General features: G+C 42.4%; 65 protein-coding genes, 2 tRNA genes and 1 pseudogene (2 of these 68 running past the window's edge). 27 read left to right on the top strand and 41 right to left on the bottom strand.

Features of this window, described 5'->3' with window-relative positions; genetic code table 11:
• Positions 1-166, bottom strand: the beginning of a protein-coding gene (locus tag D8801_RS05850) for a TetR/AcrR family transcriptional regulator (protein WP_093586631.1). It extends 392 nt beyond the left edge of the window; the window shows 166 of its 558 coding nt (coding positions 1-166); its start codon is at positions 164-166; its stop codon lies off the left edge, out of view.
• 124 nt (positions 167-290) lie between these two features.
• On the opposite strand from D8801_RS05850, the gene D8801_RS05845 reads away from it, so the two are divergent.
• The 4 genes from D8801_RS05845 to D8801_RS05830 are packed head-to-tail and all read left to right on the top strand — an operon-like array spanning position 291 to position 3,376.
• Complete coding sequence (locus D8801_RS05845) at positions 291-1,136, top strand: DegV family protein (protein WP_125848515.1); 846 nt, start codon at positions 291-293, stop codon at positions 1,134-1,136.
• A gap of 57 nt (positions 1,137-1,193) precedes the next feature.
• On the top strand, positions 1,194-2,375 hold the full coding sequence (aao, locus tag D8801_RS05840; RefSeq protein WP_125848513.1) for an aminoacetone oxidase: 1,182 nt from the start codon (positions 1,194-1,196) through the stop codon (positions 2,373-2,375).
• Between the two features lie 13 nt (positions 2,376-2,388).
• Positions 2,389-2,910 (top strand): DUF1697 domain-containing protein, encoded by a 522-nt coding sequence (locus D8801_RS05835; protein WP_125848511.1) that lies wholly within the window; start codon positions 2,389-2,391, stop codon positions 2,908-2,910.
• A 10-nt stretch (positions 2,911-2,920) separates the two neighbouring features.
• The gene (locus tag D8801_RS05830) at positions 2,921-3,376 is read left to right on the top strand and encodes an 8-oxo-dGTP diphosphatase (RefSeq protein ID WP_125848510.1); all 456 of its coding nucleotides are present in this window, start codon (positions 2,921-2,923) and stop codon (positions 3,374-3,376) included.
• Positions 3,377-3,435: 59 nt separating this feature from the next.
• Here D8801_RS05830 and D8801_RS05825 read toward each other — a convergent pair whose 3' ends face one another.
• From D8801_RS05825 to D8801_RS05810, 4 genes are all read right to left on the bottom strand, one after another.
• Entirely contained in the window at positions 3,436-3,981 is a 546-nt protein-coding gene (locus tag D8801_RS05825) for a GNAT family N-acetyltransferase (protein WP_125848508.1), read from the bottom strand.
• Positions 3,982-4,137: 156 nt separating this feature from the next.
• Positions 4,138-4,962, bottom strand: coding sequence for an ammonia-dependent NAD(+) synthetase (nadE, locus tag D8801_RS05820; protein WP_125848506.1), 825 nt, complete (start codon positions 4,960-4,962; stop codon positions 4,138-4,140).
• Positions 4,959-6,419, bottom strand: a complete 1,461-nt coding sequence (locus D8801_RS05815; RefSeq protein WP_125848504.1) for a nicotinate phosphoribosyltransferase — start codon at positions 6,417-6,419, stop codon at positions 4,959-4,961. Before D8801_RS05815 ends, nadE begins: the two co-directional genes overlap by 4 nt.
• Positions 6,420-6,535: 116 nt before the next feature.
• The gene (locus tag D8801_RS05810; protein ID WP_260468144.1) at positions 6,536-6,922 is read right to left on the bottom strand and encodes a DUF6773 family protein; all 387 of its coding nucleotides are present in this window, start codon (positions 6,920-6,922) and stop codon (positions 6,536-6,538) included.
• 249 nt (positions 6,923-7,171) lie between these two features.
• Here D8801_RS05810 and D8801_RS05805 point away from each other — a divergent pair, with 249 nt between their 5' ends.
• From D8801_RS05805 to D8801_RS09940, 3 genes and pseudogenes are all read left to right on the top strand, one after another.
• Complete coding sequence (locus D8801_RS05805; protein ID WP_125848500.1) at positions 7,172-7,492, top strand: IS110 family transposase; 321 nt, start codon at positions 7,172-7,174, stop codon at positions 7,490-7,492.
• Between the two features lie 106 nt (positions 7,493-7,598).
• Positions 7,599-7,838 carry a transposase gene (locus D8801_RS10060; RefSeq protein ID WP_125848545.1) on the top strand — a complete coding sequence of 80 codons (240 nt, stop codon included), beginning with the start codon at positions 7,599-7,601 and terminating at the stop codon, positions 7,836-7,838.
• A pseudogene (locus D8801_RS09940) lies at positions 7,802-7,951 on the top strand (IS30 family transposase); the annotation flags it as partial. The gene D8801_RS10060 and the pseudogene D8801_RS09940, both read left to right, overlap by 37 nt.
• A 62-nt stretch (positions 7,952-8,013) precedes the next feature.
• On the opposite strand, the gene D8801_RS05785 reads toward D8801_RS09940, so the two are convergent.
• From D8801_RS05785 to nrdR, 14 genes are all read right to left on the bottom strand, one after another.
• Complete coding sequence (locus D8801_RS05785; RefSeq protein ID WP_125848498.1) at positions 8,014-8,994, bottom strand: acetylxylan esterase; 981 nt, start codon at positions 8,992-8,994, stop codon at positions 8,014-8,016.
• Positions 8,995-9,312: 318 nt separating this feature from the next.
• On the bottom strand, positions 9,313-11,328 hold the full coding sequence (recG, locus tag D8801_RS05775) for an ATP-dependent DNA helicase RecG (RefSeq protein WP_125848497.1): 2,016 nt from the start codon (positions 11,326-11,328) through the stop codon (positions 9,313-9,315).
• A gap of 20 nt (positions 11,329-11,348) precedes the next feature.
• Positions 11,349-12,452, bottom strand: a complete 1,104-nt coding sequence (gene alr / locus D8801_RS05770; protein WP_125848495.1) for an alanine racemase — start codon at positions 12,450-12,452, stop codon at positions 11,349-11,351.
• Positions 12,442-12,804: a holo-ACP synthase gene (gene acpS, locus D8801_RS05765; RefSeq protein ID WP_221761548.1), complete on the bottom strand. Its 363-nt coding sequence runs from the start codon at positions 12,802-12,804 to the stop codon at positions 12,442-12,444. Before acpS ends, alr begins: the two co-directional genes overlap by 11 nt.
• A 45-nt stretch (positions 12,805-12,849) precedes the next feature.
• Positions 12,850-13,881: a 3-deoxy-7-phosphoheptulonate synthase gene (locus D8801_RS05760; RefSeq protein WP_000864036.1), complete on the bottom strand. Its 1,032-nt coding sequence runs from the start codon at positions 13,879-13,881 to the stop codon at positions 12,850-12,852.
• A 1-nt stretch (position 13,882) separates the two neighbouring features.
• Entirely contained in the window at positions 13,883-14,914 is a 1,032-nt protein-coding gene (locus tag D8801_RS05755; protein WP_125848491.1) for a 3-deoxy-7-phosphoheptulonate synthase, read from the bottom strand.
• Between the two features lie 79 nt (positions 14,915-14,993).
• Positions 14,994-17,507: a preprotein translocase subunit SecA gene (gene secA, locus D8801_RS05750; RefSeq protein ID WP_125848489.1), complete on the bottom strand. Its 2,514-nt coding sequence runs from the start codon at positions 17,505-17,507 to the stop codon at positions 14,994-14,996.
• Between the two features lie 160 nt (positions 17,508-17,667).
• On the bottom strand, positions 17,668-17,958 hold the full coding sequence (locus D8801_RS05745) for a hypothetical protein (RefSeq protein ID WP_125844362.1): 291 nt from the start codon (positions 17,956-17,958) through the stop codon (positions 17,668-17,670).
• A gap of 18 nt (positions 17,959-17,976) precedes the next feature.
• On the bottom strand, positions 17,977-18,315 hold the full coding sequence (locus D8801_RS09935) for a hypothetical protein (RefSeq protein ID WP_125848487.1): 339 nt from the start codon (positions 18,313-18,315) through the stop codon (positions 17,977-17,979).
• 73 nt (positions 18,316-18,388) lie between these two features.
• The gene (gene der / locus D8801_RS05735) at positions 18,389-19,699 is read right to left on the bottom strand and encodes a ribosome biogenesis GTPase Der (RefSeq protein ID WP_125848485.1); all 1,311 of its coding nucleotides are present in this window, start codon (positions 19,697-19,699) and stop codon (positions 18,389-18,391) included.
• 13 nt (positions 19,700-19,712) lie between these two features.
• The gene (locus tag D8801_RS05730; RefSeq protein WP_125848483.1) at positions 19,713-20,426 is read right to left on the bottom strand and encodes an NADPH-dependent oxidoreductase; all 714 of its coding nucleotides are present in this window, start codon (positions 20,424-20,426) and stop codon (positions 19,713-19,715) included.
• Positions 20,423-21,319: a primosomal protein DnaI gene (dnaI, locus tag D8801_RS05725; protein WP_125848481.1), complete on the bottom strand. Its 897-nt coding sequence runs from the start codon at positions 21,317-21,319 to the stop codon at positions 20,423-20,425. Before dnaI ends, D8801_RS05730 begins: the two co-directional genes overlap by 4 nt.
• Positions 21,320-22,483, bottom strand: a complete 1,164-nt coding sequence (locus tag D8801_RS05720) for a DnaD domain protein (RefSeq protein ID WP_125848479.1) — start codon at positions 22,481-22,483, stop codon at positions 21,320-21,322.
• Positions 22,484-22,957, bottom strand: coding sequence for a transcriptional regulator NrdR (gene nrdR / locus D8801_RS05715; protein ID WP_001203678.1), 474 nt, complete (start codon positions 22,955-22,957; stop codon positions 22,484-22,486).
• Positions 22,958-23,097: 140 nt separating this feature from the next.
• On the opposite strand from nrdR, the gene D8801_RS05710 reads away from it, so the two are divergent.
• Genes D8801_RS05710 through D8801_RS05700 form a run of 3 tightly spaced genes read left to right on the top strand, consistent with a single transcriptional unit; the run spans position 23,098 to position 24,913 of the window.
• Positions 23,098-23,463: a GntR family transcriptional regulator gene (locus D8801_RS05710; RefSeq protein WP_125848477.1), complete on the top strand. Its 366-nt coding sequence runs from the start codon at positions 23,098-23,100 to the stop codon at positions 23,461-23,463.
• Between the two features lie 4 nt (positions 23,464-23,467).
• Positions 23,468-24,163: an ABC transporter ATP-binding protein gene (locus D8801_RS05705; RefSeq protein WP_084946298.1), complete on the top strand. Its 696-nt coding sequence runs from the start codon at positions 23,468-23,470 to the stop codon at positions 24,161-24,163.
• A 15-nt stretch (positions 24,164-24,178) separates the two neighbouring features.
• Positions 24,179-24,913 carry a hypothetical protein gene (locus D8801_RS05700; RefSeq protein ID WP_125848476.1) on the top strand — a complete coding sequence of 245 codons (735 nt, stop codon included), beginning with the start codon at positions 24,179-24,181 and terminating at the stop codon, positions 24,911-24,913.
• 30 nt (positions 24,914-24,943) lie between these two features.
• Here the strand turns inward: D8801_RS05700 and D8801_RS05695 are convergent, their stop codons facing one another.
• Positions 24,944-25,639 carry an LrgB family protein gene (locus tag D8801_RS05695; RefSeq protein WP_001288938.1) on the bottom strand — a complete coding sequence of 232 codons (696 nt, stop codon included), beginning with the start codon at positions 25,637-25,639 and terminating at the stop codon, positions 24,944-24,946.
• Positions 25,636-26,010 carry a CidA/LrgA family protein gene (locus D8801_RS05690; RefSeq protein ID WP_061452895.1) on the bottom strand — a complete coding sequence of 125 codons (375 nt, stop codon included), beginning with the start codon at positions 26,008-26,010 and terminating at the stop codon, positions 25,636-25,638. Before D8801_RS05690 ends, D8801_RS05695 begins: the two co-directional genes overlap by 4 nt.
• Before the next feature lie 196 nt (positions 26,011-26,206).
• On the opposite strand from D8801_RS05690, the gene D8801_RS05685 reads away from it, so the two are divergent.
• The 7 genes from D8801_RS05685 (at position 26,207) to queF (ending at position 29,754) form a co-directional block, all read left to right on the top strand.
• On the top strand, positions 26,207-26,587 hold the full coding sequence (locus D8801_RS05685) for a MarR family winged helix-turn-helix transcriptional regulator (RefSeq protein WP_000221653.1): 381 nt from the start codon (positions 26,207-26,209) through the stop codon (positions 26,585-26,587).
• 98 nt (positions 26,588-26,685) lie between these two features.
• On the top strand, positions 26,686-26,907 hold the full coding sequence (locus tag D8801_RS05680; RefSeq protein WP_000570264.1) for a DUF4649 family protein: 222 nt from the start codon (positions 26,686-26,688) through the stop codon (positions 26,905-26,907).
• A gap of 15 nt (positions 26,908-26,922) precedes the next feature.
• Positions 26,923-27,237: a thioredoxin gene (trxA, locus tag D8801_RS05675; protein WP_001029581.1), complete on the top strand. Its 315-nt coding sequence runs from the start codon at positions 26,923-26,925 to the stop codon at positions 27,235-27,237.
• Positions 27,238-27,439: 202 nt separating this feature from the next.
• A complete protein-coding gene (queC, locus tag D8801_RS05670; RefSeq protein ID WP_125848474.1) occupies positions 27,440-28,093 on the top strand; it encodes a 7-cyano-7-deazaguanine synthase QueC in 654 nt (217 codons plus the stop codon).
• Positions 28,093-28,536 carry a 6-carboxytetrahydropterin synthase QueD gene (queD, locus tag D8801_RS05665; protein ID WP_125848472.1) on the top strand — a complete coding sequence of 148 codons (444 nt, stop codon included), beginning with the start codon at positions 28,093-28,095 and terminating at the stop codon, positions 28,534-28,536. Before queC ends, queD begins: the two co-directional genes overlap by 1 nt.
• Positions 28,529-29,245, top strand: coding sequence for a 7-carboxy-7-deazaguanine synthase QueE (queE, locus tag D8801_RS05660; protein WP_125425940.1), 717 nt, complete (start codon positions 28,529-28,531; stop codon positions 29,243-29,245). The genes queD and queE overlap by 8 nt, the downstream gene beginning before the upstream one ends.
• A gap of 17 nt (positions 29,246-29,262) precedes the next feature.
• Complete coding sequence (queF, locus tag D8801_RS05655) at positions 29,263-29,754, top strand: preQ(1) synthase (protein WP_125848470.1); 492 nt, start codon at positions 29,263-29,265, stop codon at positions 29,752-29,754.
• A 254-nt stretch (positions 29,755-30,008) separates the two neighbouring features.
• On the opposite strand, the gene D8801_RS05650 is transcribed toward queF, so the two are convergent.
• Positions 30,009-30,677 carry an MIP/aquaporin family protein gene (locus tag D8801_RS05650; RefSeq protein WP_125848468.1) on the bottom strand — a complete coding sequence of 223 codons (669 nt, stop codon included), beginning with the start codon at positions 30,675-30,677 and terminating at the stop codon, positions 30,009-30,011.
• A 146-nt stretch (positions 30,678-30,823) separates the two neighbouring features.
• On the bottom strand, positions 30,824-31,171 hold the full coding sequence (locus D8801_RS05640; protein ID WP_125848464.1) for a winged helix-turn-helix transcriptional regulator: 348 nt from the start codon (positions 31,169-31,171) through the stop codon (positions 30,824-30,826).
• A 150-nt stretch (positions 31,172-31,321) separates the two neighbouring features.
• Here D8801_RS05640 and D8801_RS05635 point away from each other — a divergent pair, with 150 nt between their 5' ends.
• Positions 31,322-31,711, top strand: a complete 390-nt coding sequence (locus D8801_RS05635; RefSeq protein WP_125848462.1) for a nuclear transport factor 2 family protein — start codon at positions 31,322-31,324, stop codon at positions 31,709-31,711.
• A 168-nt stretch (positions 31,712-31,879) separates the two neighbouring features.
• On the opposite strand, the gene pepF is transcribed toward D8801_RS05635, so the two are convergent.
• The 7 genes from pepF to D8801_RS05600 all read right to left on the bottom strand — a co-directional run bounded on the left by pepF (position 31,880) and on the right by D8801_RS05600 (position 37,975).
• Positions 31,880-33,676, bottom strand: coding sequence for an oligoendopeptidase F (pepF, locus tag D8801_RS05630; RefSeq protein WP_125848460.1), 1,797 nt, complete (start codon positions 33,674-33,676; stop codon positions 31,880-31,882).
• Positions 33,677-33,686: 10 nt separating this feature from the next.
• Positions 33,687-34,430 carry a 16S rRNA (uracil(1498)-N(3))-methyltransferase gene (locus D8801_RS05625; RefSeq protein WP_125848458.1) on the bottom strand — a complete coding sequence of 248 codons (744 nt, stop codon included), beginning with the start codon at positions 34,428-34,430 and terminating at the stop codon, positions 33,687-33,689.
• Between the two features lies 1 nt (position 34,431).
• On the bottom strand, positions 34,432-35,382 hold the full coding sequence (gene prmA, locus D8801_RS05620; protein ID WP_093586565.1) for a 50S ribosomal protein L11 methyltransferase: 951 nt from the start codon (positions 35,380-35,382) through the stop codon (positions 34,432-34,434).
• Between the two features lie 137 nt (positions 35,383-35,519).
• Complete coding sequence (locus tag D8801_RS05615) at positions 35,520-35,993, bottom strand: GNAT family N-acetyltransferase (RefSeq protein WP_093586563.1); 474 nt, start codon at positions 35,991-35,993, stop codon at positions 35,520-35,522.
• The gene (locus tag D8801_RS05610; protein ID WP_093586561.1) at positions 35,980-36,417 is read right to left on the bottom strand and encodes an NUDIX hydrolase; all 438 of its coding nucleotides are present in this window, start codon (positions 36,415-36,417) and stop codon (positions 35,980-35,982) included. Before D8801_RS05610 ends, D8801_RS05615 begins: the two co-directional genes overlap by 14 nt.
• A gap of 1 nt (position 36,418) precedes the next feature.
• Complete coding sequence (locus D8801_RS05605) at positions 36,419-37,486, bottom strand: site-2 protease family protein (protein ID WP_180364068.1); 1,068 nt, start codon at positions 37,484-37,486, stop codon at positions 36,419-36,421.
• Positions 37,487-37,504: 18 nt separating this feature from the next.
• Positions 37,505-37,975, bottom strand: a complete 471-nt coding sequence (locus D8801_RS05600; RefSeq protein WP_125848456.1) for a DUF3013 family protein — start codon at positions 37,973-37,975, stop codon at positions 37,505-37,507.
• A gap of 115 nt (positions 37,976-38,090) precedes the next feature.
• Between D8801_RS05600 and D8801_RS05595 the strand changes: the two genes are divergently transcribed.
• From D8801_RS05595 to D8801_RS05580, 4 genes are all read left to right on the top strand, one after another.
• Positions 38,091-39,362, top strand: a complete 1,272-nt coding sequence (locus tag D8801_RS05595; RefSeq protein WP_125848454.1) for a replication-associated recombination protein A — start codon at positions 38,091-38,093, stop codon at positions 39,360-39,362.
• A 265-nt stretch (positions 39,363-39,627) separates the two neighbouring features.
• Positions 39,628-39,700 (top strand) — tRNA-Lys (locus D8801_RS05590).
• 351 nt (positions 39,701-40,051) lie between these two features.
• Positions 40,052-40,567: a DUF308 domain-containing protein gene (locus D8801_RS05585; RefSeq protein WP_000672739.1), complete on the top strand. Its 516-nt coding sequence runs from the start codon at positions 40,052-40,054 to the stop codon at positions 40,565-40,567.
• Between the two features lie 62 nt (positions 40,568-40,629).
• Positions 40,630-40,702, top strand: a tRNA-Lys gene (locus D8801_RS05580).
• A gap of 140 nt (positions 40,703-40,842) precedes the next feature.
• Here the strand turns inward: D8801_RS05580 and D8801_RS05575 are convergent.
• Both D8801_RS05575 and D8801_RS05570 read right to left on the bottom strand, forming a co-directional pair.
• On the bottom strand, positions 40,843-41,931 hold the full coding sequence (locus D8801_RS05575; RefSeq protein WP_004193676.1) for an AI-2E family transporter: 1,089 nt from the start codon (positions 41,929-41,931) through the stop codon (positions 40,843-40,845).
• A 9-nt stretch (positions 41,932-41,940) separates the two neighbouring features.
• Positions 41,941-43,230, bottom strand: a complete 1,290-nt coding sequence (locus D8801_RS05570) for a DUF308 domain-containing protein (protein ID WP_125848452.1) — start codon at positions 43,228-43,230, stop codon at positions 41,941-41,943.
• An 803-nt stretch (positions 43,231-44,033) separates the two neighbouring features.
• Here D8801_RS05570 and D8801_RS05565 point away from each other — a divergent pair.
• The 4 genes from D8801_RS05565 to D8801_RS05550 all read left to right on the top strand — a co-directional run bounded on the left by D8801_RS05565 (position 44,034) and on the right by D8801_RS05550 (position 47,287).
• A complete protein-coding gene (locus tag D8801_RS05565; RefSeq protein ID WP_000379854.1) occupies positions 44,034-44,465 on the top strand; it encodes an Rrf2 family transcriptional regulator in 432 nt (143 codons plus the stop codon).
• Positions 44,466-44,555: 90 nt separating this feature from the next.
• A complete protein-coding gene (locus D8801_RS05560) occupies positions 44,556-45,560 on the top strand; it encodes an NADP-dependent oxidoreductase (RefSeq protein WP_084856104.1) in 1,005 nt (334 codons plus the stop codon).
• Between the two features lie 13 nt (positions 45,561-45,573).
• The gene (locus D8801_RS05555) at positions 45,574-46,410 is read left to right on the top strand and encodes an alpha/beta fold hydrolase (RefSeq protein WP_125848450.1); all 837 of its coding nucleotides are present in this window, start codon (positions 45,574-45,576) and stop codon (positions 46,408-46,410) included.
• A gap of 1 nt (position 46,411) precedes the next feature.
• Entirely contained in the window at positions 46,412-47,287 is an 876-nt protein-coding gene (locus D8801_RS05550) for an SDR family NAD(P)-dependent oxidoreductase (protein WP_125848448.1), read from the top strand.
• A gap of 285 nt (positions 47,288-47,572) precedes the next feature.
• Here the strand turns inward: D8801_RS05550 and D8801_RS05545 are convergent, their stop codons facing one another.
• Together D8801_RS05545 and D8801_RS05540 are read right to left on the bottom strand one after the other, a co-directional pair.
• Complete coding sequence (locus tag D8801_RS05545; protein ID WP_125848446.1) at positions 47,573-48,832, bottom strand: S41 family peptidase; 1,260 nt, start codon at positions 48,830-48,832, stop codon at positions 47,573-47,575.
• Between the two features lie 79 nt (positions 48,833-48,911).
• Entirely contained in the window at positions 48,912-49,367 is a 456-nt protein-coding gene (locus D8801_RS05540) for a GNAT family N-acetyltransferase (protein ID WP_125848444.1), read from the bottom strand.
• A 69-nt stretch (positions 49,368-49,436) separates the two neighbouring features.
• Here D8801_RS05540 and D8801_RS05535 point away from each other — a divergent pair, with 69 nt between their 5' ends.
• Entirely contained in the window at positions 49,437-50,096 is a 660-nt protein-coding gene (locus D8801_RS05535) for a prepilin peptidase (protein WP_125848441.1), read from the top strand.
• On the opposite strand, the gene trpA is transcribed toward D8801_RS05535, so the two are convergent.
• The 7 genes in view from trpA to trpE are tightly spaced (at most 10 nt apart) and all read right to left on the bottom strand, a layout consistent with a single transcriptional unit that may run on beyond the window.
• Complete coding sequence (gene trpA, locus D8801_RS05530) at positions 50,068-50,844, bottom strand: tryptophan synthase subunit alpha (RefSeq protein WP_125848439.1); 777 nt, start codon at positions 50,842-50,844, stop codon at positions 50,068-50,070. The two genes, D8801_RS05535 and trpA, sit on opposite strands and share 29 nt — an antisense overlap.
• The gene (gene trpB, locus D8801_RS05525; RefSeq protein WP_125848437.1) at positions 50,837-52,060 is read right to left on the bottom strand and encodes a tryptophan synthase subunit beta; all 1,224 of its coding nucleotides are present in this window, start codon (positions 52,058-52,060) and stop codon (positions 50,837-50,839) included. The genes trpA and trpB overlap by 8 nt, the downstream gene beginning before the upstream one ends.
• Positions 52,038-52,637: a phosphoribosylanthranilate isomerase gene (locus tag D8801_RS05520; protein WP_185758503.1), complete on the bottom strand. Its 600-nt coding sequence runs from the start codon at positions 52,635-52,637 to the stop codon at positions 52,038-52,040. Before D8801_RS05520 ends, trpB begins: the two co-directional genes overlap by 23 nt.
• Positions 52,624-53,391 carry an indole-3-glycerol phosphate synthase TrpC gene (gene trpC, locus D8801_RS05515; protein ID WP_125848433.1) on the bottom strand — a complete coding sequence of 256 codons (768 nt, stop codon included), beginning with the start codon at positions 53,389-53,391 and terminating at the stop codon, positions 52,624-52,626. Before trpC ends, D8801_RS05520 begins: the two co-directional genes overlap by 14 nt.
• Entirely contained in the window at positions 53,388-54,392 is a 1,005-nt protein-coding gene (trpD, locus tag D8801_RS05510) for an anthranilate phosphoribosyltransferase (RefSeq protein ID WP_000658672.1), read from the bottom strand. The genes trpC and trpD overlap by 4 nt, the downstream gene beginning before the upstream one ends.
• A gap of 10 nt (positions 54,393-54,402) precedes the next feature.
• Positions 54,403-54,969 (bottom strand): aminodeoxychorismate/anthranilate synthase component II, encoded by a 567-nt coding sequence (locus D8801_RS05505; RefSeq protein WP_070526729.1) that lies wholly within the window; start codon positions 54,967-54,969, stop codon positions 54,403-54,405.
• On the bottom strand, positions 54,966-55,228 hold the end of the coding sequence (trpE, locus tag D8801_RS05500; RefSeq protein ID WP_125848431.1) for an anthranilate synthase component I. 1,099 nt of this gene lie beyond the right edge of the window; the window shows 263 of its 1,362 coding nt (coding positions 1,100-1,362); its start codon lies off the right edge, out of view; its stop codon occupies positions 54,966-54,968. Before trpE ends, D8801_RS05505 begins: the two co-directional genes overlap by 4 nt.

Genomic DNA, 55,228 nt, shown 5'->3' with positions numbered 1-55,228 from the left:
CACCCGCCCGCTTGACCAACTCTGAGATACTAATCTTAGCCAAGTCTTTTTTCTCTAGAAGTTGCAAAAGAGCCGTCTCGATTGCTTCTCTGGTTAAAAAATTGGATTCTTGATTGGATTTTCTGAGATTTTCAAGAGATTTTTCAGATATTTTACGTTCAGACATAACAATTTCTTTCTACTTGTGACAACAGAGAGGTGGTACTTTTGTTTCAAGGGCTTTCATGATATAATTGTAAAAAAAGACAGAACCTTTGTCAATGTATAAGTGACAAAGATGGAGAATTTCTATGACTTGGAAGATTGTAGCTGACTCTGGTTGTGATTATCGTCAACTGGCAACTCCTGCTATTGATACTGAATTTGTTAGTGTTCCTTTAACCATTCAAGTAGCTGATCAGGTCTTTATTGATGATGCCAATCTCGACATTGACCACATGATGAAAACCATGTATGCGACTTCTGAGGCTTCAAAATCAGCTTGCCCTAGCCCTGATGATTACTTGCGTGCATTTGAAGGTGCCAAACATATTTTTGTCGTTACTATCACTGGTACTCTTTCAGGTAGTCATAATAGTGCACAACTCGCTAAAAATATCTACCTTGAAGAACACCCTGACACTCAGATTCATGTGATTGATAGTTTATCTGCAGGTGGGGAAGTTGACTTGATTGTCGAAAAAATCAATGACTTGATTGACCAAGGACTTTCTCATGAGGAAATTGTTGAAGCTATCACAGCCTACCAAGAAAAAACAAAATTGCTCTTTGTCCTCGCTAAAGTTGATAACTTGGTAAAAAATGGCCGTTTAAGTAAGCTTATCGGTACAGTCGTTGGTCTTCTCAACATCCGTATGGTTGGGGAAGCAAGTGAAACTGGAACCCTAGAGCTTCTTCAAAAAGCTCGTGGTGCTAAAAAGTCCCTTCAAGCAGCCTATGAAGAACTCATCAAGGCTGGCTATGCTGGTGGTCGTATCGTCATGGCTCATCGTAGCAATGAAAAATTCTGTCAGCAATTGTCAGAACGCTTGCTGGAAACATTCCCACAAGCCAATATCAAAATCATCCCTACGTCTGGTCTCTGCAGTTTTTATGCAGAAGATGGCGGTTTGTTGATGGGGTATGAAATCAACTAAGATTATTAGCCACAAGAGATGCCAAGCATCTCTTGTTTTTTGTGGTACAATAGAGCTATGAAACATTTTGATACTATTGTTATCGGTGGAGGGCCTGCTGGCATGATGGCTACGATTTCTAGTAGCTTTTATGGTCAGAAAACCCTTCTTATCGAAAAAAATCGGAAACTTGGCAAAAAATTAGCTGGAACAGGCGGGGGACGTTGCAATGTCACCAACAATGGTAGCTTAGATGACCTACTGGCTGGCATCCCTGGAAATGGGCGCTTTCTTTACAGTGTCTTCTCTCAGTTTGATAACCATGATATTATCAACTTTTTTACGGAAAATGGTGTTAAACTCAAGGTTGAAGACCACGGGCGCGTCTTTCCAGCCAGTGACAAGTCTCGGACCATTATCGAGGCCTTAGAAAAGAAAATCACTGAACTCGGTGGTCAAGTTGCTACTCAAACAGAGATTGTTTCTGTTAAAAAGGTAGATGATCAGTTTGTCCTGAAGTCTGCGGACCAAAGCTTCACTTGTGATAAACTGATTGTCACAACTGGTGGTAAATCCTATCCTTCTACAGGCTCGACTGGTTTTGGTCACGAAATTGCTCGCCATTTTAAGCACACCATTACAGAGCTTGAAGCCGCTGAAAGTCCATTATTGACAGATTTTCCACATAAGGCCTTGCAGGGAATCTCACTGGATGACGTGACCTTAAGTTATGGTAAGCATGTTATCACCCACGACCTCCTCTTTACCCACTTTGGTTTATCTGGTCCTGCCGCTCTACGCATGTCTAGCTTTGTCAAGGGAGGTGAAGTCCTTTCTTTGGATGTCTTGTCACAACTTTCTGAGAGCGACTTGTTGGCATTTCTAGAAGAAAACCGTGAAAAATCCTTGAAAAATGCTTTAAAAACTTTGCTTCCAGAACGCTTGGCAGAATTTTTTGTGCAAGGCTATCCTGACAAAGTCAAACAGCTAACTGAAAAAGAACGGGAACAACTTTTCCAGTCTATCAAAGTACTCAAAATCCCTGTTACTGGCAAAATGTCCCTTGCCAAGTCCTTTGTCACCAAAGGTGGCGTCAGCCTCAAGGAAATCAATCCTAAAACTCTGGAAAGTAAGCTCGTTCCTGGGCTCCACTTTGCTGGCGAGGTACTGGATATCAATGCCCACACGGGTGGCTTTAACATCACTTCTGCCCTCTGTACCGGCTGGGTGGCAGGCTCAAATTCAATAAATACCAAATAAGAAAGGAAGTCCTTTGGAACATATTATTTTACTAAGAGGCGTTACTCCTAATGGAAAAAATGCTATCCCAAAAATGTCTTATTTGGTAGATATTCTGACAGAAGCTGGTTTTCAACACGTTCGAACCTATATTCAAAGTGGGAATATCATTCTTGAAAGTGACTTAGATTTAGAAGAAATACGAGAACGTGTTCATACTCTGATAAAGGAAAAAATTGGAGCTGACTTAAAAATGGTTATCAAGAATAAGAACGATTTTGAAAAGATTGTTCATGAGAACCCATTTAGAGAAGACTATCTTCATGATCGTGTACATGTGATTCTTTATCAGGAATTTATCCAAAGTCTGCCACTAGAAAAATTGAAAGCTGACTACGGTGAGGAAGAAATTTGTGTAGGCGATCACTGTCTCTACCTTTATCTCCCTAGAACTGCAAAACGAAAAAAGCTCAATACCAACTATCTTGAAAAACTGTTTGGTATAGATTTGACCATGCGAAAGTTAAACGTCGTGGAAAAGCTACTAACAAAATAGGAAAAACAATATGAACAGACGAGAATTAGTCGAATTTGTCAACATGTGCATGATTAAAAATGGTGACAAGGTTCTGGTCCAAGATCGAGTTAATCCCGACTGGCCCGGAATCACTTTTCCTGGTGGTCATGTAGAGCGTGGGGAATCTTTTACTGATGCAGTTATCAGAGAAGTCAAGGAAGAAACTGGACTAACCATATCCAAACCTCAACTTTGTGGTATCAAAGACTGGTATGATGACGAGGATTATCGGTATGTCGTCCTTTTTTACAAGACAGAACACTTTACTGGTGAACTCCAGTCTTCAGACGAAGGGAAAGTCTGGTGGGAGGATTTTGACAATCTATCTCATCTAAAACTTGCAACCGATGATATGTCTGATATGCTTCGTGTGTTTCTAGAAGAGGATCTCAGTGAATTCTTTTACTATAAAGACGGCGATGACTGGCTTTATGAGTTAAAATAAAAGAGCAGAAGAAAATGACCTGAGCTTCAAAATTTAACTTTTGAAGCTCAGGTCATTTCTTAGTTCTTTTTAATCTGGTAATAAATAAGGTCCGCAACGTAGTCTTTTCTCTCAACCCCATTGGCAATGGTTTTTAGATAGGTCATTCCAGCCTTTTCCATGACTCGGCCTGAAGCTGGGTTGAGACTGGCATAACGTGCTTTAACTTTTTGAAATCCTGCTTGAGTAAAACAGAAGTCTAATACAGTTTTCAAAGCCTCTGTCATCATACCACGACCCCAATAGGTTTTACCTAAAATATAGCCAATTTCACAACAAGAATCATCCTCATCCATTTCAACGATACTGATATCTCCTATCACTTGCTCTGGATTCTCTTTGAGACAAATCGCCCATTTGTAATAGTTGGGATTGGTATAAGAGACAACCCAATTTCGAATCGAGTTCCGAGTCACTTCAACATCAGGATGAGGATCCCAGGTGACATAGGTCAGATTCTCAGCAGATGAAGCCCAATTTTGAAACATGGCTTCCGCATCACTCTCCACAAATCTTCTTAAAATCAAACGTTCTGTCTGTAACATTTGCGTACCGATTGCTTTCATAATGTTACCTCGCTTTCTAAGCTTAAGGCTCAAGCAAAAAAGGTTCAACAGAACCTTCTTCGCTTTCTCATTTCTAGGCTCAGGGTAAAAACCTCCACTGGAGGTTCCTCGTTTTCCCGTTTCTAGACTCGGGCTGAAAACCTCCACTGGAGGTTTTCACTCCCAAAAGTCATCAAAGACAGTAATTGGTAGGTGGCGTTTGTGTTGGCCTTTGTGCCACCAGTTTTCAATAGTTGCTTGAGCTTCTGGGCTGATTGTTTTGCCTTCTAGGTAGTCATCAATCTCTTCATAAGTGACTCCAAGGGCGACTTCATCAGCCAGCCCTGGTTTGTCTTCTTCTAGGTCTGCTGTTGGAATTTTTTCATAGAGGGCGGAGTCTGCACCAAGTTCCTTCAAGAGTTGTTTCCCTTGGCGTTTATTGAGGCGGTAAAGAGGGAGAATATCCGCACCACCATCACCAAACTTGGTAAAGAAACCTGTGATATTTTCCGCAGCATGATCTGTTCCAATAACCGCACCACTATGTGCCCCTGCAAGCGCATATTGAGCAATCATGCGACTACGAGCCTTGATATTTCCCTTATTAAAGTCTGAAACAGAGCTTCCTGTCGCTTCAACTGCTACTGTCATAGCGTCAGCTGATTCCTTGATATTTACAACTAGACTGACATCTGGTTGGATGAAAGCGAGGGCTTTTTGAGCATCTGCTTCATCAGCCTGCACTCCGTATGGCAGGCGGACAGCGATAAATTGGTAGCTGTCATCTCCTGTCTCTGCTCGCATTTCTTCCATCGCTAATTGCGCCAAGCGCCCTGCCAAGGTTGAGTCCTGACCTCCAGAAATCCCTAGTACAAAAGTTTTAAGGAAGGGGTGTTTTTTTAAGTATCTCTTTAAGAAATCAATCGAACGACGAATTTCTTCCTGGGCGTCAATCACTGGCTTGACACCCAGTTGCTGGATAATGGTCTCTTGCAAACTCATTCTTCTTCTCCTTCACCAAGGGCTTCTTTGCGCATCTTATCAATCAAATCCATCTTATCTTGCCAAATATCACGCGCCAAGTCTACTGGGTAATGTTGCGGATTGAGCACGCGCTTGTATTCATCCCATAACTTGTCGAATTCCTTACGAGCATAGGCCTGGATGTCAGTCAAACTAGGCAAGCTGTAAACTAATGTTCCTGCTTTGAAAATATCCACCAAGAGAGGAACCGCATCAAAATTTCGAACGGTCTTTTTGATATAGGTATAAGTTGGATGGAACATCTTGATTTCTGTCATGCTAGCAACATCTACACCATCATAGGTGATGTAGTCGCCTTCTGACTTGCCTTTTTCACGACTGGTAATGCGCCATACCTGCTTCTTACCTGGCGTAGACACTTTTTCAGCATTATTGGACAATTTGATGGTATTGCGCATCTGGCCATTTTCATCTTCAATAGCCACAATCTTATAAACTGCCCCAAGAGCTGGCTGATCATAGGCTGTAATCAGCTTGGTTCCCACACCCCAGACATCAATCTTGGCCTTTTGCATCTTGAGATTGAGGATAGTATTTTCATCAAGGTCATTGGAAGCATAAATCTTAGCCTCTGTAAAGCCAGCCTCGTCCAGTTGCTGACGGACTTTCTTGGAAATGTAGGCAATATCCCCAGAGTCGATACGAACACCCTTAAAGTTAATCTTGTCTCCCAACTCACGCGCTACCTGAATGGCAGCTGGCACACCGATTCGCAACGTGTCATAAGTATCTACTAGAAAGACACAGTCACGATGGGTCGCCGCATAAGCCTTGAAAGCCTCATAGTCGTTTCCATAAACCTGTACCAAGGCATGGGCATGAGTCCCCAAGACAGGAATGCCAAAGAGCTTCCCTGCTCGCACATTGCTAGTTCCGTTGGCTCCACCAATCACGGCTGCGCGTGTTCCCCAGATAGCTGCATCCATTTCTTGCGCACGACGTGTTCCGAACTCCATCAAGGGTTCATCCTCAATGACCGAACGAATACGTGCTGCCTTGGTCGCTATCAAGGTTTGAAAGTTAACGATGTTTAACAGAGCCGTTTCAACCAATTGACATTGGGCTAGAGGCCCTTCCACCTGCACAATCGGTTCATTGGCAAAAACCAAGTCCCCTTCCTGAGCGGAACGAACCGTCAACTCCAACTTGAAATTGCGGAGGTAATCTAAGAACGCCCCATGATAGCCTAGCGACTCTAAGTAGTCGATATCACTATCTGAAAAGCGCAAGTCTTTAAGATAATGTACAATTCTTTCCAAACCAGCGAAAACTGCATAGCCGTTGTTAAAAGGTTGCTGGCGGAAATAAACTTCAAAGACCGCCTTTTTATTGTGAATCCCTTGGTCAAAGTAAACTTGCATCATATTGATCTGGTACAAGTCCGTGTGCAATGTCAAACTATCATCTGGATACATCTGTTTTCCTTCTTCCTTCTTTACAAAGGTATGAACGTATTCTAGCACTTTCACACCGTCCGATAAATTAGTACTATTATAACACATTTTACCAAGATTGATAAAAAGATAACAAGCTATTCTCCATTCTCCAGTTCATCCATATCTTGCTCAAACTTTTTTTGAGCCCATTCGCCATAACTTTTAAGCCCGAGATTGCCGATAAAAACCCAAGGAAGGTAAATCAGATAAGTAATGACCCAAGCAGACAAGTATTTAACGTTCAGAGGATTGTGCTGATAAATTTCTATGTTGAATTGATAATTCTGTACCATCAAGAGAGTCGTAATAGCGAGAGTTACCAGCAAACATCCTACAATCGTAAAATGAAAACGACTATAGTAGGTCACTCCAAGTTGTCGTGCACGATTGAAAAAGAAGAAAATGCCTAAAAGAAGGGTAACCAGAAGAATATTAGGATTAAAAAGAGCAGGTGCTAATACAGCCACCAAATAACTTAGCATAATGAGCCCGATAAACACATAAAACTCTAAGCAGGCAAAGCCTGCTAACTCATGACAGAAAAAGAAGTTTAGCTTATAATTAAGCTGAACAACGCAAATCCGTGGTCTTTAATAGGGCTTTTCCTAGCCTGTACATAAAACTGGATGAACAAGAGTCATGAGATAACTCGAATACGTCTTGAAAGTGAAAATAAAATTACAATTAACCTCTTGTTCTATTGTTCAAATAGTTAACAAGAGGTTTTTTTAATGGAAGTCATGATTGAGACATGTTGTGGCATTGATGTTCACCAAAAATCCATTGTTTGTTGTATTCTAGATGGTCCACTAGATAGCAATAAACCAAAGAAAATTCAGAAGAAATTTGAGACAACTACTGTAGCTCTTCACAATGCCTTAGATTGGGTGGTAGAAAATCATGTCACACATGTCTTTTTTGAAAGTACTGGGCAATATTGGCTCCCTCTTTTGAATATCTTTTCAGATTCTAATCTAGTATTAGTACTTGCCAATCCTCAACATATCAAGAATGTACCCGGTCGTAAGACAGACAGATGTGAAGGACGCTGAATGGATTGCTCAACTCGGACGTTGTGGACTGATTGAGCCATCTTACATTCCTAGCTCTTAGGATGCTTCAAACTATTCCTGGTGTGAACGAAAACTGTGCTGAACTATTTTAGCTGAGATTGGACCAACTGTTACAGCCTTTCCATCCGATGCACACTTAGCATCATGGACTGGACTCTGCCCAGGGTCTTATGAAAGTGCTGGCATTAAAAAATCCTCACACATCACGCAAGGAAATCGATATACCAAACAGGCTTTGACCATGTCGGGATTGATCGCAGCACATTCTAAGGATCCAGCTTTTTCTTCTTGTTACAATCGAATTTCCCAAAGAAAACAGATTTAGCCACTATCACTGATGAGGCTTTGAACAAGGCCTTATATGATATCAATCACAGACCGCGAAAATGTTTAGCTTACAGAACTGCTTATGAGGCTCTAGTGGATGAGTTAGAGTAAATGTTGCACTTATTCTTGCAATTTATCAAATAAAAAAGAGAGCTAGCGCCCTCTCAAAGTTATTATTTTACATAGGAGAAAGGGATCTCACTACCACAAAGCCAGTTGTAGACTTGGTCATTGACAAAGACATTCATGGCTTCGTGGGCATACTCCGGCATGATACGATAGGCCTTATCGCAAGTCAAACGGTTGTAAATCGCGAACTGGGTAATGGGATAGCAAACATCGTCATCCAAGCCCGTAATCATCTTGACCTCACCTTTGATACGATGGGCAAGATTTTTCACATCGATATAGGCGAGGGTCGCCATGACTTCCTCCTCAGTTTCATGGAAGGGATCGTGGAACTTGAAATAACGGAAGAGTTCATCATAGGCTTCACTGGTATTGCCAATCTCAAGCACTCGTCTAAAGTCAGACAAGAAGGGATAGATAGCAACTGTTTTCTGAATCCGAGGATTGAGCGCTGCTGCAACCAGGGCTAAAGCACCGCCTTGTGAGGCACCATAGCTAGAAAGTCTTTCCTCATCTACCTGTGGCAGACTTGCAATAATTTCGATCAACTGGTAAATATCCAGATAGACATCCTTATAAAAGAGATGATCCCTGCCTTCAACTGCACCACGAATAATATGTCCCTTCACCGTATTTCCTAGTGGAGAGCGCAAGCCGTCTTGCGAATAGCCCGACTGCCCCCGCACATCCATAGAAACAACACCGTAACCAGCCACAGTATAGGCCAGCATGTCGGTCCAGTCCCAACCACGTCCCATATAGCCATGGAAATGGAAGATTAACGGAACTTTCTCCTCAGTCTTTGGAAGGACGATGCGTGCGTAGACCTTGCCTTCATTTGTTCCTTCAAATGTTAGCTCATAGCACTTGACTTGGGGAATGTGGAAATCTCTCTCCTCCAACTGGTAGGCTGGAAGAGATGAAACTTTTTTCACTTCCTCATCCCAAAAAGTATCAAAGTCTGCTGGAACCTCATCCCGTCCTAGATAGTTCTTGATTTCTTCTAACAAAGCTGGATTTTTCATAGCATACTCCTTTAGTTTTTGTAATCGCTATCATAACTCTAGCATATCTAGGAAGGCAATGCAAGAAAGAATGCTAAATAGAAAGTGATTTTAGATTCTCTTTCCTCAAACCTATCGTCTGAAAGTAGTTTTAAAAATAAAAAGAGCGTTTCCGCTCTCTGTGTATCAATAGGTGCTAGCTCCTTTCTCTAGTTTGACGGTTTGGAATTTCTTTTGGTAGGTTACTTTAATAGTCATGTGAGAGTCCTCATTTCTTTTTGATGACTCTAGTATAAGACCCAAACCTAAAAGCTAGCTTATAGATTTCTTAGAAAAGGCTTAATCCAGATGTTCTCTCTTTTCTAGGTGGAGAGCAATCATGCGCCATTCTGGATCCTCTTGCCAGCCTTCTATCGAACTAATGTAGCTGGCAACCTTTCTGGCTTCTTCTAAAATCGGAAAATCTTCGATAATATCAGCCACTTGAAACTCTGGAAGTCCTGACTGTCTGGTTCCAAAAATCTCACCAGAACCACGCATTTTCAAATCTTCCTCCGCAAGGACAAATCCATTGGTGGTTTCTGTCATGATGCGCATGCGATCTTTCCCAGAATCCGTCTTGGGATTGGCAACGAGAACAGCGTAGGACTGCTTGTCCCCCCGACCAACACGACCTCTGAGCTGGTGAAGCTGGCTGAGACCGAACCGATCGGCATCCATGATAATCATGACGGTCGCATTGGGAACATTGACCCCAACCTCGATAACCGTCGTCGAAACCAGAATATCCGTTTTTCTCTCTTTAAAATCCTGCATAATCTGGTCTTTTTCATCACTCTTCATTTTACCATGTAGAAGAGCTACTTCGGCCTTACCTGTAAAATGAGCTGTCAACTCCTCAGATAAGGCAATGGCATTTTTCAGATCCAGAGCTTCTGATTCTTCAATCAAGGGAGAGATGACATAGGCTTGAGAACCTTTTTGGATTTCCCCCTCTAACCAAGTCAGCACCTGAGGTAGTTGCTCATGTTTGATCCAACGTGTCACAATGGGTTTCCGACCCGCTGGCATCTGGTCAATAATGGAAACATCCATATCTCCAAAGGCTGTGATAGCCAAGGTTCGTGGAATGGGCGTCGCCGTCATCATGAGAACGTCAGGATTATCCCCTTTTTCTCGTAAAATACGCCTTTGCCCCACACCAAAACGGTGCTGCTCATCGATGATAATCAAACCAAGACGTGCATAATCAACCCCATCTTGTATCAGAGCATGAGTCCCGATAATCAAATCGGCCTCACCCTTTGCTATGGTCTCCAAGACTTCTCTTTTTTCTGCAGCTTTCAAGGATCCTGTCAAGAGAGCCAGTTTCAAGTCTGGAAAGAGACTCTGTAAACTTTCAAAGTGTTGCTCAGCTAGGATTTCGGTCGGTACCATGAGGGCCGCTTGGTAGCCAGCCGTCACTGCAGCAAACATGACCAAGCCAGCGACTACCGTTTTCCCGCTCCCTACATCTCCTTGCAGGAGACGATTCATGTGGTGGTCGGACTTCATATCAGTTAAAATTTCCTGCAAACTCTTTTCCTGAGCTTGAGTCAGAGCGAAAGGTAGACATTCCTTGACAGCCGTTACTTTTTCCTGAGACCAGTTCAGAACCAGACCGCTTCCCTGAACTCTATTTTCAGACTTGAGCGTCTGCAACTGCATTTGGAAGTAAAAGAGTTCCTCAAACTTGATCCGACGAAGTGCCTGCTTGTATTCTGCTAGATCCTTAGGAAAATGCATGGCACGAACGGCCTGACAACGGGACATGAGTTTGTATTTGTCCAGCAAAGACTGGGGAAGATTTTCCTCTATCAAGAGGTCCAACCCCTGATCAAAGGCTGTCTTAATGACCTTGACCAGCCCTGGCTGGCTGATTCCTTGAGCCAGACGATAGACGGGCTGGAGGTCGTCCTCCACCTGAGCCAGAACCTTCATCCCAGTCAGACTGGCCTTAGCACGGTCCCATTTCCCAAAGACAGCAAGGGTTGCTCCTAACTCTATCTTATCAGCTAGATAGGGTTGGTTAAAGAAATTCACCGCAAAAACGACTTCTCCCTGCTTGAGGCTAAAGCGCAGACGATTGCGCTTGAAACCATAATACTGGACACTGGCAGGAGTTACGACTTGACCAGAAAGAACCGCCTTTTCGCCATCTTCCAGATCTAGGACCTGCTTGGTCTTGAAATCTTCATAACGGAAAGGAAAGTAGAGCAAGAGGTCTTGCAAGTTTTCGATTCCTATTTTAGCGTACTTCTCTGCTGACTTTGGTCCCACACCAGGCAAGACATGCAAGGGTTGATGTAGATTCATGCTCCACTCCTTTCTTAGTTTTAATCATATTCTCTCGGAATGCGATCGCTGAGGAGACAAACCACCTCATAGTTAATAGTCCCACGGTAGACTGCTACCTGAGTAGCTGTGATTTCCTTATCTCCGTCGGAGCCAATCAGGGTTACTTTTGTCCCTAGCGGATAAACCTTAGGCAATCGAATAGTGATTTGGTCCATCGAAACCCTGCCGACGATTGGGCAAGCTTGTCCATCTACTAAGACAGAGAAATTCTGCATGTCTCGTGTCCAACCATCCGCATAGCCGATTGGCACCGTCGCAATGACTTGCTCTCTATCCGCCTGATAGGTCGCCCCATAGCCCATGAAAGCTCCAGCTGGAACTGTTTTGACATGAACAAGGGCAGATTGCAAGGTCAAGACTGGTGTCAAGTCATAAGGCAAGTCCAAGACCTCTCCGCTGGGATTCAGGCCATACATAGCGTCTCCCATACGGACTGCATTGAAAATAGTCTCTGCATGCCAAAGAGTCGTGGCAGAATTGCTGGCATGTACTAGCTCTGGCACTTCCTTCATACTTGACAGAATGATTTTAAATCGTTCCAACTGGCCATTAAAGTAGGTATCTGATACTTCATCTGCAGTCGCAAAATGGGTAAAAATTCCCTCAACGCGAGCACCCTTTTGCTTGAGCAAGTCTTGAGCCTCTTCAGCATCGCCAGCATCTCTAAAACCAATCCGTCCCATTCCTGAGTCAATCTTGAGGTGAACAGTCAAGCCAGTTAAATCTGCTTCCGTGTCTAACAGCGCTTGAATCCACTCCAACCCTGCCACTGTCAAGGTGATGTCGTATTCTTTAGCTAGGGAAACAGCTTCTAGCTCAGAAACTCCTAAGATGAGGATTTTCTTGTTTATACCTGCTTGACGCAACTCAATAGCTTCATCAATATTAGAAACACAAAAGCCGTCGACATCATCTTGAATCGCCTTGGCAACAGCTACCGCCCCATGTCCATAGGCATTGGCCTTGACCACTGCCCACTTGAGCGTTCCTTCAGGGATATGAGCCCCCATTTGCTGAATATTTTGTCGAATGGCTCCCAGATGAATCAGAGCCTTGGTTGGTCTATGTGGACTAGCTTTCATGATTTTCCTCCAAAATGACACTGGCTGTCACAAACTGATCTGTATGGCTGATCGACAGCCAAATCTTCCCTGAAAATGGCGCCTGACTAAAATAGGGAGCTCCTCGTTCATTGTTCAAAACTTCCAAATCCTGAAAGGTCAGTTTACCAATACCAGTTCCCAGAGCCTTGGAAAAGGCTTCCTTAGCCGACCAACGACCTGCCAAATATTCGATTTGTCTGCGCCCTTTGAGACTGGTAAAGCGCTCCATTTCCTTAGTTGTTAGCACCCGCTTGGTAAAGCCTGTGTGCCGTGTAACTGCGCCTTCTATCGAAGCCAATTCTTCGATGTCAATTCCATGTCCAACTATCATTTTCATCAAAAGGAGTTGAGATTCCCCCAACTCCATCCTTTTCACTTATTTTGTTAAGGTAGTATAAATTTCGTCTACCAAGGCCACTGTATTTTCCCAACCTAGACAAGGGTCAGTTATGGAGCAACCAAAGACCTCTGGTTGATTTTGGCGACCGTCTGCTAGGTAAGACTCAATCATAAAGCCTCGAACCGTCTTTTTAATCTTTTCATTCCAGTCACGATTCAGCAAGGCTTGACGAACAATGCGAATTTGTTCCATATACTGCTTGCCAGAATTGTCATGATTGGTATCGATGATAATGAAGGGATTTTCAAGTCCCATGGTCTCATAACGATTGATGGCATTTAAGAGGGTTTCATAGTAGAAATTGGGTTCGTTTTTTCCATATTCATTCATGGCTCCACGAAGGATAACGTGGGCCAAGGGATTTCCTGAAGTCTCCACTTCTTGGCCATGGTAAAGGAAGGTTTGCTTGTTTTGAGCTGCATAGATAGCATTAAACATAACTCCAAGGTTCCCAGATGTCGGATTTTTCATCCCAACTGGTGCATCAATCCCAGACGCAACAAAGCGGTGTTCCTGGTCTTCCACTGAACGAGCTCCTACAGCATGGTAACTGACTAAATCATCGACCAAAATGAGATTTGACGGATAGAGCATCTCATCAGCTGTCGTCAAGCCCGTTTCGGTAATCACACGGTAATGGAGCTGACGAACCGCCTGCAAACCATTGATGAGACTAGGAGCCTCGCTAGCATTTGGCTGGTGAATCAAGCCCTTATAGCCATCTCCATTCGTACGAGGTTTGGCTGTATAGACTCGCATGACGATAAAGATTTTATCCGCAACTTTTTTCTGCAAATCAGCTAAACGACGGGCATATTCCAAAACAGCCTCTTCATTGTCTGAAGAGCAAGGCCCCATCACCAAAAGGATTCGATCGTCCTCACCCGAGATGATAGCTGCTAACTCTCGATCTCGCGCTTCCTTATAACGCAAGACTTCAGGTGACAGCTGAGTTGCAGCCTTGATTGCTTCAATATCAATTTCTTGACCTTTTTCGATAAATGCCATCTTATTCTCCTAGCGTTTGGTAAATTTCGCGAACAAGTGCTTCTGTGTTGTCCCATCCTAGACAAGGATCCGTGATGGACTTGCCAAAAACTTCAGGTTCATTTTGACGTCCATCTTCTAGATAGGACTCAATCATGAAACCACGAACATATTTTTTGATCTTCTCATTCCAGTCACGGTTGATCAAGGTCTGACGAACGATACGGATTTGATCCATGTACTGCTTGCCCGAATTGTCATGATTGGTATCGATGATGATAAAGGGATTTTCCAAGCCCATCTTTTCATACTGATCAATGGTATCCATCAAATTGTCATAGTAGTAATTAGGAATATTTTTCCCGTATTCGTTCAATGCTCCGCGAAGAATGGCGTGTGACAATGGATTCCCCGTCGTTTCCACCTCTTTGCCGAGGAAGAGGAAACTCTGTTTATTTTGCGCTGCATAAATCCCGTTAAACATAACATTGAGATTTCCAGATGTTGGATTTTTAAATCCTGTTGAGAAATCTGCTCCGCTCGCTACAAAACGATGCTGTTGATCCTCTACAGAACGAGCTCCAACAGCCATATAAGAAATCAAATCATCCACCAGCGGAAGATTTTCAGGATAAAGCATCTCATCCGCTGTTGTCATACCCGTCTCGGTAATCACACGGTAGTGTAGCTGACGAACAGCCTTGATCCCATTGATCAAGCTAGGAGCTTCTGTCGCATTTGGTTGATGAATCAAGCCCTTATAGCCATCTCCATTGGTACGAGGTTTAGCTGTATAGACACGCATGACCATAAAAATACGATCTTTGACCTCTTCTTGCAAAGCAGATAGACGCTTGGCATACTCGAGAACCGCCTCTTCATTATCAGATGAACATGGTCCAATCACCAAGAGAATACGCTGGTCTTCCCCACGGATAATGGCTTCCAATTCCTGATCACGTTGGTTTTTTCTTTCAAGAGCTGCTCCTTCTAATTTAGACAAGGCACGAACTTCTTCAATGTTAATTTTAGGACTTTTAGCTGTAAATACCATGATTCATCTCCTTATAAAGCAAACGGACACCAAGCAAAAAATGATTTTTACCAGGTATCCGCCTGTATCTTATCTCATATTATTGTCTCTTACCATGACAGTTCTTGAATTTCTTACCTGATCCACATGGACATTGGTCGTTTCGTCCGATTTGGCTCAAGTCCACATCTTTTGGAAGCTGAGTCTGCTGCGCTGCGATATTACGAGTCGCAGTTGTACTGATATTGTGTTCAGTTTGCGGACGTTCTTGTTCGTGGATTTGTGCTTTCATCATCAAGCGGGTCACATCGAATTCAATCGATCCGATCATGTCGTTAAACATGCGGAAACCTTCTGCTTGATATTCTACAACCGGGTTGTTTTGGGCATATCCACGAAGACCAACAGCATTTCGCAACTGATCAAGAGCATCAATATGGTCTGTCCACTTGTTGTCTACAACACGTAAAATCAAGACTTTTTGGAATTCTTTCACTGCATCTTCATCACGAAGTTTAGCAACTTGGCTATCATAAACCTTCAATGCACGTTGATACAGCTCATCTTTGATGGATTGATCTGACAGACCTGCAAGATCTGAGCGGCTGATTGAATCTTCTGGAAGTAGGTTGTACTTAGCAAAGTTCAAGATTGCTTCCAATTTTTCATCTTCTTTTGAACGAGCATGTGCATCTACGATTCGTCCAATGGTACGGCGGATCATAGCATGAATCTCAGGTGCCAAGTCACGGTCGGCAGTAATGACATCATAACGTTGTGCATAGATAATCTCACGTTGTTCACGCATAACGTCGTCGTATTGAAGAACCTGTTTACGTGTATCGTAGTTATTCCCCTCAACACGTTTTTGAGCCGCTTCCACTTGACGCGTTAACATACGGGATTCAATGGCTTCGTCAGACATGTTGAGTCGTTCAAAGATACCTTTCAAACGCTCTGAACCGAAACGTTTCATCAAATCATCTTCAAGAGACAAATAGAATTGCGACTCACCTGGATCTCCTTGACGTCCTGAACGTCCACGAAGCTGATTATCAATCCGGCGGCTCTCATGACGTTCTGTACCAATGACACAAAGTCCACCAAGTTCACGAACTCCTTCGCCAAGCTTGATATCGGTACCACGACCGGCCATATTGGTTGCGATGGTAATCGCACCACGCTGACCAGCATTCATGATGATTTGAGCTTCTCTGTAGTGGTTTTTTGCATTCAAGACTTCGTGAGGAACACCTGCTTCGACCAATTTCTTAGAAAGGAAATCACTCGTTTCAACGGCAACTGTACCTACCAAGACCGGCTGACCCTTTTGATAACGTGCCTTCACATCTTCAACCACGGCCTTGAATTTTGCATCAAGACTTGCATAGAGAAGGTCTGAATGGTCGATACGCTGGATTGGGCGGTTGGTTGGGATTGGGATGACACGAATGTTATAGATTTCACGGAATTCTTCTTCTTCTGTTTTACCAGTACCTGTCATACCTGCCAATTTCTTATACATACGGAAGAGGTTTTGGTAGGTGATAGAAGCTGAAGTCTTAGTTTCGTCTTGGATTGGCACACCTTCCTTGGCTTCAATCGCCTGATGCAAACCATCAGAGTAACGGCGACCTTCCATGGTACGACCTGTAAATTGATCGACGATCAGGATTTCCTGCTCTTCGCTGACCACATAGTCAATATCGAGAATCATGATATAGTTGGCACGGAGGGCATTGTCGATAAAGTGAGTAAGAGCTACATTTTCGATGTCGTAGAGATTTTCCAGTTTGAAATAGCTCTCAGCCTTGTCAATCCCTGAATCAGACAAACCAATAGTCTTAGACTGAATGTCGATGATATAGTTATCTTTGTCCAAAGATTTGACAAAGTGATCCGCCATATGATACAGCTGACTAGTCTCCACAGCATTGGCTCCTGAAACGATCAAAGGAGTACGAGCCTCATCAATCAAGATCGAGTCAACCTCATCAACCAAAGCATAGTTGAGCGGACGCTGTACCATGTTCTCTGCCCGAACAACCATGTTGTCACGAAGGTAGTCAAAACCAATCTCTGAGTTGGTTGAGTAGGTGATATCGCAAAGATAAGCTTCTTTCTTCTCCATTGGTGACTTAGCAGCCAAATTAATCCCTACTGACAAACCAAGCCATGAGTACAATTCACCCATCTCAGTCGCATCACGTTCCGTTAGATACTCGTTGACCGTTACTACGTGAACCCCTTCACCTGCTAGAGCGTTGAGGTACACTGGCATGGTCGCTGTCAAGGTCTTCCCTTCACCAGTACGCATCTCTGGAACGTCACCATGGTGAAGAACAATCCCACCCATGACCTGAACCTTATAAGGGAAAAGTCCAAGGACACGTTTTGCAGCTTCACGAACTACCGCAAAAGCCTCATATAGCAATGAATCAAGTGATTCACCCTTGTTGTATCGTTCTTTAAATTCGTCAGTTTTTGCTTTTAGCTCTTCGTCTGACATTGCAGCCATTTGGCTCTCATAGTTAAGAACCTTGTCTGCCATCTTTTCCAGACGACGAAGTTCTCCTTTATCATTTTCGATAATCGTTTTTAAAATATTAGCCATTATTTTCCTTACTTTAGATTCTGAATATTTTAGAATGTTCTTTTAATTCTAGCACATTTACTCTTAATTTTCAAGAAAGAATCCGCGTTTAAACAGGGAAAAGAGGCTGACTTCTAGGTCAGCCTCTTAGCTTTTTATGGACTACATTTCACACAAAAATTTAATTGCCAAGCAAAGCTGGCAAAATTCCAAAAATCAGGAAAAGATTGATCCAGAAGGCCATGCAAAATAGCACTCCAAAGAGGAAGAGACTCATCTTTTTAGTCAGTACTGAGAAAAAGATTGCCAATACACCAAAGACGACAAAGAGTTTTTTCATGATGAAGAAATAAATCGAAACTCCTCCTATTTGCAGATCCCATGGAAGACAAAAGACCAGCAGCCATAACAAGCAAATCGTAAGAATGTAGGTTTTGTAGTATTGATGAATGAACTGCTTTATTTTGAACATCGGAACCTCCTCTAAACTTTAGCTATTGATGGATGTCCTCGTTTTGTTCTCTTGTTTCAGCTTGAACATTCTCTTTAGACAGGCATATATTTTCCAGTCATTCACAAGAGACAAAAAAACTAAAAGGAACCATATCCCCCACCTTGTTAGATCAGCAGGATTTTTCAAGACAATATTGAAAATTAAAAATGAAAAAATTGTAAAAGCGATACTGAACAAAGCCCACAGAGGGAGATAAATCCAGTAAAAGTAATAAAAGATTGCGAAATATTTACTGTCTTTATCTGCCTTCTCAATCCAATGGAAAAAATAAAAGTAAGGTGACAAAACCAATAGCTGCAATAATCTTTCCATCATGGCTTCCTCCAAGACTGTTTTTATTATATTATATCAAAAAGATCTGGAAAAGACTTTTCCAGATTTTGTTTGTTTACTTCCGTTTTCTTGCGATCAGATGAATCGGGGTTCCTTCAAAGACAAAGGCCTTGCGGATTTGATTTTCTAAGAAACGCAGGTAAGAGAAGTGCATGAGTTCTTCTTCATTGACAAAGATAACAAAGGTTGGTGGTTTGGTTGCTACTTGAGTCGCATAGAAGATTTTGAGGCGTTTTCCTTTGTCTGTCGGTGTTGGATTGATAGCAATGGCATCCATGATGACATCGTTCAAGACAGCTGATGGGATACGTGTGTTTTGACTCTCACTGATTTGCTTGATCATCTCAGGCAGTTTGTGGAGACGTTGCTTGGTCAAAGCTGAAACAAAGACAATCGGTGCGTAAGGCAGGTATTGGAACTGCTCACGAATATCTTCTTCCCATTTCTTCATGGTATGGTTGTCTTTCTCAAGGGTATCCCACTTGTTGACCACGATAATCATTCCTTTACCCGCTTCGTGGGCAAAACCTGCGATACGCTTGTCATACTCACGGATACCTTCTTCGGCATTGAGGACCATCAAGACCACGTCAGAACGGTCAATGGCACGCATGGCGCGCATGACAGAGTATTTCTCCGTATTTTCGTAGACTTTACCAGACTTACGCATACCAGCCGTATCAATCATGGTAAACTCTTGGCCATCCGCATCTGTAAAATGGGTATCAATGGCATCACGCGTTGTACCAGCTACTGGGCTAGCAATCACGCGGTCTTCTCCCAAAATGGCGTTGATCAAACTTGATTTCCCAACGTTAGGACGGCCAATCAAGCTAAATTTAATGACATCTGGATTTTCTTCTTCGACTTCATGTGGTAGATTTTCCACGATGGCATCCAGCACATCACCGGTACCGATACCGTGGACAGACGAAATTGGCAACGGTTCGCCCAAGCCTAGTGCATAGAAATCAAAAATATCATTTCGCATTTCAGGGTTGTCAACCTTGTTAACGGCAAGGATAACAGGTTTATTGGTTTTATAGAGTTTGCGAGCCACATACTCATCTGCATCCGTGATTCCTTCTTTACCAGACACCACAAAAACGATAACATCTGCTTCTTCCATAGCAATTTCTGCCTGGTGCTTGATTTGCTCCATGAAGGGAGCATCGACATCGTCAATCCCTCCCGTATCAATCATACTAAAGGAACGATTGAGCCACTCACCCGTTGCATAGATACGGTCACGTGTCACACCCTCGACATCTTCTACGATAGAGATTCGCTCACCAGCGATCCGATTAAATAGGGTTGATTTCCCAACATTGGGACGTCCCACAATGGCAATAGTTGGTAAGACCATGTTTTCTCACTTTCTACAATAACTTTTTCTGTTCTAGATTCTTCCGAGTTGAACTAGGTTCGGCTTGACCAAACTGCTCTGCCAAACGCTGACTCCAAGAGGTCGTCGTACGCGCACCAGCATAGTCTGCCTGTACTTGGTCATAGTCCAAAATCGCTTCAACTGGCTGTTCTTGGTATTCTTCTTCAAATACCACTTGGTTCAAAGGTAGTCTTGGTTTGACCTCATGTTGTTGATTTGGCACGCCAAGGGCAATCCCAAAAACAGGGTAGGTATAGTCAGGCAGGTTAAAAAGCACTGCAACTTCTTCTGACTTATAACGGACCAAACCGATAATAACACCACCATATCCCAGACTCTCAGCCGCAAGCAAGGTATTTTGGCCAGCAAGCGCAGCGTCCACAGATGTGATGAGGAGACCTTCCACTCCTTGAGGTTGGAAAGTGTCCGTATGGAGACGAGCTCCTTTTTCTGCACGGTTTAGGTCACCAACAAAGAGCAAAAAGGCAGCTGACTGGCGAATGGCTTCCTGCGGAACCAATTCATATAAGGCATCTTTTTTCTCTTGACTACGTACAAGAATCACAGAGTAGGATTGGAAATTTTTCCAAGATGACGCCATTTGTCCAGCAGTTAAAATCTCATCCAAGTCTGCCTGAGGAATTTCTTGCTCCTTAAAGCGACGAACAGAAGTATGAGCTTTCATCAGTTTAATGGTTTCTGTCATCGGCGATTTTCTCCTTCTAGTCTTGTCTCCTCAGCCAAATAACGAATTCGTTCCATAACTCGTCTAGCTTCCCAAGTCTCATCATTTCCATTCTTTCCTTTGGCAAAATGGTTTTCCAAATCTTGGAAATTAAAGTTGGAAGTAAAGAAGGTCGGCAAATCTTCCTGCATGCGATACTGGAGAATAACTTGGAGAATCTCATCACGCACCCAAGGAGTCGACTGCTCAGCACCAATATCATCCAAGATCAATACTTCTGCTAACTTGATGTCATCCACCAAGGTCTTCACAGATCCTTCACCGATGGCATTTTTCACATCAATGACAAAACTTGGATAGTGGAGAATGGTTGTTGAAGCACCACGTTTTTCAGATAGGTCATGTGCAAGGGCCGCCATCATGAAACTCTTACCAACACCAAAATCTCCATAAAGATAGAGACCTTTTCGGATGCTTGGGTAAAGATCGACAAAGGCATAGAGTCTCTCAAAAATCGGTAAACGACCTAGATCATCTAGGTCAATCTGAGCCAATTTTGCTTTCTTGAGACTTGCTGGTAGATTGATCAACTTGAGGCGATTCTTTATAGCCGCCTCTTTTTCAGCCGCGATTAGTTCTGGTGTTTCTTCATAAGATACATCTGCATAGCCGTGATTCATGACCAAGATAGGCTTGTAGCCACGCGCTATATAGTCCGCATCCCCACGAAGAAACTTGTCCCGTTCCGTGATATATTGGTTGAACTTGGAGATACTTCGATTTAACTCCTCTGGGCTGAGGGATTCTTTCTGGATAAAAGCCGCTACATCTGGGTCCTTCATGATCTGCTGGACTAGGTCCTGATACTGAAAACGACTTGTCTGACGTTTGATAACGTCACCCACACTTTCCATCTAGTCTCCTCCTTCTTCTAATCGAGCTAACATTTCTTGTTTTTTGCGTTCTAGTTCCAGACGAGTTTCCTCACTGGTTTGATTTTTGTATTCTGGATTGCTCCACTTGGGAACATTTGTCTTAGTCGAACTATTTTTCGATTTTTGGTCTTCCTGGCCTTTTTGCTGACGTTCTCGAATCCGAAGCACAGCCTCTTCTGCTGTTCGAATTTTTTGGTAAGCATAGTCATTTGCGACCTTCATGGCATATTTTTCATTGACATTAGCCGAATCAACCTTGTTAAAGGTTAGAAGTAAGACGATATTGATGACTTCATCCAACAAACCTAAAGATGCCATCTGGTGAAGGAGTGCTCGTTCGCTCTGGGTGATGTTCCCCTTACGCGTTTGCTTGATTTCCGCTAGAAACTGAAGGGGAGTTTTGTTTTTAGCTTCCCTGATAACGGTCATTTCTTTGGGGCTAAAGTCAGAAGAAACCTGCTTTTGTGCTATCTTTTCACGCATGCGTTTGACTGAAATGACCTGAGCTACAGCTGTCGCCTTAGCTAATTGATAGGTTTCAAACCAGGTCCATTTTTTTTCATCTGCAATGGCAAACAATTCCAGAACATCCGCCTGCTCGTTTTCAAAACGCAAACCATCTCGAGCCATCAGCCGCTGAAAATGCTCTAAATCAAAATCATTTTTTAACTTGCTTTTTGACTCGATTGCAGTCACTTCTTCAGTCAGGTTTGGAAAAACTTGGCTCAAGGAAACAGAAAGTTCTTCTCCCTCACTTGGAACCTGCTTCATAGTAGAAACAGCTGTATCACCTATCTTTTTCTCCAACAGTCTGCTATAGACAGAATGACTTAGAAAATCCTGACTGGAAAGGGGAGAATGAAGCTGCAATTCATAGGTTTCTCCCTTCTGATAAAGGGTCAACAAATCCAAAGCAGATAAAATTTTAAAGGATTGGAGCAAGGTCGGCATGCCGAAGTTTAAGTGGTTGAGGATATGGGAAAAGAGATGCTCCTTTTGCCCTCCATCCCAAAAGGTAATGGCATATAGATAGAGGCTCAGCGCCTCCTGACCGATAATCGGGAGGTAACACTGCACCAGGGAAGAGGTATCTTGTGACACCCGATTATTCTTTAGAAAAGAAAAACGGTCATTTGGCTTCATCTATTTTTCCTTTTTCTTTTTAGAGGACTGGGTGATTTGCTGGAGCAGGCTCTCCAACTCACTCACATCCTTAAAGCTACGGTAAACACTGGCAAAACGAACATAGGTAATCTCATCAAGCTCTGCCAATTCTTCCATGACTAAAGAGCCAATATATTCACTTTGGATCTCATTCTCACTGCGACTACGGAGTTTTTGCTCAATACGATTGACCACCATGTTGATTTCATCACTCGAAACAGGGCGCTTCTGGGCTGAGCGGATAATCCCATTAAAGATTTTATCTCTCGAAAACTGCTCTCGCGTACCGTCTTTTTTGACGACAACCAATGTTCTTTCTTCTACTCGTTCATAGGTTGTAAAACGATGCTGACACTCGTCGCACTCACGTCTTCGGCGGATGGTATTTCCTTCTTCGGCTTGTCGACTATCAACAACACTAGACTTGGTAGCCCCACATTTTGGACAACGCATGCATTTCCCTCCTTGTCGTTTTCTTTTCATTATACCATTTTTTGAGCAATTCCCAAAACAATTCTTATTTTTACTTGACAAGTTTTTTGTTTTATTGTATTATTTAATTAGAACAATAAAGAAAAAGAAAGGAGACTATGATGTCCTGGTCATTTGATAATACAAAACCGATTTATTTGCAGATTATGGAAAAAATCAAATTACAGATTGTTTCCCATGAACTGGAACCCAACCAACAGCTCCCAACCGTAAGGGAACTAGCGAGCGAGGCTGGGGTCAATCCCAATACCATTCAGCGCGCCTTGTCTGATCTTGAGCGCGAGGGCTTCGTTTATAGCAAGCGGACTACTGGTCGTTTTGTCACTGAGGACTTAGATCTCATCGTTCAGTCCCGCAAACAGCATTCTGAGGAGCAACTGAAAAACTTTGTAACGGGCATGCTTCAATTCGGCTATCAAAAAGAAGAACTGCCAAGTGTGCTTAGCGAATACATCAAAGGAGTGTAAAATTATGACATTACTAGCGTTTGAAAATGTATCCAAATCCTATGGGGCTACAGCAGCCCTTAACAATGTTTCCCTTGAGATTCCCGCTGGAAAAATCGTCGGGCTTCTCGGTCCAAACGGATCTGGAAAAACAACCTTGATCAAGCTGATCAACGGACTTCTCCAACCAGACCAAGGTCGTGTCCTCATTAACAACATGGACCCAAGTCCTGCTACCAAGGCCATTGTCTCTTATCTACCAGACACGACTTATCTGAATGAACAGATGAAAATCAAAGAAGCACTGACCTACTTTAAAACTTTCTACCAAGATTTCAATCTTGAGCGGGCTCAGCACCTTTTAGCAGATCTTGGCATTGATGAAAACAGTCGTCTCAAGAAATTGTCAAAAGGAAACAAGGAAAAGGTTCAGCTCATCCTGGTTATGAGCCGTGAAGCTCGTCTCTACGTGCTCGACGAACCGATTGGTGGTGTGGATCCAGCTGCCCGTGACTATATCTTGAACACCATCATCAACAACTACTCACCAACTTCAACTGTCTTGATTTCTACCCACTTGATTTCAGATATTGAGCCGATCTTGGACGAAATCATCTTCCTAAATAACGGAAAAGTTGTTCGTCAAGGAAATGTTGATGATATTCGTTATGAGTCAGGTGAGTCAATTGACCAGCTCTTCCGCCAGGAGTTCAAGGCTTAGACAAAGGAGATTATTATGTTTTGGAATTTAGTTCGTTATGAATTTAAAAATGTTAACAAATGGTATCTAGCTCTCTACGGTGCTGTGCTTGCAATTTCGGTTTTGATTGGTGCATCCATTTCTGGTATTAGTCAGACCTACACTAGCTATGGTAATGAGCCCTACTATCTGTTAGGCTTTCTGATCTTAGTTTTTGGGGGGCTCAGCGTTACTCTCTGGATCGCGACGATCTTTCTAATCGTTCGACGCTTCAAGGGAAGTGTCTACGATCGTCAGGGCTATCTGACATTGACTCTGCCCGTCTCTGAACACCAAATCATCACCGCCAAATTACTGGGTGCTCTCATTTGGTCAATCATAAGCTATATTGTATTTATCTTGAGTATCATTATTATCTTCTCACTCACCCCTGTAGTGAAAGATTTGCCACTCCTCTATCGATTTATCTCTCCTTATCTCGGTTACGGTTGGCTCTATGCCCTCTCTCTTCTGGTGGGTTCAATTACTTGGATTTTATCTATTTACCTTTGCATCTCAATTGGTCAACTATTTAACGAGTATCGTACCGCTATGGGAATTTTAGCCTATATCGTGCTTAACATCGTGATTGGCTATATTTCCATCTTCTTCCGAATGGATTATGATTTTAACCTCCTAATCAGCGCTGATATCCTCAAAGATTTCATTCTAGCAATTATCTACTACCTCGGAACCTACTACATCTTGAAAAATAAGGTCAACTTGCAATAAAAATGCCCAGCTAAAAAGCTGGGTTTTTCTTTAACTCAATATCAAGCTGGCCACGATGGGGCTTACAAATACGTAGAGAATACCAGTTACACCGATAGCCAAGCCACCCATGGCTCCTGCTACAGAACCATATCGAAAGGCCGTTCCCGTTCCGACAGCATGCCCTGTCCCTCCAAGAGAAAGGCCTACAGCCACTGGATCATCAATCTTCAACCACTTCAAAAGGGTTGGTCCAATAACACTTGTTAAAATCCCAGTTGCTACTACAACCACCAAGGTCACAGTCGTCAAACCTTGCAATTTTTCTGTGATTCCCACTGCCATGGCGGTTGTCACTGACTTGGGAAAGAGAGAAATGGCTAGGAAAAAGTCCATGCCAAAGATTTTCGCCACTATGGCAGTGAAGCTAGTATTGACAACTACTGCTAGCAGACTACCAAAGAGAATACTCCGAGCATGGTGCTTCATCAGATGAAAACTTTTATAAAGCGGAATCCCTAGAGCCACGGTCGATGGGACAATCAAGTTGTTCAGATAAACCCCGCCTTGGTAGTAATCTTGGTAAGAAATACCCGTCGCCTTAAGAAGGATGATAATGAAAATTGCCGACAAAAGCAAGGGCGTTGTTAATGGATGGGGGAAACGCCTGTAAATCAACATTCCCACTAGATAAGCTAGGATAGACAGAGCAATCCCAAACAGGGGATTGGAAACAAATTCACTCATTTGGCTTCTCCTTTCTCATAATCTCCCTCAAACCGTCGCTTGATAAACTGAACCACTAGGGCGATGAGGATAATGTTGATGACAGCCGCAAAAAAGACAATCAAGACAATGGGCAAGAGATAAGGGGCAATCACATCAAACTTTTCCATGATTCCAACTGCTGGTGGCAAAAAGAGAATGGTCATATTGGCCAGCAAGAAATTCCCGACCATGTTGACATGCCTGGTCCTTAGCCACTTGAATTGCAGGGCTAGAAAAAGAATAATCAAACCGATAATACTGCCTGGAATAGGCAGATGAAAGAAACTGGAGATTCCCTCACCGATTAGAGAAATCACAAAGAGAATCATTAATTGAACATATAACTTCATCTCAAACTCCTTGAAATAGAATTCTTGCATACCAGTTTACTCTTTTTTCAGAAAATTTCAAGGAAATATCGAAATTTTTCTTTCTTGCAAGGATTAGCTAAAAGTAGTATAATCATTGCATGCGCAATCATCTTATGTTACAAAGACAGTCAGCAATGATTTTGTGATTTTTACTTTGAAAAGAAAGGAGAAAGCAATGACCTACTTAGAAAAATGGTTTGACTACAACCGCCGTCAAAAGGAAATGGAAACTATGTTGGAAGAAACCATCGCCCAGCAGAGTGAACAAAGGCTGACCTTAAAAGAGTTTTACCTGCTCTACTATCTGAATCTAGCTAATGAAAAGTCCTTACGGCAGATTGACCTGCCAGATAAACTCCATCTCAGTCCGAGCGCTGTTTCTCGAATGGTGGCCCGACTAGAAGAGAAAAACTGCGGTTTGCTTAGTCGCCGATGTTGCGATCAGGATAGACGGGCTAGTTTTATCTGCCTGACTGACGAGGGACAGACAACTCTGGCTTATCTACAAAAGGTCATCGAAGAAAGACTGGAAATGAATCTTGACTTCATTTCTTAATCAGATTTTTTTAAAAAAGTTGCGTGCGCAATCATTTTTCTTGACATTCCTCGTTTCAAGGAGTACAATAAAGTCAAGATCGAATAAAGGAGTTTTATATGATCGAAATTACCTACCTAGACGCCAGCAAACAAGAGAGAACTATGACTTTCGAGTCTTATCAAGACTTTGAACGTTCTCAACAAGCCTGCCTTATCGGCGTCGCGGATTACTACACTGTCCAAAAATTAACTTACAATGGTCATGATTTGGACTACCATGGGACTTATGGAGATGTCTTCTTCTATCTCATGAAACAAGATTTAAGCCAATATAACTAAAAAAGGAGAAATACTATGGCAAAAGCAATTACAGATGCAACATTTGAACAAGAGACAAAAGACGGTTTGGTCTTGGTAGACTTCTGGGCAACTTGGTGTGGTCCATGTCGTATGCAAGGTCCAATCTTGGATAAATTGTCTGAAGAACTTTCAGAAGATGTCTTGAAAATCGTTAAAATGGACGTTGATGAAAATCCAAACACAGCTCGTGCCTTTGGAATCATGTCTATCCCAACTCTTCTCTTCAAAAAAGACGGCCAAGTGGTGAAACAAGTTGCTGGAGTACACACAGCAGAACAAATCAAGGCCATCGTTGCTGAATTGAGTTAATCACACTAGAGACCAAGTGCTTTATTTGGTCTCTTTTTTCTTGCCCTTTGCCATTTTTTAAAAAATATGCTAGACTGTAGGTAGAATATTACGATGTTTGGGACATGCCATCGCTAAAAAAAACCTCTACTTGGTATTTTTTAGCTCCCCTCAAGGGAGCTTTTTGCGTGCTCTGAACATTTCCCACTTTGGAAGGAGTACTATGAAACGTCAATCAGCCTTGGTCGTCTTTAGTGGTGGCCAAGATTCCACAACCTGCCTCTTTTGGGCTAAAGAACACTATGAAACGGTCGAAGCTGTCACCTTTGCCTACGGCCAACGCCATCATCTCGAAATTCAAGTTGCTAGAGAAATCGCTAAGGAGCAAGGCATTCGTCATCACATCTTGGATATGTCTCTACTGGGACAAATCACTGAAAATGCCTTGACTTCTGATCTGGAAATCGAGCAAAAAGAGGGAGAGATTCCCAATACCTTTGTTGACGGTCGCAACCACCTCTTTCTGTCCTTTGCGGCAGTTCTTGCTAAGCAACGAGGCATTAAAGACATCGTCACAGGTGTCTGCGAGACAGACTTCTCAGGCTACCCTGACTGCCGAGATGTCTTTGTCAAATCTCTCAATGTTACCCTCAACCTTGCTATGGATTACGACTTTGTTATCCAAACACCTCTCATGTGGTTAGACAAGGCTGAAACTTGGGAGTTAGCCGATCAACTCGGTGCCTTTGACTATGTTCGTGAAAAGACCTTGACCTGCTACAATGGGATTATCGGAAGTGGCTGTGGAGATTGTCCAGCCTGCAACCTACGTCAGCATGGACTAGATGTTTATCTCTCACAGAAAGGAGAGGGCTAATGTTTTTTGCACCCAAAGAAATCAAACAGGAAACTGGGGAGTCTCTTGTCTACAACCCTCACAGAACCTTAGTTTCAAAAGAATTTACCTTCGACGCTGCCCACCACCTCTTTCACTATGAAGGAAAATGCAAGTCCCTGCACGGCCACACTTATCATCTGCAGATTGCTGTTAGTGGATTTTTAGATGAACGGGGCATGACCTACGATTTTGGAGACATTAAAGCGATCTACAAGAACTTCTTAGAGCCCCACTTGGATCATCGCTATCTCAATGAAACCCTGCCTTATATGAACACAACTGCTGAAAATATGGTTTACTGGATTTTCCAAACCATGAGCCAAGAGTTGCCAGACGAACGCAGTCTCCGTTTGGAATACGTTCGCCTCTATGAAACTCCGACTGCCTTTGCAGAGTTTAGACGGGAGTGGTTAGATGACTAGGGAACGTGTCCTCAAACTACCGGTTCTTGAAATTTTCGGGCCAACCTTTCAAGGTGAAGGTCGTGCTATCGGGCAGAAAACCATGTTTGTCCGCACTGCTGGTTGCGACTACCACTGCGACTGGTGCGACTCTGCCTTTACTTGGGATGGTTCTGAAAAACCTACTCGTATGACAGCTGACGAAGTCATTGCCGCCTTAGATAAGCTGGGAAGCTACGACTATGTAACCCTGTCTGGGGGAAATCCTACTATCCTAGCAGCCAACATGGCTCAACTCGTCACCAAGCTCAAGGAACGTGGTGTCACTCTGGCTGTTGAGACCCAAGGCTCTCGCTGGCAAAATTGGTTAAAAGACATCGACCAAGTCACTCTGAGCCCCAAACCTCCTTCCTCCAAGATGGAAGTTAACTTCGAGACTTTAGACTTTATCGTTTCCCAATTGGATCCAGACAAGGTCACCTTTAAAATCCCTGTCTTTGATGATGCCGATTTGGCCTTTGCTAAAGGGATTCAAGAACGTTACCAACCAGATGTTCTCTTCTTATCGGCTGGAAATCCTGAGCCCAAGGCTACAGGTAATATCGTCCAAGACCAACTAGACCGCCTCAAAGAACTCTGGGAACGCATCGCTGCTGACGATAGCTGGGGCAATGTCCGCGTCCTTCCTCAACTTCATACCCTCCTCTACGACAACCAGCGTGGTGTTTAAATTAGAAAGAAAAAATCATGTCACAACAAGAAGAAATGAAAAATCTAAGCCTACTGGGCAACAAAGAAACTACCTACATTTTTGACTATCAACCAGAAGTCCTCGAATCCTTTGACAATCGTCATGTGGAAAATGACTATTTCATCAAATTCGACTGTCCTGAATTTACCTCCCTGTGCCCTATCACTGCTCAGCCAGACTTTGCAACCATTTATATTTCCTACATTCCTGACAAGCTCTGTGTCGAGTCAAAATCCCTCAAACTCTACCTCTTTAGCTACCGAAATCATGGAGATTTTCATGAAAACTGTATCAACACTATCGGGAAAGACTTGGTCAATCTACTAGACCCTCGCTATTTAGAAGTCTGGGGAAAATTCACTCCGCGCGGTGGCATCTCAATCGACCCCTACTACAACTACGGTAGACCTGGAACCAAGTATGAAGGCTTGGCAGAACAACGCCTCTTTCAACACGACCTTCATCCAGAGAAAATTGACAACCGCTAATACTCTTCGAAAATCTCTTCAACCCGCGTCAACGTCGCCTTGCCGTATGCATGGTTACTGACTTCGTCAGTTTCATCTACAACCTCAAAACCATGTTTTTAGCTGACTTCGTCAGTTCTATCTACAACCTCAAAGCAGTGCTTTGAGCAACCTGCGGATAGTTTCCTAGTTGGCTCTTTGATTTTCATTGAGTATAAACAGATACGAAAAAGCCCTGTTCCTCAAGATGAGGAGCAAGGCTTTTTGAATTTCAATTATTCTTCTGTTCCAAGGAAGTTTTTCGCAACAAGTGCTGCAAGAACACCACCAACGATTGGAGCAAGGATGAAAATCCATACTTGTTGAAGGGCTGCGCCACCTACAAAGACAGCTGGTGCCAAGCTACGAGCTGGGTTAACTGAAAGTCCAGTAATGTTCAATCCCACAAGGATCATTGCCATCAAGGACAAACCAATCACCAAACCAGCAATCGCACCATTACCTTTGCTTGCTGATGTTACAGTCATGATGACCAAAACAAACAAGAATGTTGCGATTGTTTCAAACAAGAAACCACCAAAGACAGTGACACCGTTTGCCAAGGCATTTTCACCAAGACTAGCAGTTGACACGCCTGAGTTAGACAAGAGGAAGAATACTGCAGCTGACGCAAGGAAAGCTCCAATTACTTGTCCAAGGATGTAGTTTACAAGCTCTGAAGATGACAAACGTTTGTTTACAAACATAGCGATCGAAACAGCTGGGTTCAAGTGAGCACCTGAAACAGTTCCGATTGAGGAAGCTGCGACTACAATTGCCAAACCAAAGGCAAAAGCAATTCCAAGGTGTCCAAGACCCTCAAGACCATTTCCAAAAACAACAGCTCCTGTTCCGATGAACACAAGCATAAATGTACCGATTAATTCAGCAACAAATTTTTTCATGATAAGTCTCCTTTTTTTAAAACTATGTATTAGTCTATCAAAAGAAGGAAAGGGTTTCAAGAAAATTGACTGGAAAGTTACTGGTTTGCCTTACTGTCTTTTAATTGAGGGATTCGATAAAAAATACATTCCCTCTATGGGAATTATCAGTTGCCTATCTCATTAGCATTTAGCAACTTAATATAATCCAGACCCCATTTCTCGACAGCATCTAAAACAACTCTGAATTCCTGCCCCATTTCGGTTAAGCTGTACTCAACTCGTGGTGGAACTTCGGCATAGACCTTTCGTTGAACAATCTTATCCTTTTCTAATTGACGGAGATGACGGGTCAAAATAGTTTGAGTAATCCCAGGCAATAATCTCTGTAATTCTTTAAATCGTTTAGTACCCGTACTCAACTGATAAATGATTACCAGTGCCCATTTCCCCGTTAAAACCCTCTGCGTTGTCGCAAATGGACAAATACCATACTCACTCACTTTATTTGGCATAAAATATCTTCTTTCTATTTTTTTAAAAAAATTTATCTTTTAGTATCAACAATAGTACTACTTTTGATACCAGCTATCGAAAAAGTGTCTACTTGTTTTTTCGATTTTAACTGTTACAATTATACCATAAAAAAGAAATGGAGAATAGATATGTCAACAAACTTAGAAATTTTCAATGCTTATAACCAAGCTTTAATTGCTGGTGACTTTCCTGGTGTCTTTGAAACTATGGCAGACGATATTGTCTGGCATCAACCTGGTAATCATAGTATATCTGGCACAGTTATTGGTAAGGACAAGCTAGGATCTCACCTGGCTACATTTGCTGAGAAAACTAATGGAACCTTTAAGGTGATAACAAATTGGGTTTCTGACAATAAGGATTTAATCGCAGCTAATGTTACTTTTCTTGGAACACGGGCTGATGGTACTGAACTCAATATGAACGGGATTGACCTCTTCCGTATTGAAGACGGAAAAATCAAAGAAGTTTGGCTCTTCTCTTCAGATCAAGCTGAAGAAGATAGCTTTTGGGGATAATTTAAGAGGCCGGGACAAAAAATTTTGATTTTAGGAATTCTTTATTATAAATTTCTAAAATCGATAGATTAGAAAAAAAGCAAACAAGACAGTATTCTGAGTGTCAGATAACTCGTTTTGTTCGCTTTTTATATTTAAGGTTAGACTTTTGTCCCAGACTCTTTTAATTTACTCTCCCAACTCAGCACTGTAGGCGATAATCTGGTCAACTGTGTCTGACAAGAACTGGATGGTATCACGGAGTGGTTTGTCTGTTGAGATATCCGCTCCGATAATCATGGCTGACTCAAGCGGTGTCTTACTACCACCTGATTTAAGGAGATTGAGCCAGTCTCTAGCTCCAGTCTCAGAGTTTTTCAGATGGAGGTAACCTGCAGTCGAGATGACAAGACCAGCAGAGTAAGTGTAACTATACAAGCCCATGTAGTAGTGAGCTTGGCGCATCCAAGTCAGTGCCGCATCGTCATCAATTTCAATAGCATCTCCCCAGAAATCTGTCAAAACTTCCTTCATAATGCTGTTGAGTTTGCTTGCTCCAAAGGTTTCCCCTTCTTCAATCAATGTATAAACCTTACGCTGGAAGGCTGCCTCCAAGAGGTGGGTGATGAAATTATGGAAGTAGGTATCTGTCAAGCGGTGGGCAAGAGCGAAACGTTTTTGACGAGGGTCGTCAGATTGGTGCTCCAAGTAATCACTAAGAAGCAATTCATTGAAGGTTGATGGCGCTTCGACGTAGTAGGTCGACATATGAGCATTGAAGTAACTTTGGTGATTGTCTGAAAAGATGAATTGACCAGAATGTCCGATTTCATGAATCAAGGTATAGACATCACTCAAACGACCAGTCCAGCTCATGAGGACATAAGGGTGCACGCGATACGGATCCGCCGCATAACCACCAGAATCCTTGCCACTATTAGCAGCAAAGTCCACCCATCGTTCCTCTTGATAACGAGCAACTTCCTGACAATATTCTTGTCCCAAAGGTTCTACTGACTTCATGACCAAATCATAGGCATCGTCAATAGTCACTTCAGGATTCAGGGCGCTATCCAAGTCCAATTTCCAGTCTGCAAAAGTCATCTTTTCAAGACCATTGACCTTGGCAACATGCTTGAGGTATCTCTGGGCAACTGGCGCAAAGTCCTTCATGATGAGGTCGATCTGGCGGTCAAACATAGCACGGTCCACTTCTTGCTCAGCCAGAAGATAGTCAAAAACTGAGTCGTAACCCTTCATATCTGCCAAGAGTTTTTCAGACTTGACTTGGGCTAGATAGGCTGTCGCAGCTGTATTTTGGTGCTTACGAAGTCCTTCTGAGAAAGAACGGAAGGATTTCTCACGAACCTCAGCGTCCTCGTGGTTTTGGTAAAAATTTTCATAGGTCACAAAGCTGTTTTTGTAGGTCTTGCCATGGGCCTCAAAGTCAGCCATTTCAAAATCCCCAGCTCGCATTTTAGTATAAATGTCCTGTGGACTATAGAAAACTTCACCGAGATTGGTCAAGGCCTTCTCAACATCTGCCCCTAGGTAGTGGGCTTTTTTGATCTTAGCCTGACGAATAGCTGCTGTCAAGTGGGGAAGTTCCCCCAAACGGTCCAAGACTTCCTCGTCTGCTGCTACCAAAGCGTCGTCAAAGAAGGTCAAGGCTACGCTGGCATCTGTTTCAAATTCCATCCCAGCTTGGGCAATGTTGGCAAAATCTTCGTTGCTATAGTCTGTCGTCTGAGGCATAAAGGCGTAATTGCCGATATGGCTCATCTGGATATAGATTTGTTCCAATTCTGCAAAGGCCTTCTCGAAATCTTCAAAAGTGTGAAGATTGCCCTTGTAATCACGGCTAAATTGATTGATGTCTTCGCGCGTTTTCTCGATTGCACGCAAGAAATCCTCACGGTCTTGGTATAGGGCGGTTAAATCCCAAAGTTCCTTCTCTGAGAATTCTGAACGGTGTTTTTGTTCCATTTTCTTCCTCTTATTTCTCTAATTCTACTAAAACACTAAGGGCTGATAAAGCATAAAGTGGTGCTGTTTCTGCTCTTAGAATGCGAGGACCAAGTCCTGCCAAGACGGCTCCTTTAGTTTCAAAACCCTCAATTTCTGCAGGTGAGAGACCGCCTTCTGGGCCAAAGATAAAGAGCAATTTGGCTCCTTTTTCAAGACCAGTAACTGCTTGTAAGAGTGCAGCGGCTTCTCCTTCTTTTGCTGATTCTTCATAGGCCACTATGATAGAGTCAAACTGGTCTAGTTGGGCTAGAAAGTCTGCTTTTTTCTCAAAAAGTGTGATGCTTGGAACGATATTACGTTTGCTTTGTTCAGCTGCTCCAAGGGCGATTTTTTCTAGTTTTTCAACTTTCTTGCCTAGTTTCTTGCCGTCCCATTTGGCAACTGACCAATCGGCAGGAAAGGCCCAGATTTGGCTAGCGCCTAGTTCCGTCACTTTTTGAGTAATAAACTCCAGCTTGTCTCCCTTGGGAAATCCAGATGCGATGGTTACTTGAACGGGCAGTTCTACATTGTCAGCTAATTCTTGAACCAACTCAAACTGACGATTTTCCACATCCAGCACGCGCGCCAAGCGCTTGACGCCATCATCAAAGACCAAGGTCACCTCATCCTCTTCTTTCAGGCGCATGACCTGAAACATGTGCTTGCTGGTTTCCTTGTCCTCAATGGTCACAGGTGATGTAGGACTGCCTTTGACAAAATACTGTTGCATGCTAGCCTCCAATCACACCTGAAATATCCTTAGTCTTCTTAAAGACACAGGCGTTCCATTCCCCTTGAACCATGTGAGTTTCGAGGAAAAATCCAGCTAACTCAGCCGACTCGCGCACCATGTCCCACTTGTCCTTGATAATGCCACTCATGATGAGGTAGCCCTCATCCTTGACCAAGCGATAAGCATCCTCTGTCAGATGAATGAGAATATCCGCCAAGATATTAGCCACGATGACATCTGCCTCAATTTCAACACCCTTAAGCAAATCTCCAGCCGCTACATGAATATTTTCCATGCCAGGGTTGAGTTCAATATTTTCCTGAGCGACCCGAACCGCCACATCATCGAGGTCATAGGCGAAAATCTCCTTAGCACCAAGAAGCGAGCTGGCAATGGAAAGAACTCCTGATCCAGTTCCCACATCAAGCACCGTTTCGCCACCACGAAGGACCTGCTCCAAGGCAAAAAGGCTCATCTTAGTAGTTGGATGCGTCCCAGTTCCGAAGGCCATACCAGGATCTAGCTTGATAATCTTTTCTCCCGTAGTCGCCTCATAGTCTGTCCAGGACGGCACGATGGTCAAATCATGAGTGATGCGAGCGGGTTCATAGTATTTCTTCCAGTTGTCTGCCCAGTCTTCCTCAGCCAAGGCGGTCGTTCCCATCTTGACTTCTCCCAAGTCTATAAAATCCGTCAAGTCTGCCAAGCGAGCCTGCAAATCCGCCTCAACCACTGCCACATCAACCGTATCAGGGTAGTAGGCTGTCACCACGATTTCTTCCTGCTGCTCGACCTCTGGGAAAATCTCACCAAAACGGTCGACATTTCCCACATAGTCCATGCTGTCTTCGATCGCAACACCTTGAGCACCTAGCTCAATCAAGAGATTGGAGACCAACTCCTCTCCCTCACGCTTCACTGTAACTTTTAACTCTTGCCATGTTTCCATAATTAAGATACCAAGCCCGTAAAACACAAAGCCAAAATAGGAAACTCTCTGAAGACGCTTGTGTCTAAGAGAAGTTTATCTTTTTGGCACAGTGTTTAGGGCGGGTTCAGTTTAGAAATTTAACTGAACCATCCTTTCTATTTGTCAATCAATTTTTTCATGTAGACCATATCCATACCTTCTTTTTCAGGTTCGATATGGGTTTGACGGTAACCATTTTTCTCATAAAAAGCGACCATGCCCGCATCCTGTAATACCGTACACAAATCCCACTGCTTAATCGTCGGAAATTCCTTTTCCAGCAATTCCAATCCTTCAGAACCATAACCTTTTCCTTGATACTGGGGTAAAATCGCTGCCGTTCCCAACCAAGCCTCCGTCAACTCTTCATTGGTCTGAACTCGTAAAAATCCGATATTTTCGTCCTTTTCTTTCACAAAGTAGTAATAGCTATTGGGACGCTCAACCAATTTCCACTTGATTCGTTCACGATCCTCGAGATAAGGATCATACTCATCTTGGTATTTTTCATAGACAGCCTTAAAGCTAGCTCTTTGAATCGCAATGATGGTCTCCAAATCCTCTGCTCCTGCTCTCTCAAGTGTTATCATAATTCTCCTCCAAATACTCCCTCACTCTGTCCTGCAACTGGGGGACAACCTTATCTGAGCTAAGAAACTCCTCAATGCTCATCAGTCTATATCCCTGCCCTTCGTCACCAAAGACAATCTTGTCAAATTGTTCCTGAGCCAACTTACCAACCAAAAAGACGGATTTCTTCCCCTCAAAAAGCATACTTGGATAAACCTTACTCAAAAGCAGACAATCTTTAGTCAGACGAATCCCCAGTTCCTCAAAAACTTCACGCGCTGCGCACTCAAAAGGACTTTCATCCCCTTCACGCCCACCACCTGGTAGTTCCCACATATTGGGCCATGGGATGTTTTCCTTGTCATCACGTAAGATAGTTAAGAGCTTATCACCACAAAAGAGGGCAATTTTGCAACCTGTGAAATCAGAAATTTCTATTTCCATGTTAGACTCCTTCAGCTAATTCCTTTTCCAGCTCTGCTAACCAGTTTTCATAATAGCGTTTCTCGTCCCGTAGCATTCGGCTGCTATTCATTTTCTGTCTAGCAATCTTCATAGCCTTGCGAGTTTGAGCTATATTTTTCTTTACCTTAAATTGATACCAGGCTTGAATCATCTGCACATCTGCCATTTTTAGAGATAAAAAGGATTTAACACTTCGAATACTTGCATATTTCTCCGCTTTCTCATTATCTCCTTCCAGCAAGGCGATTTGAAGAAGGTATAGCTGGCAAAAAGTTTCAGACAGCGAGTGTTCTGTTCTCTCTAGTAAAGATTGAAATAGCTTTTTAGCTGTCTCCAAATGACCATCCAATATGAAAACCACTCCCTGAAGAGTTTGAATACTTTCTGCAAAACTCCCACTTGCATCCTCAGGAACAGGCATGATAAAGTCTTTCAAATCATATTCTTGAGGAGCTAGCAGGGTCTGGGCAGAATGCCTCAACACCATGTAGGCGTATTTGGTATTTTCAGGGTGTTGTCGCAATTCCCATATTTTTGCTCCATCGGTGATGCCGACTGGCAAAGTGTTGTTTAGGAAGAAAGACAAATTCAGAAAAATCCAAGTACCAGCAAAATACCAGCTTCTTGTCAAAAATCCAAACAATATCGCCAATAATATCAAGCTAAGATGAACCAGCAAACCTCCTGAAAGCATCAAGATGATTCTTTGATCGCTTTCATCTTCTTTCAATCCAATATACTGAGCACCAACATTTTTCAGAACGGCTGTTCGACTAAGATGAAACCTGCCTGACTTTTTGGTCAAAAGAAAATGTCCTAATCCAAAAGCCACCAGCCGATAGCCTGTCAAGTAGCCACAAAAAGCATGACCCAGCTCATGAAGAATAAAGATTAAATACATACTTAAAAGAGCGAAGGAATAACCAAAAGTGAATGCTAAAACTGCGGAATACCCCAACTCTGCAAATGCGATAGTGCCACAAGCAAAAGCTAGCATAATAAAGGCAAAAGCTAGCACATAAACCAAATAAATCCCAATTTTCTTCATAAAATCTCCAACCAACTCCTAGTATCTCGGATAAGGATAAAACTCCCCTTCCTCCAAGCCAACTTTTCCTTCTTCAAAGACTTCTTGGTTCCATTCCATGACAAATTCTTCTGCTTCTGGGTCTTCCAAAAAGTCCATGAGTGCATCTAGCCCAACCTCTGCAGTGTCTTTGAGGAATAGAGCAAAATAAGCTAAAAACTCACGAGAAAAACCTTTTTTAGGTAGGTAAGGGATAGCTGTCAAATAGTCTTCCTCATTGACTGTTGACTTGGCAGGATTGTAGAAAAGGACTGCTTCCTCGAAGAGAATGTCGTCTGATGAGACCTCTCCGTCCTCGTCCAGCATCTCTACTCCCGCAGCATTTTGTGCTTCCAATAAAAAACTCACTTCAACCGCGTGGTTGCGCTTGTCCCAGCTAATCTCAAAGTCAAAAGGAAAATTCTTCTCCAACTCTTCCTCTAAAACATCTAAAAATCCGTATGTTGCCATTTTGTCCTCTTTCTATGCGACTCTTAAATCGCCCCGATTACTCGAAATTATGCTAAAATAGATACTACCATCTTACCACATATACATCAGAAAATCCATGTTAGAAAGGACTGCTATGCCAGACAATCTCGCGCTTCGCATGCGCCCAAAAACCATCGACCAGGTCATCGGTCAGGATCATCTGGTCGGATCAGGAAAAATCATCCGCCGCATGGTGGAGGCCAACCGCCTGTCCTCCATGATTCTCTACGGACCTCCGGGTATCGGAAAGACCAGTATCGCCTCTGCCATCGCTGGAACGACCAAGTATGCCTTTCGGACCTTCAATGCCACTGTTGATAGCAAAAAACGTCTCCAAGAAATCGCTGAAGAGGCTAAATTCTCTGGAGGACTAGTCCTGTTATTGGACGAGATTCATCGTCTGGATAAAACCAAGCAAGACTTTCTTCTGCCACTCTTGGAAAGTGGTCTGGTTATCATGATTGGGGCGACGACTGAAAATCCCTTCTTTTCAGTCACTCCAGCCATTCGTAGCCGTGTTCAGATTTTTGAGTTAGAACCCTTGTCCAATCAAGATGTCAAAGGAGCGATTCAGATAGCTCTATCTGACCCTGAACGTGGCTTTGATTTCCCAGTTGAATTAGATGAGGATGCACTGGATTTCATCGCGACCTCTACAAATGGAGACCTGCGTTCTGCCTTTAATTCACTAGACTTAGCCGTTCTCTCTACCCCTGAAAATGATAAGGGCATCCGCCATATCACTCTTGATATCATGGAGAACAGTCTGCAAAGGAGCTATATAACTATGGACAAGGATGGGGATGGCCACTATGATGTCCTCTCAGCCCTGCAAAAGTCCATCCGCGGCTCGGATGTGGATGCCAGTCTTCATTACGCAGCCCGCTTGATTGAAGCTGGGGATCTGCCTAGTCTCGCTCGTCGTTTGACTGTGATTGCCTATGAGGATATTGGTTTGGCCAATCCTGAAGCCCAGATTCATACCGTAACTGCTCTAGATGCTGCACAAAGAATTGGTTTCCCAGAAGCTCGCATTCTCATTGCCAATATCGTGATTGATTTGGCCCTTTCTCCAAAATCCAACTCAGCCTATGTGGCTATGGACAAGGCTCTTGCTGACCTCAAAACATCAGGGCATTTGCCCATTCCACGACATCTGCGTGATGGACATTATAGTGGTAGCAAGGAATTGGGCAACGCTCAAAACTATCTCTATCCACACAACTATCCTGGACACTGGGTCAAACAAGACTACTTGCCAGAAAAGATTCGCAATCATAGCTACTTTTCACCAGAGGAAACTGGCAAGTACGAACGGGCCTTAGCCCAACGTAAGGAAACCATTGATAAATTAAGAAACTTGTGAAATCCTTTTCAAAAAAAATAAATTTTCCTCTTGAATTTTTTAAAAAAAGTGGTATCATATAAATATAGAAACGCTGTGGTGTACGACTTCACACTTAAGTGTTGACCGACTATTTTTTGTATTATTAGGGAAACAAAAGTCTTCTAACAGCATGTAGGCCGTCTCACACGGAAACAGCTTCAGTTAGAGCGAGTTGCCCACCTGCTTAATTGCGCGGGTTCAATACAAACCGTGAAGTTTCGGCACCAATACAGCTTTTTTCTTTGCCTCCTTAGCTCAGCTGGCAGAGCAGCGGACTCTTAATCCGTGGGTCACAGGTTCGATCCCTGTAGGGGGCATCTAAATACAACAGGAAAAGCCTTGATAACCAAGGCTTTTTTGCTTATCTATAACTGATTTGCCTCATCATTTGCCCCACTTTTAAATCTATCTTTTCTTTTTGAACCAAATTACATCTTAACAAATAGTGTAAAGCCAGTTACTTTTGCTTTGATGCCATACAATATTTTCATGTAGAGAAGACAAATTTTATCTTCTCTTTTTATTTTCAAAATAATAAAAACTGATTTTCTTTTCATGAATCAGACTGAAACTTCCAAATTTTCCATTTAGTTTATTGACATTTCCTCTAAAAAGGTGTATAATATTTTTATTATCAAACTATACTATACTATATAGGGGGTATTGAAATGAAATTTTCTAATCGTTTACTGCTATTCCTTGCAGGAGTTGTTTTTGTCCTTTTAGGACTTTTCCTATTTACAAACCCAGTAGCTAATCTTGTTGCTTACAGCTGGTGGATTGCATTTGGTTTACTGGTTTCTTCTATAGCAGCTATTTTAGGCTATTTCTCTGTACCAAAAGAGCTTCGCTCACCAGCTCATCTTTTCCAAGGGATTGTTAATCTTCTCTTAGCTCTTTACCTCGTTGCCTATGGCTTTGTGACGCTGCCAGTTGTCATTCCAACTATTTTAGGAATTTGGTTAATTGTAGAAGCCATTATAGCTTTCTTTAAAGGCAATCGTCTGGGATTGATTTTCCCTATTATTGGCAACCATATCATGTGGATAGCGTTGCTTGCATTTTTACTAGGTCTAGTGATTTTGTTCAATCCAGTAGCTACAAGTGTCTTTGTCGTTTATGTCGTTGCCTTTGCATTTTTAATTGTTGGTTTCACCTATATCCTTGATGCCTTTCGTAAATAATCTAGCTGCCATTTTGGGCATATTAAAATAGCTGGGAAGTTACATTCTCAGCTTTTTCTGTTGCCTCCTTAGCTCAGTTGGTAGAGCAGTAGACTCTTAAGCTATGGGGCGCAGGTTCGAGCCCTGCAGGGGGCACATCTAAATCAACAGAAATAAGCCTTGAAACCAAGGCTTTTTTTAACGTCTAATAGCTTTTTGTAGAAAAGTATTTAAAAATAAAAGAGAAGAGAATCTCTCACTCTCTTCTCAGTATATCTTATTAAATTTAGTTTTTCTTAATCTACCTGATTTTCCTTTGCAACGACAAATTCTTTAACCAGTCGATAGATAACAGCAAATACGGGGGTAAAGAATATCATTCCAAGTAGTCCGAAAAGATTCCCTCCAATACTAGCAGCCGCAAGCGTGAAAATAGCTGGCAAACCAATAGACTGACCTACAACTCTAGGATAAATAAGGTTTCCTTCAATCAGCTGTATAACTTGATATAGAAGAAGAGAAAGTAAGGCTTGAGTAGGACTCACTGTGAAGATAAAAATCGCTCCCACAACACAAGCAATCATAGGCCCTACATAAGGAATGAACGATAGCACTCCTGCAAAGATACCTGTCATTACTCCATAGGGTATCCCAAACACGCTGTAACCAACCGCTATCATAACTCCTATGATAACTGCTTCAATCAGCTGACTCATCAAAAATTGGTCATAAGTCTCTAGTGCTACTTGTCCAATGTAAGTCAACTTTATCACCACCTTCTCTGGAAGAAAAACTTTTAGAAGTCGACTCGTCATCGCTGCCAAATGTTCCTTACTGGATAAAAATAAAAAGGTGAAGACTATAATCAAAAAGGCATTCATCAAACTTGAAAAAATATTGCCGATATTACTAGTCAGACCTGATAAAAAACCTATCAAAGCTTGGCTAATAGAACTAGATTGTCCCTGTATGCCTGATACGATAGTTGACAACATGTCTTTGGTTACAAATTCCGAGCTGCCTAGCAATTTCCCAAGTTGAGTAAGGACTGTTGAAAGGACTGTTCCCAGCTGACTAATAGTCTGGGCTAGGGTTGGCAGCACCAAAACCAAAAGAGCAATCACGATTAAGATAAGAGCTAGGAAAACAAGTACCATGGCAATCGGACGACGCAACTCTGCCTTTACCTTCAATTTAACTAAGTACTGTTCAATTTTTTTCATAGGAACATTAAGCACAAAAGCAATAACAGCACCATAAATCAAGGTTGATATTACATCAAAGAGAGAGATTGCTCCTGATATAAAGCTCGATGCATTCAGAATTACAAGAGCAACCAGCCCTATAAAAAGGATTAACGGAGTATATTTTTTAACTAAGTTCATAAATTTTCCTTAATAAACATGTTTAGATACGACTATACTATTTGGTTTTTCAAACTCTCGATCAAGGTAGGCTTGGTAAGTTCCTGGAGCGATAAATCCTTTGGGTGAGAGGATATCGGTGCCAGCCTGACCGACTATGGTATCAGCCAAGAGCACACAGTTTGTAGATAAGACAAAGTAGGATTTAAACTTAGATTTGATAAATTTATAAAGTTCCCCATCTGTCTCGTGTCTGATTTTATAAGCGTAGGTGTAGTCTTCCTTACCATCACCTGTCATGATTTTATCTGCACTTGGCTCCCATGGAATCGTCAGTTGTTTCAATTCAGCCAACTTTTTCTGAACTGCTTTTTCCATTTCAGGCGTCAAATCTATCCCATAACCAAAAAGCGTTTTTTGACTCTCACGTTTACATAGGTCAATGTACTTGTCACGATCACAGAAATATAAGACACCATCTCCTACCATGCCAAATAAGGTCTCAGAAGACGGATCATAGTTGCCATAAGAAATAACACGGCCCTGATAGCAGATATCCACATGACCAATTGCCGAAAACAGAGAGGTCTCAGCTGTATGAACAAAAATTTCAAGCTCCGCTGTCTTACCAGACTTCACCATTCCAAGATGGATATCCTCTCTCTCATCAGCATTTTCCTGCATGAATTTGTTGATTTTTGCTAAAGTTCTTGCAGGGATGAGAGCGGCTAGGACAATAGGTAAGCTCATTCTTACACGACGTTTGAGATGGTTTTTCCCAATTTCCTCCTCAAACAAGAAACCATCACGGATATTGGACACACCATAAAGGAAAAAATAAGCCCCTAATACAAAGAGTTGAAAGACAGAATTTCCTGTAGAGGACAAAAGACTAGTCCCACCAAGAAAAACTAGTACGAGTCCATCTAGTAAGAGACGAAAACGAGGTCGAATTTTGTTTTTGCGGTAGAGAACATAGGTGACAAGGTTAATACTAGCATGAAAAATCTGATAAACTCCAATCACAAGAGCCAAAATATAAATCGGCACATCCGTCGCAAGATTGGAGCCAAGCAAATATCCCAGCACTAACAATTTAACCAGTGCAACTCCCAAGGTGTCCGTTGACTGACTTTTTTTGAAAATACGTAATACTAAATCTAAGACCGTTGCTATCCAAGCTAAAAACAGAACCAGTCGAATAACCTTTACTGGCAACCAAGTCCCCGTGACCATCAAGATGAGACCTAGCAGAACAAACAAGAACCCCTGAGCAAGTAATTTCTTACCTGTCAGACCTAAAGATAGAATTTTCGCCATATAAAAACCTTTCAACAATAAAAATTAAACACTCCGATTAAACTGACTAGTAAATAGCCAACACTACAAACAGCCTGTGCCAGCAACATATGGTGACTAGAAATGACTGTAGTAATGTCACCATCTTGTCTTATGCACTTCTAAAATTTGTTATATTGATTAGAAACCAGAGCTTATAAAAACTAGCTAAACTCGAGAGATAGACACAATTGCGACGAAAAAATGTATAACCAATTCAACTTGTTAAGGTAAGAAAGCATTATTTCCAATCTATTAATTATTCATCTATTGCCTATTATGACACAATATTCCCTATAGTTCAACTTTTTACTTGTTTTTATATTACACGGACTAAAAAGTTTTCAACAGTTGATTGCATTTGTTTTAATAAGTTTTAACCTTTCTTGGTTAGATAAAAAAAGAACCATACAGTTTAGAATCTGTATGGTTTTTGCCCCACTTTTGTCCCATTTTTAAATCATGACATTGAAAATACCTAAAATCACTTATATTTCAATATTTTTAATTGCTCTCAATATGAAAGTCCTTTCCAAATCCCTGTAGGGGGCATCTAAATACAACAGGAAAAAGCCTTGATTTACTAGGCTTTTTTGTGTATCTGTTCTACTTTTGGTCAACTAATGGATATCAACGGTATAATTTTATGAACACCCTTCCCAGACAGCTCTAATCTGATTGCACTCAAAATTTTTTAAAATTTAAAACAAAAGACTTGCTTTTCTTTTAATTTATGTTATACTTGTTCTTGTATCTGATACAAGTTTATTAAGAGAGGGATTCATATGGATACAAAATTCTCAGTTGCTTTGCATATCTTAACAATGATTAGTGAAAGCAAGGAAACCTTAAGTTCTCAAGCACTAGCTATTAGTGTTGGGACTAACGCTAGTTACATTCGAAAAGTGATTGCCTTATTGAAAAATGCAGATTTGATTCATTCCCAGCAAGGAAAAACAGGTTATCAACTCAGTAAGTCTCCAAAGAAAATGACTTTACTAGAGATCTACTATGCTACTCAAGAAATCAATCACATTAGTTTATTCCCTGTTCATCAAAATAGCAATCCTGATTGCCCTGTTGGAAAACATATCCAAGGAGCAGTTTCACCGCTTTTCGCTAGTGCCGAATCTCAATTAGAGAAGGAATTAGCAAATCAAACTTTAGAAGATGTCATTGACAATCTATATAAACAAGCTAAACAAGTCCGAAACTGATTTGATAACAAGTCAGTTTTTACTGGAAATAACATATACTTGTATCAGATACAGGTATAAAATCATATAGAAAAAGAAAAGAGAAATCACATGAAAGCCGCACAACACACTACTTATAACAAAAACAATATCACACTGAACATCACAGAAATCGCTAAACCAAGTATTACAGACAAACAAGTCTTGGTGAAAGTCACCGCAGCCGGGGTTAATCCTCTCGATAACATGATCTCTCGTGGTGAGGTCAAGATGATTGTTCCTTACAAACTTCCTCAAACTGCAGGTAACGAGGTCGGTGGGATCGTTGAAAGCATTGGCAAGCAAGTTGACAACTTTCAGATAGGAGACCGTGTCTTTGGCCGTCTGCCACTTGATCATATCGGCGCCTTTGCAGAATACCTAGCTGTCGATAGCCAAGCCTTAGCCAAGGTTCCAGACTATCTATCAGACGAGGAAGCTGCTGCTGTTCCGCTTACTGCCTTGACTATCATGCAGGCTCTTGACCTCATGGGCACTCAAGCTGGGAAAACGATCTTTATTTCTGGTGGTACTGGAGGTGTCGGTGGAATGGCCATTCCGATTGCCAAGGCCAAAGGTTTGAAAGTCATCACCAACGGTTCTGGAGATAGTGCTGAGCGTGTGTTGAAACTAGGAGCAGATAGATTTATCGATTACAAAACAGAGGATTATACAAAAACTATTAGTCAGGTGGATTATGTCCTCGATACTCTCGGTGGAGCTGAAACTGAAAAACAAATGTCTATCATGAAAAAAGGTGGTCATCTTGTTTCACTTCGTGCCTTGCCAAACGGTGCCTTTGCCAAACGCATGAATCTACCAAAATGGAAACAGATTATTCTTGGCTTAGCAGGTCGCAAATTTGATAAAATGGCGGAAAAATATAATGTCCACTATCATTTTATCTTTGTAGAAAGCAATGGCGCTCAATTACAAGAGGTAGCTGACCTCTTTAGTAAATTAGAAATCAAACCCTCTATCGATACAGTTTATCCATTTGAAGAGGTAAATAGCGCCTTAGACAAAGTCGCTAATGGTCGCTCACGTGGAAAAACAGTCCTCAGCTTTAAGAAATAAAAAGGGAAACACAATGTCATATCTTACTACAAAAAATCAATACATCACCGTCCAAGAAAACCAAATCGCCTATCGCGAACTTAGTAAAGGCAAATCAAAACTACCTCTTCTGATGCTGGTACATTTGGCAGCAACTCTCGATAACTGGGATCCAAGACTATTAGACTTGATTGCTGAAAAGCACCATGTAATTGTTGTCAATCTTCCTGGTGTCGGTGCTAGTCAGGGAAAAGTGGCGCAAACCATTCCTGGAATGGCTGAGCAGACAATTGACTTTGTAAAAGCGCTTGGTTACGATAAAATCAATCTCCTCGGACTTTCCATGGGGGGCATGATTGCCCAAGAAATGGTCAGAAGTAAGCCTGATTTGGTCAACCGTCTCATCTTGGCAGGAACAGGACCTCGAGGTGGAAAAGAGGTCGATAAGGTAACAGGAAAAACCTTTAACTATATGTTTAAAGCCGGACTCGAACGTATCGATCCTAAACGCTATATCTTCTATAATCATGATGAACAAGGGAAAATCGAAGCCTTGAAAGTCCTAGGACGAATGGGGATGAGAACAAAGGAATTTGCGGATAAAGACATGAACCTATCAGGATTCCTAACTCAACTCAAAGCTATTAAACGTTGGGGGAAAGATCCTCAAGACGACCTAACATTTATCACTCAACCAACCTTAATCGTCAACGGGGACAAGGATATGCAGGTTCCAACGGAAAATTCCTATGACATGCATGAGAAAATCGAAAATAGTAAGCTGATTATCTATCCAAATGCTGGCCACGGTTCGATTTTCCAATATGCAGACGAATTTGCAAAAGAACTCATTGCTTTCTTGGAGGACTAATATGGTCAAAACGATTCTAATAACAGGTGCTACTGACGGTATCGGTAAACATTTGGCAAAGAAACTGGCCAGTGAAGGTCATCATGTCATCCTTCATGGTCGAAATCCTCAAAAACTTGAGCTGGCGCTTCAAGAAGTTCGTGCAGTCTCCTTGAGAGGCAGAGTTTCTAGCTACCTTGCAGATTTTTCAAAATTAGACGATGTTTATCGATTTGTAGAGGAAATCAAGCGAGACTTTCAAAGTATCGATATCTTGTTTAATAATGCAGGACTTTATGGAGGGAAAGAACGAAAAGCGAGTGCTGAAAATGTCGAATTGACTTTTATGTTATCCGTTCTCGTTCCCTATATTTTAACAATTGAGCTAAGTCCCTTATTAGAAAAAGCGCCTGATGGTCGTGTTATTAATACCTCTTCCTACATGCACCATTTTGCCAAGGTTAAAGATTTGGACTTTGGCTTTGAGAAAGGCTACAATCCTAGTTTAGCCTATAACAATTCTAAACTATACACCATTTGGATGACACGCTATCTAGCAAGAGAGTTCTTTCTAAAAGGTTCAAATGTTACTGTTAATGCCTATCATCCAGGACTCATCTCAACTAACTTGGGAAATGATTCCAGTGATGAAAAGACGAAAAAGTCTCTCTTTGGACGTTTGATGAAGTCATTTTCCAAAGATCTAGACGAGGGAATCGAAACAGGATATTATCTCACATTGTCAGAAGAAATCAGGGGCTTGACTGGCTACTATTTTGATGAGAAGAAAGTAAAGCCTGTATCTGAAAAAGGATATAATCTCAAAAACGCTCGGCATTTAATCAATTATTGTGATAATAAAATTGAGTTATTCCAAAATAAGTCCGAAACAGTTTAGCATTACTACTCCTTGATTACTATGCAGAGTTAATTTTCAAAACTAATTGATTCTCAATGTAAAAGTCTGTGTAAGGGAATAAACATCAACAGGAAAAGCCTTGGAGTCAAGGCTTTTTGTATCCTCCCTACTTTTATTCCATCAACGGATGCTCAAGATATATTTTGTGTGTAAAAAAATTCTTTTGCCCCTCAGTGATACAATCATTTTACTCAATTACAAACAGATCAAAAGCAAAAGACTTAGCTCTATTTCATACAGAACTAAGTCTTTTATTTAAACAATCTAATATTTCCACTTCATCTCAATCAACTCCAGACATTTATCTAGATCTACATCTCGTTCAAAATGTGCAGGAGTCCAAGGGACTTCTATATCAGGAAGAACACCTTTGTCCGTCATCCCTTTGCCTTTATCTATAGCCAACCAGCGAGAAGTTGGGAACATCAAAAAGTAATCATCATAATCTACCTTGCAACAATTTGAGTAGTCTAAAATACCAAGCGTTGGACGGCCGATAACTGTCACTTTCTTAAAATTCTTCATCATCTTGACAAAATTATCTCCTGATGATGCACAATAAATATCCGACAAAATAAAAATCTGCTCTGGATAGTGACCACCCTTAACACCTGGGAAAAGCTCGTCTTGATCATCCTGATACCGAACATAGCCTTTCCCTCGATTTTGGAGTAAATTATTACGAAAATCTTCAAGCAGTTTCACCGTATCAGGACTGATATTTTCTTGTTGAAGCCATGTTTCAAAGTCTTTTAAGCGTCGGTCGACATTTCCTTCTGTATAGAGAATTTCCATTCCATCATCCTGTAAATCAAGAGTGTCATAGCCTTTCCCTTCCTCCAAGCCAAGATGTAAGAGCGGAAAATACAAAGAATCCGTGCCCCCATTGTTGTAACGGACATCTATAATAAGAGTTTCTGTCTCAGCAATCTTCTGCAAACACTCTTGGTATAAACGGTTAATCACTTCTTCATCCATAAAATTATCTAAACGTAGATAGAGGATATCTGACTCCAACTCTTTCCAAAAAATCTGAGCTTTTTGAGCTTTCTGGCTAGCACGAACTGTAATAGACATCTCCTGCCCATCTCGCAAGACGGTCACTTGCTCTGCCATCAGTAGCAAATCTGCCCATTCTCGGTATCGTCTTTCTGGAGTCAGACTAATAAAGTAATTTGGGTGTTGCAAAGCTACTTGCTCCAAACTCATCCCGTCCAGACTGAGGATTCGATCCCCCACTTGGAGACCTGTATCTTGGTTTGCTTCCTCAACAAACATTTCCTGCTCACTTATCCTCAAAAGAAAACCTTTCGGACCTGATTTTTTATTATGGAAAGAAATATGCCCAATAATCCCAAAACTAGCAAGATAAGTCCTGACTTGATAAAGAAATTCTTGCTCAGTCATATCATCTGTAATCTTTTCTAGAAAAGGCTGAGGGTTGCACCCTTTGCGATCTTTTACTGTAGATGAATCATGTGTCATAATCCAAACAATGTCTTTAAAAATATCTGTTTTTTTCATACGAGCCATTCCTTCTACCTTTAAAGTAGTATAGCCTTCTTCACAACGAAAAAGGAGTTTTTACTACAAAGTCAATCTGCTATCTCCCCTTCTTCATGATGTATTTTCGTATAGGTGTTTCAACCATCTGAACGATTTCAAATCCTTCTTTTTGATAGAGGTGCTTGGCTCTTTGATTTGCCTCGTAGACATTTAGAGAAATAGTATCTATGTCTTCATTTTCAAAGGCCAAACTAACAAATTTCCTTAAAGCCTGGCTACCTAAGCCTTGCCCCTGTTTCTGGGGGTTGATAAAAAATCTCCCGATATGAAGATTTCTGTCTTCTAGCCTGATTTTCTGGATAAGCCCCACAAACTCTTGTCCATCAAAGATTGAAAAGATTCCTTCCAAATCTTGCAAGACTTGAATTGTCAAGGGAAAAGGAATCATTGTTCCCATCCATTGTTCTTGAAAGGATTTGCCAAGGGAGTTAGACCATTGGCATACGAATTGAGCGTTTTCTATACTTACCTTTTCTTCAAAACGAATTGTCATCTTGAACTCACCTTCTTATCTATGTTTCTCCATTATACCACTTCTCCTATTTTTTACGAATAGATAAGTATGATTGATTTTTATTTTTTTCTTGTCGGGAGCATTCTCGCTTCCTTTCTAGGTTTGGTCATTGACCGTTTCCCTGAGCAATCCATTATCAGCCCAGCTAGTCACTGCGGTTCCTGTCAGACTCGCTTGCGTCCGCTAGATTTGATTCCTATCCTTTCGCAGGTGGTTAATCGCTTTTGCTGTCGCTACTGCAAGGCTCGCTATCCTATCTGGTATGCCCTCTTTGAACTAGGCTTAGGACTCCTCTTTCTGGCTTGGTCTTGGGGCTGGCTTTCCTTGGGTCAAGTCATCCTAATCACTGCCGGCTTGACCTTGGGCATCTACGACTTTCGCCATCAGGAATATCCCTTACTAGTCTGGCTGACTTTCCACCTAATCCTCATGGCCTGCTCTGGTTGGAATCTAGTCATGGTCTTCTTCCTTATCCTTGGAATCATGGCTCATTTTATTGATATCAGTATGGGAGCAGGGGATTTTCTCTTTCTGGCTTCTTGTGCTCTCGTCTTTAGCGCGACCGAATTACTCATCTTGATCCAGTTTGCTTCTGCGACGGGCATCCTGGCCTTTCTCCTGCAAAAGAAAAAGGAAAGACTTCCTTTTGTGCCTTTCCTCTTACTTGCTGCTTGTTTGATTATTTTTGGTAAGCTACTGCTTGTTTGATAAAGTCCTGAATCGGCTCTCCTTGGTGGAGAGCTTTTACAATTTTCGAACCGACGATGACACCATCTGACACCGCATTGAAGCGTTCGACATCGGCTTGACTAGACACACCAAATCCTGTCAAGACTGGGATGTCAGCTACTTGATGCAATTGTGCCAAGTGCTTGTCCAAGTCTGCACGGTAATTTCCTGACTTCCCTGTTACCCCATTGATAGCAACGGCATAGACGAAGCCTTCTGCTCCCTTGATCAACTCTTTTTGTCGCTCAATTCCTGTTGTCAAGCTTACTAGTGGAATCAGGGCAATGTCTGTGTCTGTCAAAAATGGCTCTACAAAGTTGGCATGCTCATGAGGCAGGTCTGGGATAATCAATCCCTTAACCGCTGTATCTGCCAGTTCTCTGACAAATTTCTCCACCCCGTACTGAAAGAGGGGATTGAAGTAGGTCATGATGACCAGTGGCACCTCAGTCTGAATGGTTTTCAAGGTTTCAACCAAAGCTTGGGTAGAAGTCCCATGAGCTAGACTGCGCAAGCCTGCTTCTTCGATCACAGGTCCATCTGCAACAGGATCTGAAAAGGGAATGCCTACTTCGATTGCAGAAACGCCCAAATCTTCTAAAAAGTGGATTGTTTCAGCAAGACCATCCAAACCTTTCTCATGGTCCCCAGCCATGATATAAGGAACGAAAATTCCTTTTCCGGTTGCTTTGATAGCATTCAATTTTTCTGTTAGTGTCTTAGACATGGGCTTCTCCCTTCTTTGCTTCATCTGCTTCCAAGCGGTCTTTGACTTGAACTACATCCTTGTCCCCACGACCTGATAGACAGACAATCATAGACTTGTCTGGTCCGAGTTCTTTGGCCAATTTCACTGCAAAGGCAATAGCATGGCTTGATTCCAAGGCTGGGATAATCCCTTCCACACGAGACAAGAGTTGGAATCCTTCCAAGGCTTCTTCGTCTGTCACTGGAACATAGGTCGCACGTTTGATATCGTGGTAGTGAGAATGCTCTGGACCGATACCTGGATAGTCCAAACCTGCTGAGATAGAGAAGGCTTCAAGAATTTGACCATGGGCATCTTGGAGCACATCCATAAGAGAACCGTGGAGGACACCTGGACGCCCCTTGGTCAAGGTCGCTGCGTGATGCTCTGTATCCACACCAAGTCCTGCCGCCTCAGCCCCATACATGGCTACTGACTCATCTTCTACAAATGGATGGAAGAGACCGATAGCATTAGAACCACCACCAACACAGGCTACTAGGGCATCTGGTAAGTCTTGTCCTGTCAAATCACGGTACTGTTGTTTAGCCTCCTTACCGATGACACTTTGGAAGTCACGAACGATTTCTGGGAAAGGATGAGGGCCCAATGCTGAACCAAGGATATAGTGGGTATCATCGATATTTGCCACCCATGAACGAAGGGCTGCATTGACCGCATCCTTGAGCACGCGCGAACCATCAGTCACAGCCTCAACCTTGGCTCCCAAAAGCTCCATACGGAAGACGTTAAGGGCTTGGCGTTTGACATCTTCCTCACCCATGTAAATAGTACATTCCATGTTAAAGAGAGCCGCAGCTGTTGCAGTTGCCACACCGTGCTGACCAGCACCTGTTTCAGCGATAATTTTCTTTTTGCCCATGCGTTTAGCCAGAAGAACTTGTCCCAAGGCATTGTTAATCTTGTGAGCCCCTGTATGGTTGAGGTCTTCCCGTTTGAGGTAAATCTTGGCTCCACCAATATGCTGGGTCAAGTTTTTTGCGTAGTAAAGGGGAGTTTCACGTCCTACATACTGGCGCAAAAGTTGGTTTAATTCCTCTTGGAAACTTGGGTCTGCCTGACTTTCACGATAAGCCTTCTCCAGCTCCAAAACTGCTGTCATCAATGTTTCTGGGACAAAACGTCCGCCGAATTTTCCATAAAATCCATCTTTATTTGGTTCTTGATATGCCATGCTTTACCCTCTCTATAAATCTTCTAATCTTTTCATGATCTTTTTGTCCATCCGTCTCCACTCCACTTGATACATCTACTGCATAGGGAGTAAAATGTTGAATTGCTTTTACTACATTATCTTCATTAAGCCCACCTGCGATAAAGAAGGGCTGAGCTAGTCCCGTCGTATCTAGTTGACCCCAGTCAAAGGTCTGGCCACTCCCTGCCACAGGGGCATCAAAGAGTAGATAGTCTGCCCGAGAATTGGGGACATGACCATCTCCATCCACCTGCACCGCCTGAATGCTGGCACAAGGCAAATCCTCAAACAAATCAGCTGCTACCTGACCATGAACTTGAACCAAGTCCAAGCCAACTTTTTCAATCGCTTCTAGCAGTTGAGCCCGACTTGGTGAAACAAATACACCAACCTTTTGTACATCTACAGGAATGAGCTTTGCCAGCTCTGCGGCCTCTTCCAAGCTCACCTGTCTTTTACTAGGTGCAAAGACAAAACCGATGTAGTCGGCCCCTGCTGATACGGCTGTCTCTAACGCTTCTTTGGTCGATAGTCCACAAATCTTAACCTTTGTCAATCTGCAACTCCTTGATTCTTTGAGCCACATCTTCTGCCTGCATGAGAGCTGTTCCCACCAAAATCCCGTTAAAGTATGGTGCAACACGTATCGCATCCTGCCCTGTGAAAATAGCAGATTCAGAAATGTAATAGCGACCTTCCTTAAAGTGCTGGGCCAAGTCTACACTGGTTTGTAAGTCGACTTCAAAGGTGGTCAAGTTGCGATTGTTAACCCCAATAATCTCAACACCAAGTCTGTGGGCCACTTCAAGTTCAGCTAGATTGTGAGTCTCCACCAAGACTTCCAAACCAAGCTCTGTCGCGTAATCATACAGTTCTTTGAGGCGTTCTTCTGACAAGGCTGCCACAATGAGCAAAATAACTGTCGCACCTGCATTTCGAGCGCGGATGATTTGCTTTTCATCGATGATAAAATCCTTGTTCAGAGTCGGAATCTCTACCTGACTAGAAATCTCACGCAAATAATCCAAATGCCCTTTAAAGAAAACTTCATCTGTCAAAACTGAAATCATCACTGCTCCATTCGCTTCATAAGTCTGGGCCTGTTGTACAATATCCACATCGAGATTGATATCTCCCAGACTAGGGCTAGCTTTCTTGACCTCAGCAATCACCTGCAAATGGTCTTGGTGATTCTTCAAAAATTCAGCCAAGCGATAGGTCTGGCGCAAGGGCTGGATTTCCTCCAGCTCCATCTGCTCGACCTCACGTGCCTTCTGCTCTAAGATTCGTGCTAAAAATTCCTGACTCATTTTTGGTACTCCTGTAACAGTCTGAGTTTTTCAAGGGCCTTGCCACTAGCAATCACTTGACGAGCCAAGGCAACTCCTTCCTTGATACTAGCTACCTTACCATTGGCATAGAAACCAAGACCAGCATTTAAAACTGTCGTTTCCAAGAATGGACTTGGTTCGTTTTGAAGAACGCTGAGCAAAATTTCTGCATTTTCCTGAGCATTGCCACCACGGATATCTTCGATAGCGTAGCGTTCCATCCCCAAATCCTCTGGAGTAAAGCTTGACAAGGTGATTTTGCCATTCTCAAGAAGGGCAATGCTGGTAGCTCCATTCAAGCCAGCTTCATCCAGCCCTTCTGGTCCAGCAACCACGATGGCACGTTTGCGACCCATATTTTTCAAAACCTGAGCTGTACTTTCTAGAAGTTCTGGACGACTAATGCCAAGCAGCTGTGTTTCCAAGGCCATTGGGTGAATCAGTGGACCAGTCAAGTTCATAATTGTTGGAATTCCCAATTCCAAACGAGCTGGCATGATGTATTTCATAGCTGGGTGCATATTTTTAGCAAAGAGAAAGACGATGCCAGTTTTATCGAAAACCTTACCTAGTTCAGCTGGTTTGAGGTCAAGATTGATACCCAATGCTTGAAGGACATCTGCCGAACCTGATTTAGAGGAAATCGAACGGTTACCGTGCTTGGCCATGTGAATGCCGCCACCAGCCAAGACAAAGGCTGCAGTTGTTGAAATGTTAAAGCTGAAGGACTTGTCTCCACCAGTACCACAGTTGTCCATGGCGTCATGAATCTCAGTTGGAATGTGTTGGGCATGCCCTCTCATGACTTGTGCAATGGCTGTGCGCTCTTCCGGTGTTTCCCCCTTCATCTTAAGAGCTAAAAGGAGAGAAGCAATCTGCGCTTCGGTTACACGCCCAGTTACGATACGCTCAATGACGTCCGTCATTTCCACACCTGATAAATGTTCAAATTTTGCTAGTTTTTCAATAATCTCTTTCATCCTAGTTTCCTCACTTTACAACCTTCTCGATAAAATTCCGAATAGAAGACAAGCCATCTGGCGTTCCGATACTCTCTGGATGGTATTGGAAGCCATAAATCGGCAGGCTTTTGTGTTGAATTCCCATAATAGCCTGGTCATCAGTCGAACGAGCTGTCACTTCAAAGCCTTCTGGCATTTCTTCAATCAAAATACTGTGATAACGCATGACTGGACGACCATCCTCAATGCCTTGATAGAGAACAGATGGCGCTTCAAAGCTGATGTTGCTCTGTTTCCCATGCATGACTTTTGGAGCCAAACCTAGCTTCCCACCAAAGACTTCTGCGATGGCTTGGTGACCCAAACAAATTCCTAGAATCGGCTTCTTGCCGGCAAAATCACGAATCATATCTTCCATCTTACCAGCATCAACTGGCCAACCAGGACCGGGAGAAAAAACCAGACCATCTGCTTTTTCAGCTTCTTCATACAGCTTAGGATCATCATTTCTCAAGACCTGCACTTCTGCAAAATTCCCAATGTACTGCGCCAAGTTATAGGTAAAAGAATCATAGTTGTCAATCAATAAAATCATGGTCTTAGTTCTCCAATTCTAGTCATAGATTTAGCCTTGTTAATGGTTTCTTGGTATTCGTTTTGAGCGATAGAGTCGTAAACAATCCCTGCCCCAGCCTGCACATAGGCTGTTTGATTTTTGAGAATCATAGTTCGGATGGCAATGGCGAAATCCATATCACCCGTCGCAGACAAGTAGCCGATTGCTCCTGCATATACGCCCCGTTTTTCCGTTTCCAGTTCATAGATTCGTCTCATAGCTCGAATCTTTGGAGCTC

It is taken from the genome of Streptococcus oralis, assembly GCF_003943415.1.
Taxonomy (GTDB): domain Bacteria; phylum Bacillota; class Bacilli; order Lactobacillales; family Streptococcaceae; genus Streptococcus; species Streptococcus oralis_BJ.
The sequence above is the reverse complement of the archived record's forward strand: the minus strand, read 5'-3'. Positions and strand labels throughout refer to the sequence as shown.

Bases quoted from the DNA above. Each gene is read 5' to 3' on its own strand.
- D8801_RS05555 (WP_125848450.1), top strand. From the start codon at position 45,574: ATGTCATATCTTACTACAAAAAATCAATACATCACCGTCCAAGAAAAC.
- D8801_RS05830 (WP_125848510.1), top strand. From the start codon at position 2,921: ATGAACAGACGAGAATTAGTCGAATTTGTCAACATGTGCATGATTAAA.
- trxA (WP_001029581.1), top strand. From the start codon at position 26,923: ATGGCAAAAGCAATTACAGATGCAACATTTGAACAAGAGACAAAAGAC.
- D8801_RS05755 (WP_125848491.1), bottom strand. From the start codon at position 14,914: ATGGTATTTACAGCTAAAAGTCCTAAAATTAACATTGAAGAAGTTCGT.
- D8801_RS05540 (WP_125848444.1), bottom strand. From the start codon at position 49,367: ATGACAATTCGTTTTGAAGAAAAGGTAAGTATAGAAAACGCTCAATTC.
- D8801_RS05730 (WP_125848483.1), bottom strand. From the start codon at position 20,426: ATGACAGAAACCATTAAACTGATGAAAGCTCATACTTCTGTTCGTCGC.
- D8801_RS05585 (WP_000672739.1), top strand. From the start codon at position 40,052: ATGAAATTTTCTAATCGTTTACTGCTATTCCTTGCAGGAGTTGTTTTT.
- nadE (WP_125848506.1), bottom strand. From the start codon at position 4,962: ATGAGTTTGCAAGAGACCATTATCCAGCAACTGGGTGTCAAGCCAGTG.
- D8801_RS05615 (WP_093586563.1), bottom strand. From the start codon at position 35,993: ATGATAACACTTGAGAGAGCAGGAGCAGAGGATTTGGAGACCATCATT.
- D8801_RS05505 (WP_070526729.1), bottom strand. From the start codon at position 54,969: ATGATTTTATTGATTGACAACTATGATTCTTTTACCTATAACTTGGCG.
- secA (WP_125848489.1), bottom strand. From the start codon at position 17,507: ATGGCTAATATTTTAAAAACGATTATCGAAAATGATAAAGGAGAACTT.
- D8801_RS05640 (WP_125848464.1), bottom strand. From the start codon at position 31,171: ATGCCAAATAAAGTGAGTGAGTATGGTATTTGTCCATTTGCGACAACG.
- D8801_RS05695 (WP_001288938.1), bottom strand. From the start codon at position 25,639: ATGAGTGAATTTGTTTCCAATCCCCTGTTTGGGATTGCTCTGTCTATC.
- queF (WP_125848470.1), top strand. From the start codon at position 29,263: ATGTCACAACAAGAAGAAATGAAAAATCTAAGCCTACTGGGCAACAAA.
- D8801_RS05535 (WP_125848441.1), top strand. From the start codon at position 49,437: ATGATTGATTTTTATTTTTTTCTTGTCGGGAGCATTCTCGCTTCCTTT.
- D8801_RS05680 (WP_000570264.1), top strand. From the start codon at position 26,686: ATGATCGAAATTACCTACCTAGACGCCAGCAAACAAGAGAGAACTATG.
- D8801_RS05700 (WP_125848476.1), top strand. From the start codon at position 24,179: ATGTTTTGGAATTTAGTTCGTTATGAATTTAAAAATGTTAACAAATGG.
- D8801_RS05815 (WP_125848504.1), bottom strand. From the start codon at position 6,419: ATGTATCCAGATGATAGTTTGACATTGCACACGGACTTGTACCAGATC.
- D8801_RS05720 (WP_125848479.1), bottom strand. From the start codon at position 22,483: ATGAAGCCAAATGACCGTTTTTCTTTTCTAAAGAATAATCGGGTGTCA.
- D8801_RS05600 (WP_125848456.1), bottom strand. From the start codon at position 37,975: ATGGCAACATACGGATTTTTAGATGTTTTAGAGGAAGAGTTGGAGAAG.
- D8801_RS09935 (WP_125848487.1), bottom strand. From the start codon at position 18,315: ATGATGGAAAGATTATTGCAGCTATTGGTTTTGTCACCTTACTTTTAT.
- prmA (WP_093586565.1), bottom strand. From the start codon at position 35,382: ATGGAAACATGGCAAGAGTTAAAAGTTACAGTGAAGCGTGAGGGAGAG.
- D8801_RS05845 (WP_125848515.1), top strand. From the start codon at position 291: ATGACTTGGAAGATTGTAGCTGACTCTGGTTGTGATTATCGTCAACTG.
- trpB (WP_125848437.1), bottom strand. From the start codon at position 52,060: ATGGCATATCAAGAACCAAATAAAGATGGATTTTATGGAAAATTCGGC.
- pepF (WP_125848460.1), bottom strand. From the start codon at position 33,676: ATGGAACAAAAACACCGTTCAGAATTCTCAGAGAAGGAACTTTGGGAT.
- D8801_RS05825 (WP_125848508.1), bottom strand. From the start codon at position 3,981: ATGAAAGCAATCGGTACGCAAATGTTACAGACAGAACGTTTGATTTTA.
- nrdR (WP_001203678.1), bottom strand. From the start codon at position 22,957: ATGCGTTGTCCAAAATGTGGGGCTACCAAGTCTAGTGTTGTTGATAGT.
- D8801_RS05810 (WP_260468144.1), bottom strand. From the start codon at position 6,922: ATGCTAAGTTATTTGGTGGCTGTATTAGCACCTGCTCTTTTTAATCCT.
- D8801_RS05605 (WP_180364068.1), bottom strand. From the start codon at position 37,486: ATGAAGAAAATTGGGATTTATTTGGTTTATGTGCTAGCTTTTGCCTTT.
- D8801_RS05610 (WP_093586561.1), bottom strand. From the start codon at position 36,417: ATGGAAATAGAAATTTCTGATTTCACAGGTTGCAAAATTGCCCTCTTT.
- D8801_RS05575 (WP_004193676.1), bottom strand. From the start codon at position 41,931: ATGAACTTAGTTAAAAAATATACTCCGTTAATCCTTTTTATAGGGCTG.
- D8801_RS05650 (WP_125848468.1), bottom strand. From the start codon at position 30,677: ATGAAAAAATTTGTTGCTGAATTAATCGGTACATTTATGCTTGTGTTC.
- recG (WP_125848497.1), bottom strand. From the start codon at position 11,328: ATGAATCTACATCAACCCTTGCATGTCTTGCCTGGTGTGGGACCAAAG.
- D8801_RS05545 (WP_125848446.1), bottom strand. From the start codon at position 48,832: ATGAAAAAAACAGATATTTTTAAAGACATTGTTTGGATTATGACACAT.
- dnaI (WP_125848481.1), bottom strand. From the start codon at position 21,319: ATGGAAAGTGTGGGTGACGTTATCAAACGTCAGACAAGTCGTTTTCAG.
- queE (WP_125425940.1), top strand. From the start codon at position 28,529: ATGACTAGGGAACGTGTCCTCAAACTACCGGTTCTTGAAATTTTCGGG.
- D8801_RS05690 (WP_061452895.1), bottom strand. From the start codon at position 26,010: ATGAAGTTATATGTTCAATTAATGATTCTCTTTGTGATTTCTCTAATC.
- queD (WP_125848472.1), top strand. From the start codon at position 28,093: ATGTTTTTTGCACCCAAAGAAATCAAACAGGAAACTGGGGAGTCTCTT.
- D8801_RS05565 (WP_000379854.1), top strand. From the start codon at position 44,034: ATGGATACAAAATTCTCAGTTGCTTTGCATATCTTAACAATGATTAGT.
- alr (WP_125848495.1), bottom strand. From the start codon at position 12,452: ATGAAAGCTAGTCCACATAGACCAACCAAGGCTCTGATTCATCTGGGA.
- trpD (WP_000658672.1), bottom strand. From the start codon at position 54,392: ATGAAAGAGATTATTGAAAAACTAGCAAAATTTGAACATTTATCAGGT.
- D8801_RS05570 (WP_125848452.1), bottom strand. From the start codon at position 43,230: ATGGCGAAAATTCTATCTTTAGGTCTGACAGGTAAGAAATTACTTGCT.
- acpS (WP_221761548.1), bottom strand. From the start codon at position 12,804: ATGATAGTTGGACATGGAATTGACATCGAAGAATTGGCTTCGATAGAA.
- D8801_RS05560 (WP_084856104.1), top strand. From the start codon at position 44,556: ATGAAAGCCGCACAACACACTACTTATAACAAAAACAATATCACACTG.
- D8801_RS05710 (WP_125848477.1), top strand. From the start codon at position 23,098: ATGTCCTGGTCATTTGATAATACAAAACCGATTTATTTGCAGATTATG.
- D8801_RS05745 (WP_125844362.1), bottom strand. From the start codon at position 17,958: ATGTTCAAAATAAAGCAGTTCATTCATCAATACTACAAAACCTACATT.
- queC (WP_125848474.1), top strand. From the start codon at position 27,440: ATGAAACGTCAATCAGCCTTGGTCGTCTTTAGTGGTGGCCAAGATTCC.
- D8801_RS05705 (WP_084946298.1), top strand. From the start codon at position 23,468: ATGACATTACTAGCGTTTGAAAATGTATCCAAATCCTATGGGGCTACA.
- trpC (WP_125848433.1), bottom strand. From the start codon at position 53,391: ATGAGTCAGGAATTTTTAGCACGAATCTTAGAGCAGAAGGCACGTGAG.
- trpA (WP_125848439.1), bottom strand. From the start codon at position 50,844: ATGTCTAAGACACTAACAGAAAAATTGAATGCTATCAAAGCAACCGGA.
- D8801_RS05625 (WP_125848458.1), bottom strand. From the start codon at position 34,430: ATGCAACAGTATTTTGTCAAAGGCAGTCCTACATCACCTGTGACCATT.
- D8801_RS05785 (WP_125848498.1), bottom strand. From the start codon at position 8,994: ATGAAAAATCCAGCTTTGTTAGAAGAAATCAAGAACTATCTAGGACGG.
- der (WP_125848485.1), bottom strand. From the start codon at position 19,699: ATGGTCTTACCAACTATTGCCATTGTGGGACGTCCCAATGTTGGGAAA.
- aao (WP_125848513.1), top strand. From the start codon at position 1,194: ATGAAACATTTTGATACTATTGTTATCGGTGGAGGGCCTGCTGGCATG.
- D8801_RS05760 (WP_000864036.1), bottom strand. From the start codon at position 13,881: ATGGCATTTATCGAAAAAGGTCAAGAAATTGATATTGAAGCAATCAAG.
- D8801_RS05595 (WP_125848454.1), top strand. From the start codon at position 38,091: ATGCCAGACAATCTCGCGCTTCGCATGCGCCCAAAAACCATCGACCAG.
- D8801_RS05635 (WP_125848462.1), top strand. From the start codon at position 31,322: ATGTCAACAAACTTAGAAATTTTCAATGCTTATAACCAAGCTTTAATT.
- D8801_RS05685 (WP_000221653.1), top strand. From the start codon at position 26,207: ATGACCTACTTAGAAAAATGGTTTGACTACAACCGCCGTCAAAAGGAA.
- D8801_RS05550 (WP_125848448.1), top strand. From the start codon at position 46,412: ATGGTCAAAACGATTCTAATAACAGGTGCTACTGACGGTATCGGTAAA.
- D8801_RS05805 (WP_125848500.1), top strand. From the start codon at position 7,172: ATGGAAGTCATGATTGAGACATGTTGTGGCATTGATGTTCACCAAAAA.